This is a genomic window from Tissierella carlieri, assembly GCF_018917285.1.
GTDB lineage: Bacteria > Bacillota > Clostridia > Tissierellales > Tissierellaceae > Tissierella > Tissierella carlieri.
The window spans coordinates 115,344-173,014 of record NZ_JAHLOH010000013.1; the positions used below are offsets into that span (position 1 = coordinate 115,344).

Here is a 57,671-nt window from a genome sequence, read left to right on the forward strand (position 1 = left end):
TAAAGGAAATTGTCACCGAAATAAATACTATATTAAATGATATATCTATGATAGATCGTAATAATACAATTAAAATGAAATCAAATGTTGATAAAGTTAAATCAGATCTTAAGCAAGTAAAGGAAGTTAAAAGAGCATATAAAGGATATAACTATGAAGCTGTGGAAAGTATTCTAATAGATGAAAAGCAATAGAAAGGATGCAATCTAGATTTTTCGTACAAAATCTTTATATTAAAAAATAGCATAAAAATAAATTGACATAGATATTCTATTATGCTATAATGTACAGAAATTACGTAAAATGAATAAATCTCTAAGTATTGTGCTCGCCGGAGGATAATACTCTTTAAAAGAGATAAGAAATCGCATCGATAGGCCTGAGGTTGCGTCAGGTCTATTTTTTTTTATTTATAAGGGGGAGTGTATATGAAAAATACTGAAACATTACTTAATAAAAAGGAAAGTCAATCTAAGGACATACTTAAACTATTATTGTCCTATATTATTCCTGGAATAGCAGGACTTTTATTTAATTCAATATATATTGTAGTTGATGGGTTATTCGTAGCAAGAATGCTTGGAAGAGATCCACTTGCTGCTGTGACAGTTGCTGTACCTATTGTAGAAATATTGATTGCATTAAGCATGCTTGTATCTGTGGGGGCAGGTGTAATGATTTCTAATAGTAATGGCATGGGGAAGTACGATGAGGGGAGGAGAATTTTCAACTTATCTGCCAGACTTTTAGTCATAGTGTCTATATCTATAGCAATATTTAGTTTAGTACTAAGATACCCTATTGCAAAAATATTAGGATCTACTCCTGATATAATGGATATGGTAGTAGAATATACTACATATCTTTTTGCATTTAGTCCTACTTTTATGTTTAGTTATGCTATGTGTACATGGCTAAGAAATGATTCAAAGCCGAAACTTGTGATGTTTGCTCAAATTGTTGGAGCATTGTCAAATGTGTTTCTTGATTGGTATTTCATGGGACCATTAAAAATGGGTGTAGGTGGAGCAGCACTAGCGACTGGTCTGGGCCCTGTATTTAGTATACTGATAATGCTTCCACATTTCATATTTAAAAAAGGGAACTTATATATTGAGAAGACAAAAATGAACTTACAAGTTATTTGTGAGATTCTATTAAAAGGTATTCCATCTTTTACTATGGAATTCGCATTAGGTATAACTGCTCTATGTGTTAATATTGCAATTGGAATGCATATGGGAGCTCTAGGTTTTGCAGCATTTGGAATAGTAGGGTATATAGCTCTCATTGTTTTATCAATATTTTTAGGTATGGCAGAAGGTTCACAACCATTGATAAGTTTTTTCTACGGAGCTAATGAAAAAAATAGTATAAAAGTGATTTTAAAAATCAGCTTAGGAATATCATCGACAATTGGAATAGTGTCATATTTATTGCTATTTAAATATGCAGAGATTCCAGTATCTATATTTGCAGATAATGATATTGAACTGGTTAGAGAAGCCGTCAAAGCTTCTATGTACTATTTCCCTGCTTTATTTGTATCAGGTATCAATATACTTATGGCATCTTATATGCAGTCTATAGGATATTGGAAGAAATCCGTACTTATATCACTATGTAGGAGTCTGATTATACTGTTTCCCTTATTACTAGTTTTACCAATATTTTTAGGAGGAAATGGTATTTGGATAGCAGTTCCTATTGCAGAAATACTAACAGTTCCTATAGTTTATATGCTTTGGAAGAATAAAAAAATGATATAATGAAATATCATAAGGATATACTTTTATTATAATCAATAAAAGATTATTATAAGTAAGTTCTTAAAAAATTTTAGATAAATTACTTAAGATTTTTTGATAATTATTATATTGGACCATAGAAAATATTGATAAAAAGTAAAAAATAAAAGATAATATCTATGCACTCATAGATATTATCTTTTATTTTATTTATTACATAATTGTAAGAAAACTATTAAAAAATGTAATTTAAATAAATTGATAAAATACATTTTAAATCTTAAAATTATTATATGAATAAGCAAAGGAAGGAGATTTTTATGAATGCATTTATATTAAAGATTATAATGGCAATTCTTATGGTTTTTGATCATGTAGCAAGTGTCATAGGAAATGTTCCTATTTGGTTTACATGGTTAGGGAGGTTAGTAGCTCCTATATTCTTCTATTTAGTAGTAGAGGGATTTTTTCATACAAGTAATAGAAAAAAATATGCTTTAAGATTATATCTTTGGTCAATAACAATGTTTGCTGGATCGGCATTATTATCTATATTGGTTCCCAGTGCACCATATATAAAGAACAATATATTTTTATCCCTTGCCCATGGGGTTACTATGTTAATAGGTATAGACTATATTAAAACTTCAAAGGATTATAAAAAAGGTCTACCTCTAGCTATAATATTTGGAGTTTTAGGTTTGATTACAGAGGCTTCAATACTTGGTGTCTTAATGTTTTTAATATTTTATTTCTACAGAGATAAGAAAATATTATTATCAACAGTGTATGTATTAGTATTTACACTTTTGATAGTTCCAATATCACTTAATACTGGTGAAGGAACAGTATATGAGAAACTATTATTATATGATCCACAGATACTTATGATATTTGCTATACCATTTATTCTTTTATATAATGGAGAAAGAGGACCTAATAATAAATTTACTAAATACTTCTTTTATGTATTTTATCCATTACATCTATGGATATTAGCTATAATAAAAGCTTTCATGGTATAAGATTTATTTTCATAGATATAATAGGCTGACAGTAAAACTGTCAGCCTATAAAAATGTAATGATTTAAATATAAAACTTATAGTTTATCTTGTTATTATGTAAAAAGGGTATAATACAATTGGGTTTATTAACTGTAGAGGATGGTGATCTTAATGAGTTATAGGATAATGATAGTAGAAGATGATATAAATATTGCTGAGCTTTTGGGCTCACATATTTTTAAATATGGATATACACCTTATATAGCTAAAAATTTTGATGATATATTAAGTGAATTTAATGAGATAGAACCTCATTTAGTATTGCTAGATATAAATTTGCCTAAATTTGATGGATATTATTGGTGCAGAAAGATCAGGCAGGCTTCTAATTGTCCAATTGTATTTATTTCTGCTAGGAGTGGAGAAATAGACCAGATTATGGGAATCGAAAGTGGCGGTGATGATTATATCACTAAGCCTTTTTATTATGATGTTGTAGTAGCTAAAATAAAAAGCCAACTAAGAAGAGCCTATGGAAGCTACTCTACAAATTCTTCTGAAAGAATAGTAGAATTGGAAGGAGTAAGCTTATATCCTGAAAGACCAGAGATTGGATATAAAGATAAAAGTATATTACTAACTAAGAAAGAGGCAGTTCTTGCAGAAATACTTATGAGAAACTATCCAAAAACAGTATCAAGACAATTGTTATTAGAGAAATTATGGGATGATGAATCCTTTGTAGAGGAGAATACTCTGAATGTAAATGTAGCAAGGCTAAGAAAACGATTTGAAGAGTTGGGTATAGATAATGCCATAGAAACTATAAGGGGAGTTGGTTATAAAATAGTAGTTACTTGGAGGAACTAGTATGAAGTTATTTTTAAAGGAACATATTTCATACATTTTAATATATATCTTTAATTTTTCTATATTATTTATTTTTTATAATTGGATAGGAGGGTTTGATAGCTTTTCAAATAGTATATATTTTATTTTCTTATGTTTGCTTATACTTTTTTTGTTTTTAATATATAAGTATTTTTCAAGTATAGAACTATATAAGAGATTATCGTCGAAATCTAAAAACATGGAAGAAATTCTAGTTTCCTTGGGAATATCTCCATTATCAATAGAAATAAGCAATTTATTAAGAGAGCAATATAGGTTATATCAAAGAGATATTGAAAAATATAAAGACAAACAAAAAGAAAATTTAACCTTTATAAATCAATGGGCACATCAAATGAAAACACCTCTTTCTGTAATAAATTTAATAGTACAGGAAAATGAAAATGAGCCCTATATGGATAATATAAAGAATGAATTAGAAAAGTTAAATAGAGGATTAGATATGGCTTTGTATATGGCACGGCTTGATTCTTTTACTCATGATTTTCATGCTGATAAGATAATGATAGCGCCCTTGATAAAACAAGTTATCAATGATATGAAGAGATATTTTATTATAAATAATGTTTTTCCTGAGATAGATATTCAAGAGAATTTGACTGTTTTTTCAGATTCCAAGTGGTTTATGTTCATTCTTGAGCAACTAATTACAAATGGTGTTAAATATTCCTATATGAAAAGTAACAAAATATATATAAAAGCCTATAAGGAATTGGATAAAGTAAAATTAGAAATAATTGATAGAGGGATAGGGATTCCTAAAAAAGATATAAAAAGAGTTTTTCAGCCTTTTTATACTGGAGAGAATGGAAGAAAATTTGGAGAGTCTACTGGTATGGGGTTATATATTGTTGAAGAAGTATGTAAAAAATTATCTCATGATATAGAGATTAAATCGGAAGAAAACTTAGGAACTACTGTGAGGATAATATTTAACTAAGATTACAAGGATGTAATATAGATGAAATAAAAATCGATAGTAGATATTTTCAAGGGATAATATAATAAGGCTATATTATATAAGAGAGGAATGGCATATATGAGAGAAATACTTAAAATAAGCAAACTTAATAAAGTATATGAAGGCAAAGTCGCCTATAAAGCCTTGAAGAATATTAACCTTAATATTGAAGAGGGAGAATTTGTCGGTATAATGGGACCCTCAGGAAGTGGAAAGACTACATTATTGAATATTATATCTACTATTGATTTACCTACATCAGGAGAAGTTATTATTAATGGTTCTAATCCTCATGATTTAAATAATAGTGAATTAGCTATGTTTAGAAGGAAAGAATTAGGTTTTGTATTTCAGGATTTTAATCTATTAGATACACTAACTATAGGAGAAAATATAATACTTCCTTTGACTTTGGATAAATATCCAGTAAAAGAGATGGAGAAAAAGCTCAAAGAAATAGTGAAAAAATTAGGGATTGAAGAAATACTGGATAAGAGAACTTATGAAATATCTGGAGGGCAAGCTCAGAGAGCAGCAATTGCCAGGGCAATAATAAATAGTCCCAGTCTATTATTAGCTGACGAACCAACTGGAAACTTGGATTCTAAGGCAGCTAAGGATGTTATGGAACTATTTTATAATATAAATGCTAAAGAAAAGGTTACTGCCTTAATGGTTACTCATGATCCGTATACAGCTAGTTTTTGTCACAGGGTAATATTTATAAAGGATGGAGAGCTATATAATGAAATTTATCGTGGAAATAAACGAGAATTATTCTATCAAGAAATCATGGATATTCTTTCCTTGTTAGGAGGAGATAAAAATGACTTTACATCAATTGGCTTTTAATAATATTAAAAGAAATATGAATACTTATACTGCATATTTTTTTAGTTGTATATTTGCAGTATTTATATTTTTTTCCTTTGCAATATCTTTATTCCATCCATTATTATTTAACTCCTATAAAACGGGGTCTTCAATATTTATAGCATTAACTATAGGAGAGGTTATAATTTTTACCTTTGCTTTTTTGTTTGTACTATATTCATTAAGTACATTTTTGAAAGCTAGAAAGAAAGAATTTGGAGTTTTAACTATATTGGGAATGACTAAGAAAGATTTTAATAGACTAATATTTGTTGAAAATATAATGATAGGAGTTTTATCTATTTTATCAGGTTTGATAATTGGATTGGTTTTATCTAAACTATTTTTGATGTTCACTAGCAAGTTCTTAGGAGTTGAAAGTTTAGGCTTTTATTTTCCATTAAAAGCTATAGTTCTGACTATTATCTGTTTTTCTATAATATTTATACTGATTTCATTTATTACACCAAAACTAATTAATATGGAAAAGACAGTGGAACTTTTAAAGGCAGGAAAAAAACCTAAGAAAACTCCTAAAACTTCAATATTATTAGCCTTTATATCTATTTTTATGATAGGTTCTGGATACTATCTAGGTTTAACAGGAGATAGATATACACAAAATTTTATTCCCTATTTAATGGTGGGATTAATAGTTTTAGGTACTCTACTGTTATTTAATCAGTTTAGTGTACTTGTATTGAATCTATTGAAAAAAAGTAAAAAGATCTATTTAAATAAAACAAATTTACTATGGATTTCTAATCTTTCTTATAAAATAAAAGATAATGCAAGAATGTTATTTTTAGTGTCTATCACTTCTACCGTAACTTTTATATCTGTAGGTTTACTTTATTCAATGAAGACAAATCAGATTTCTTCAACTAAGATTCACTTTCCATTTCCTTTTACCTATGTATCCATGGAAGGAAATCAAATGGAATCTACGCATTTGTCCAGAATAGAAGAAAACCTTAAAGCTAAAGGGTTTTCTTATGACAAATACGAGATAGAATATATAAAGGATATAATGGAAGGGAAAAAAGATTTCTATGCAATAAAGCAATCAGATTTTAATAATATGGGATATGCCTTATGTATAAAAGATATAAATGTTAATGAAAGTGAAGGAGTATTAATAAATTCTTATATGGACAGGAGAGAATGGGAAAAAGTAAAAGCATTCTATTCAGAAGTTTATCTAGATAGCAATGGATTAAAGTTTAATATAGTAGATACTATAGATGAAAATGTAGTTACTCAAGGATTATTAAATACTATCATAGTAGTGGATGACCAGACTTTTAATAGTTTAAAAGGCAATATAGAGAAAGTATATCTTTATGATACAGAAAGATGGACGGAAACGGGAGAGATAGCTGTATCCTTGAAAAATGAATTTCAGCATAAATACGAAGATCCTTTTATATTCCTTACAGCCGGAGACATGTATGAAGTAGAATTACAGCAAGCAAATATATTATTATATATTGGATTTTTTATTGGAGTAATATTCTTTATAGGAGCAGGAAGCTTTTTATATTTTAGATTTTATAGTTCTCTAAATGATGAAAAGGAAAAATATAAAAATATTTCAAAACTGGGTTTATCTAATAAAGAGTTAAAAAAAGTTACAACAATTGAAACAGCGATTTTATTCTTTACTCCATATATTGTTGCTGCAATCCATTCTTTAATAGCTATAGAGATGTTAAAATCATCCTCTCAAGATATTATAGGTTCTAAATCTGTTGTAGTATTGATTGGGTTTTTTATAGTGCAAGGGATCTATTTTTTAGGAGTTAGGCAGAGGTTTAATAAGCATTTAGTAAAATATATAAGATAAAGAATATATCATGTTTTAAATAGACTTTTTAGAGATACTTCAATGAGATATAATATGAGAAAAGTAATTATTATAGTTATCCACCATTTGTCCATAACATATCCACAGGCAAAAAAGGATAAAATTAAATTATTGACAGTTTTACACAGGTTTATACACATTATCCACAGAAATAATTCACAATCCACAATTTAAATTCACATTTTATTAACAAAATGCATTTTTCAGAAAAGATTGTTAATAAAATTAGGATATTATGTTTTGTTTTAAATTTAAAAAAACTTAATATAATGTTATTATATTAAGTTTTAGGGTAATATATATAACAAATAGTATAAGCTATTATCTATAATGCTTATATGAAAGGAGCTGGGTTTATGAAATTAAATTTCACTGGAAAAAATATGGAAATAACAGATGCATTACGCGATGTAACAGAGAAAAAGTTAGGAAAATTGGACAAATATTTCCAAAAAGATATTGAGGGAAATGTCACTTTCAGTTCAGAAAAGAATAGGAAAATAATTGAGGTAACCATAAACCTACCTGGCACTATTATTAGAGCTGAAGAGTCAACAGACGATATGTATGCATCAATTGATAAGACAGTTGATGTATTAGAAAGGCAAATTAGGAAACATAAGACAAAATTACAAAAAAGATACCAAAATAATGAAACCATTAGATTTGAAAATGTATTGCCTCTACCAATGGAGGATGATTCCGAAAAACCAAAACTAGTAAGAAAGAAGAGATTTGGACTAAAACCAATGTCATCAGAAGAAGCAATATTACAAATGGAGCTACTTAGACATAATTTCTACGTATTCTTAGATTCAGATAATGAAGGTGTAAGTATAGTTTATAAACGAAAAGACGGTAATTATGGATTGATAGAGCCAGAGCTTTAATATAGAATTACTTAAAAGGCAGGACGTATACCCTGCCTTTTTTATGTCAATCTTATAGTTGAAAGGAATATTAATAAGTGATAAAATAATATGATAGCTGTAATATTGAAGTTGAAAGGTGTGGTTTGGAATGGCGAGCCTATTTGAAAAATTATTTGGTACCTATAGTGATAGGGAATTAAAAAAGATTACACCTCTAGTAGATAAAATAGAATCACTAGATGGAGAGATGCAAAAATTAACAGATCAGCAGTTAAAAGAAAAGACATTAGAATTTAAGAATAGATTAAATCAAAGTGAAACCCTTGATGATATTTTACCAGAGGCTTTTGCAGTAGTGAGAGAAGCATCATATAGAGTGCTTGGTATAAAACATTTTAGAGTTCAATTAATTGGCGGAATAATACTTCATCAAGGTAGAATCTCAGAGATGAAAACAGGAGAAGGTAAAACTTTAATGGCTACCTTACCAGCATATTTAAATGCCCTAACAGGTAAAGGTGTTCATATAGTTACAGTAAATGATTACTTAGCTAAAAGAGATAAAGAATGGATGGGTAAGGTATATGAATTTTTAGGTCTTACAGTTGGATGTATTGTTCATGGTATAAGTAATCAAGAAAGAAAGGCTGCTTATAACTACGATATTACCTATGGTACAAATAATGAATTTGGTTTTGATTATCTTAGAGATAATATGGTTATCTATAAAGAGGACATGGTTCAAAGACCGCTTTATTTTGCCATAGTTGACGAAGTGGATAGTATACTAGTAGATGAGGCTAGAACCCCTCTTATTATTTCAGGAACAGGAGATAAATCTACAAAGCTTTATGAAATGGCTGATAGCTTTGCAAGAACATTGACTAGTAGAATAATGGATCCTGGCGAAGAAAAGATGGATCCATTTAATAGAGAAATTAAAGAAGAAACTGTAGATTATGTAATAGACGAAAAAGCTAAGTCATGCTCTATTACTGAAAAGGGTACTGCAAAGGCAGAATCTTTCTTTGGTATTGAGAATTTATCCGATATAGAAAATATGGAAATAGCTCATCATGTTAATCAGGCTTTAAAAGCTAGATCTATAATGAAGAGAGATATTGATTATGTAGTGAAAGATGGAGAAGTAATTATTGTAGATGAATTTACTGGAAGACTTATGTATGGTAGAAGATATAGTGATGGACTTCATCAAGCAATAGAAGCTAAGGAAAAATTAAATGTAAAGAGTGAGTCCAAGACTCTGGCAACTATTACATTCCAAAATTATTTTAGAATGTATACTAAACTTTCTGGTATGACTGGTACTGCTAAAACAGAAGAAGCTGAGTTTAGAGAAATATATGATATGGACGTAGTTGAAATACCTACAAATAAACCTGTAATAAGACAGGATTTAGCAGATGTTATTTATCGTAGTGAAGAAGCTAAGTTTAGAGCTGTAGTAAGAGAGATCAAGGAGAAACATGCAACAGGTCAGCCTATATTAGTAGGTACTATTACTATTGAAAGATCAGAGTTGCTTTCCAAAATGCTTAAAAAAGAAGGTATTCCTCATGAAGTATTAAATGCAAAGCATCATGACAGGGAGGCAGAGATAGTAGCTCAAGCCGGTAGATTCGGTTCAGTTACTATAGCTACCAATATGGCTGGTAGAGGTACAGATATAGTCCTTGGAGGTAATCCTGAATTCCTTGCAAAGCAAGAGATGAGAAAGAAAGGATTTACAGATGAAATCTTATCTTTAGTAGATAGTTTCTATGATACGGATAATGAAGAAGTTCTAGCAGCAAGAAAGACTTATCAAGAATTACATGATAAATATAAAGTAGAAACTGATGCAGAAAATAAAAAGGTATTAGAAGCTGGTGGACTTCACATAATTGGTACAGAAAGACATGAGTCAAGACGTATAGATAATCAGCTTAGAGGACGTGCTGGTAGACAGGGAGACCCTGGTTCTTCAAGGTTTTACATATCCTTAGAAGATGATTTGATGAGATTATTTGGTGGAGAAAGAATAATTAATCTAATAGATGGTTTAAAAATGCCAGAAGATGAGCCTTTGGAACATTCAATGCTTACAAAATCCATAGAAAATGCCCAAAAGAAGGTAGAGGGAAACAACTTTGGTATTAGAAAGCATGTATTAAAATATGATGATGTTATGAACAAACAAAGAGAAGTTATCTATGGAGAAAGAAGAAAAGTATTAGAGGGAGAGGATTTAAGATCTCATATCCAAGAGATGGCTAAATCTCTAGTAATGGATAATATTGAAATATATACTAGACAGAGTAAATACCCAGAGGAGTGGGATCTAGAGGGATTAGAAAATTATGTAATGAGCCTTTTCGATATCAATAAAAAATTCTTATCCTTCACAGATATAGAAAGTATTACAAAAGAAGCATTAATAGATAAAATAATGGAAAAGGCTGAAGAAAAATATAAGGCTAAAGAATTAGATTTTGGTGAAGAAAGATTTAGAGAGGTAGAAAGAGTAGTTTTACTTCAAGTAGTAGATAGTAAATGGATGGATCATATAGATGCTATGGATCAGTTAAGACAAGGAATTGGTCTTAGAGCATATGGGCAAGAGGACCCTGTTCGTGCATATCAGAATGAAGGATTTGATATGTTTAATGAAATGACCCATAGTATTTGGGAAGATACTGTAAGATTCCTCTATCAAGTAGAAAATCCTGAAAAGGTTCAAAGAAAGAAAGTAGCAGAACCTGTATCTACCAATGCAGATGAAATAAGCAAAACTATTGTAAATAAAGAGAAAAAAGTAGGAAGAAATGATCCTTGTCCATGTGGCAGTGGAAAGAAATATAAGAAATGCTGTGGACAGAATGAGTAGTTAATAGTGAATAACTAATAGTGAATAGTTAAAAGACAAAAGACCCTAAACATCTACTAAAAACTTTTCACTATTCACTTTTCACTATTAACTAAAAAAATGGGGTGATATATTGCAGGATATTTATTTAGATAAAGAAAAACTTAATGAAATAAAAGAGACTGTTGAAGAATTGGGTGTTTCACTTTGACATCCAAGGACTTAGGGATAAGGTTATTGATTTAGAGCAGCAATCCTATGAAGAGGATTTTTGGAAAGAGGTAGATAAAGCCCAAAAAACCATGCAGGAAATTAAGTCCTTGAAAAATCAAGTTAAAGAGTATGATGATTTGATAGAAGCAATAGAGGATTTAGAAACGTTAATAGATTTAGTCCTTGAAGAAGAAGCTTATGATATGTATAAGGAAATAGAAACAGGACTTAAGGATTTGTCCATAAAGGCAGATGAATTCAAATTAAGTACCCTATTATCCGGTGAGTTTGATAAGAATAATGCGATTCTTTCAATACACTCTGGAGCAGGAGGATTGGAAGCTCAAGATTGGGCTGAAATGCTCTTAAGGTTATATAGAAGATGGGCAGAGCAAAAAGGATTTCAAGTTGAAACCTTGGATCTTTTAGCAGATACTGAGGGTGGTATAAAATCTGTTACATTACTTATAAAGGGATATAATGCATATGGATATTTAAAATCTGAAAAAGGAGTTCATAGATTAGTAAGAATATCTCCATTTGACTCTGCTGGAAAGAGGCATACATCTTTTGCTAGTATAGATGTATATCCAGAGTTAGATGATGAAGTAAATATTGAGATTAATCCTTCAGATTTAAAAATAGATACTTATAGATCTGGTGGTGCTGGAGGTCAGCACGTAAATACAACAGACTCCGCGGTGAGAATTACACATATTCCCACGGGTATCATAGTTCAATGTCAAAATGAAAGATCTCAAATCAGTAATAGGCACACTGCTTTAAATATGCTAAAGGCTAAGTTAGTACAATTAAAAGAAGAAGAGCAAAAAGAAAAAATAGAAGACCTTCAGGGCAGCTATAATCAAATAGGCTGGGGATCACAAATAAGGTCTTATGTATTCCATCCATATAGTATGGTGAAAGATCATAGAACCAATGCAGAAGTTGGAGATGTATATGGTGTAATGGATGGAGATATTGATATTTTCATAAATGAATATTTAAAACAAAAAGCCCTTTCATAAAAAGGGCTTTTTAATCGTAAAGTATCAAACATTAATTTAACTTTGGGATTTAAGACTTTGCTTGTTATTAAAGCTTTTTTATAGTAAAAGAGGAATTTTTGATTTTACGTCGAATAATTAATAATAGGAAAGTTCGTTTATGACCTAACCCAGTGAACGTAGATCCTATCGGACACCACTAAATTAAGCCCTATGGGGTAAATAGAGGTTGTGAACTGTAGGTAGGTCAAACGCAACACTTGCTACGCTCACTAACGTTCGCTTCGCTGTTCGTTTTGTCTACAATTGGCTAGTACTTATTGGACGAAAAGGCAACGAATAGAATTTATTATTGAGAGTGTCCGTTAGGACCAAATCTATGCGAATCTGAGAGCCCTTACAGGACTACTGAATTATATCCTGCGGAGCAAAGCAAGGTTGCAAATAAATTTGTGTTTCGAGACTGCGATAATTAAGTGGAGGGAAGATGAATATGGATATTTTAAAAGTGCTTGTTGATGAGTTTAAATTAAAACCTTATCAAGTAAAAAATACAGTGGAATTATTAGATGAAGGTAATACTATACCATTTATAGCCAGATATAGGAAGGAACAGACAGGAGAGTTACAAGACGTTGTTATAAGAGATTTATCAAATAGGTTAACTTATTTAAGAAACCTAGAGGCAAGAAAAGAAGAAGTTATAAGGCTTATTGATGAGCAGGGAAAACTTACTGATGAACTGAGAAAAGAAATTATAGATTCAGAAACACTCCAAAGAATTGATGATTTATACAGACCATTTAGACCAAAGAGAAGAACTAGAGCTACTATTGCAAAGGAAAAAGGCTTGGAGCCTCTTGCAGAAATCATATTTACTCAATCCTTAGATAAGGAAGAATTTAAAAATAGAATAATTAGCTTTATAGATGAAGAAAAGGGAGTAAATAACGAAGAAGAAGCTTTAGCTGGTGCTATGGATATTATTGCTGAAATAGTATCTGATGATCCGGATAATAGGGAAATCATTAAGAAAATTATTAATGATAAGGGAATTTTAGTAGTAGAAGGAGTAGACAAGGAAGAAAAAACTGTATATGAGATGTATTATGATTATAAAGAGCCTGTAAAAGCCATAGCAAATCATAGAATATTAGCTATAAATAGAGGAGAAAAGGATAAAAAGTTAAAGGTTGCATTAAATATAGATGGTGTTGATTTAATAGAGTTACTAGGAGATAGACTGATAAAAGATAAAAGTAAAGATACTGCAATTTACATACAAAGAGCGGTGGATGATGGCTATAAGAGACTACTCTTTCCTTCAATAGAGAGAGAAATAAGAAATAACTTAACAGAAAGAGCTGAAGAGGAAGCTATAAAGGTTTTTGCAATAAACTTAAAACCGTTATTGCTTCAGCCGCCAATTAAAGGAAAAACCGTAATGGCAATAGATCCTGGATTTAGAACTGGATGTAAGGTTGCCGTAGTTGATGAAACAGGCAAAATGCTAGATTATATTACAGTGTATCCTACAGAGCCTCAAAATAAGATAGAGGAAACAAAGATTAAGTTAAAAGCGTTAATCCAAGAGTATAGTGTAGACATAATATCCATTGGAAATGGTACAGCATCTAGAGAAACTGAAATGGTAGTAGCTGAAATGTTAAAGGAAGTAAACAGAGAAGTCTCCTATATAATAGTTAGTGAAGCAGGAGCATCAATATATTCTGCATCAGAAGTAGGAATAAAAGAATTTCCAGATTTAGACGTATCCATTAGAGGAGCTGTATCTATTGGAAGAAGGCTGCAAGATCCTATGGCAGAATTGGTGAAAATTGAACCAAGACATATTGGTGTAGGACAATATCAGCATGATTTAAACCAAGGGAAACTTGATGAAGCTCTTACAGGAGTTGTAGAGGATTGTGTAAATAGTGTAGGAGTAGATTTAAATACTGCATCTCCATCTCTATTAAAATATGTAGCTGGAGTATCTACTAGAGTTGCAAATAGTTTAGTTAAAGCTAGAGAAGAAATGGGTAAGTTTACCAGCAGGAAAGAACTCCTCAAGGTAAAGGGATTAGGAGAAAAGACTTTTGTCCAATGTGCAGGATTCTTGCGTATCCCTGGAGGTGATAATCCTTTAGATAATACAGGAGTTCATCCAGAATCCTATGAGGTAGCAGAAAAGCTACTTAAGATGGATTACTCTAAAGGAGAAATAGAAAAGATATCAGAGGAATTAGATATTGGGATTCCAACCCTTGAGGATATAATCAAAGAACTTGAAAAGCCAGGGAGAGACCCTAGAGATGAGATGCCGAAACCTATTTTGAGGCAAGATGTTCTTAAAATAGAAGATTTGAAGAAAGATATGGTACTAAGTGGTACTGTAAGAAATGTAGTAGACTTTGGTGCCTTTGTGGATATAGGAGTAAAAGAAGACGGCTTAGTTCATATATCCCAACTTTCTAATAGATTTATTAAGCATCCTAAGGAAGTTGTTAAAGTAGGGGATATAGTTAAAGTTAGAATAGTGGAAGTAGATATGGAAAGAGGAAGAATCGCTCTAAGTATGAAGGAAGTTTAGGCAATTCACAGTTCATACCCAAAGGGCACTTACGCAATGCACAATTCACAATTATAGGGGGGAGTTTTGCTCGCCCGTAAATAATCATTGAATAATCAGAATATAAAATATATAATATTATTTAGGGTAACGAAATAAAAATAAGGGGGAATTTTAGTGATATTTATTAAAAATGGTACAATATACACTATGGCAGGAGATGTAATAGAAAATGGTTCAATACTTATAAAAGAGGGTAAGATAGTAGAAGTAGGGAAAGATATAATTGCCCCGCTAGATGCAGAGGTAATTGATGCTGAAGGTAGAATGGTAACTCCAGGATTTATCGATGCTCATTGTCATTTAGGAATGTGGGAAGAAAGTATAGGATTTGAAGGTGACGATGGAAATGAAATGACAGATCCTATAACACCTCAGTTAAGGGCAATCGATAGTATCAATCCTATGGATATTTCATTTGAAGAAGCATACCAAGGTGGAGTAACTACTGCTATAACTGGTCCAGGTAGTGCAAATGTAATAGGTGGTACTTTTGTAGCTATAAAGACTTATGGAAATAGAGTAGATGATATGATAATAAAAGACCCAGTGGCTATGAAGATAGCTTTTGGTGAAAATCCAAAAAGAGTATATAATGCTCAAAGCAAATCTCCTATGACTAGAATGGCTACAGCTGCAATACTTAGAGATACTCTATTTAAGGCAAAGACTTATCTAGAAAAGAAAGAAAGAGCAGAAGAACCTTCAAAAATGCCTGATTATGATATGAAGATGGAAGCTCTAATACCAGTTCTTAAGAAGGAAATTCCTTTAAAGGCTCATGCTCATAGGGCTGATGATATATTTACAGCTATTAGAATAGCTAAAGAATTCGATGTAGATATTACACTAGACCACTGTACAGAAGGTCATTTAATAGCTGACCAACTAGCTAAGGAAGGAAAACCTGCTATAGTAGGACCAACATTTGGTAATAGATCTAAATTTGAATTAAAAAACAAATCTTTTGATACTCCTAGAATATTAAACGAAGCAGGAGTTAAATTTGCAATAATTACAGATTCTCCAGTAATACCTTTACAGCATCTGCCATTATGTGCAGGACTTGCTCACAATGCAGGGCTTCCTGAAATGGAAGCATTAAAAGCTATTACAATAAATGCTGCTGAGATAGTAGGGTTACAAGATAGAATAGGAAGTATTGAAGTAGGTAAAGATGCAGATATTGCTATATTTGATGGAAATCCATTAAAAGACATAGACTGTAAAACCTTTGCTACAATAATTAATGGAGAAGTAGTTTATAAAAGATAGTGAATAGTGAATAACTAAGAGTGAATAGTTGAGAATACAAAGCGTTTTAATCTTTTTAACTATTCACTTTTCACTATTAGCTATTCACTGCATTTTGGAGGTGTTTATATGAAGCTAGGATTTATAGTTAATCCTATTGCAGGTATGGGAGGCAGAGTAGGATTAAAGGGGACAGATGGACCTGAAGTTCTAGAAAAGGCTAGAACTCTTGGAGCAGTACCAGAATCTCCAGATAAGGCCAAAAAGGCATTAAAGGTTCTATTGCCTCTTAAAGATGAACTGGAGATATACACCTATCCAGGAAATATGGGTGAAGAAGAGGCAAATGACATAGGATTCGAACCAATAGTATTAGAAACTGAAAAGAATAATTTTAGTCCTAAGGACACAGAGGAAGCTGCAAAAAAGATGGTTGAGAAAGGAGTAGATTTAATACTATTTGCTGGCGGAGATGGTACTGCTAGAAATATTTATTCTGCCATTGGTACAGGGGTGCCAGTTGTAGGAATACCGGCAGGAGTTAAAATTCACTCCGGAGTTTATGCAAACCACCCAAAGGCGGCAGGAGAAATTGCTTTTAAATATCTTCAAGATGAACATATGGAGACAATAGAAGCTGAAGTAATGGATATAGATGAAGATGCTTTTAGAGAAGGTGTGGTAACGGCAAGACTATATGGATATATGAGAATCCCGCTAGAACCAAAATTAATTCAAACAACTAAATCAGGCGGTGGATTAGGGTCAGAAGAAGAGGCTCTAAATGGAATTGCTGATAGAATTATCGAGGAAATGGAAGAAGAACCAGATACTTTCTTTATAATAGGTTCTGGAACATCAACTCGACCTATTATGGAAAATCTAGATTTACCTAATACTTTATTAGGGATAGATATAGTAAAAAATAAGGAATTGATAGCTTCTGATGTAAATGAAAAGCAGATTCTAGATATAATCAGCGGATATAAGGCTAAAATAGTTGTAACTGTTATAGGTGGTCAGGGTTATATCTTTGGAAGAGGTAATCAGCAAATTAGTGCAGAGGTTATCAAAAGAGTAGGGAAAGAAAATATCCGAATAGTAGCACCTAAGAATAAAATTTTAGCTCTGGAGGGTAGACCACTTCTGGTTGATACAGGAAATGAAGAGGTAAATAGTATGTTCAATGGATATATGAAGGTTATAAATACCTATTATGCTGAGTCTATAGAAAAGGTAGAAGGATTATAGCTATGAAAAAAGGCCCTAAATTGGAATACAAATTTCATTTAGGGCCTTTTTATTTTTAGAAGCTAATTAATTGTGTATACATATTCCGCTTGAGTCCAGTAGAGCTTCAAATATGGCTTCTGAGGTAGTTGGGTGAGGATGGATTGTTTTAGTTAAATCCTCTACCTTAAGTTTATTAGTCATTGCTATAGATATTTCATTGATTAAATCTGTAGCATTTGGACCTACTATAGAAGCACCAAGTATTTCCTTAGTGGATTTATCAACAATAATTTTTACGAAGCCTTCTGAAACTCCTAATGTTAAAGCCTTTCCATTGGAGGCAATAGGGAATTTTCCTATCTCTATATCCATATTATTATCTAGGGCATATTTTTCACTAATTCCCACACTTGCGATTTCAGGATCTGTAAATATAGCACTTGGCACAACATTATAATTCATATTATCTTCTATACCCATTATATTATTAGCAGCTACAACACCCTGAGTAGAAGCTATGTGAGCCAATTGTATTGTTCCAGTAGCATCTCCGACAGCAAAGATATTTGGAATACTTGTCATCATTTTTTCATTAACCTTTATACCACGTCTATTATCATTTAATTCCATATCTAATTTATTGATACCAAGGTTATCTAAATATGGTTGTCTGCCTATTGATATCAGCACTTTATCTGTGGTTAAATATTTTTTATTTCCATTATTAGTAAAGGTAATAATACATCTTCCCTTTTCGTCCTGAATAATTTCTTCTACCTTAGAACCAGTATATATACTGATTCCTTTATTTTCAGCAATTTCTTCTATTTCTTGAGATACATCCTCATCTAGACCGGGTAAAAGTCTATCCATGAATTCCACTACAGATACTTTTGTACCAAAGGTATTGAAGATAAATGAGAACTCCATTCCTATTACTCCACCGCCGATTACTACCATTTCCTTTGGAAGTTCATTTATTTCCATTATTTCCGTACTGCCTAATACATTATCTAAGTCAATTCCCGGTATCGGTAATTTACTCGTAGTTGAGCCTGTTGCAATAATTATATATTCTGCTTTTATTGTAGTTTCTAGATATTTGGTTTTTACAAATACAGTATTCTTATCTAAGATTTCACCAGAGCCTTTAACAAATTTAATATTATTTTTTTCCAGTAAATGGCTAATTCCTTCTCCTAATTGAGTAATAACTTGATTTTTTCTGGAGATTACCTCATTAATGTCTAGACTATAATTTTCAACCTTGCAGCCATAGCTGTGAGATTCCTTAATATTTTTAAAGACATCTGCAGATTTTACCAAAGACTTTGTAGGTATACATCCTCTGTTTAGGCATGTTCCCCCTATGCTATCTTTTTCAACAAGGATTACATCTGCCCCTAATTGAGCCAGCCTAATAGCAGCCACATAACCACCGGGACCTGAACCTATTATAGCTACTTTAGCATCTAGCTTTTCTTCTTTAGGCTTTATTAAACCTTTAAAATAGTCAAAGGAAGGTTCTTCTTTCTTTTCAATCTGAACTTCTTCTCCATCTACTACTGCCAAAATATCTCCTAATTTTAGATTTGCTCCTAATTTTACTTTTATATCTTTAATAACTCCCTTTACATTCACATCTAAATCCATTGTTGTTTTATTTACTTCTATTGCAAGTAAAGGAGTATTTGGGTCTATGCTATCTCCAGGTTTTTTATAAATCTTAGTAACCTTACCCTTCTTAATTCCATTTAAGCCTTCAAACTTGACTTCGAGAATCATTTTACTTCCTCCCAATCCTATTATTTGAAATCGTTTTCAAATTCATCTATGCTGGCTTTAAGTAAGGTTGAAGAGTATGCCATAGAAGGACCTCCACCGAAAGCTACTGCCACCATAGCGGCCTCCATAATTTCCTCTCTAGTAGCACCGCTTTCTAATGCCTTATAAACATGGAAGGCTATACAGTATTCACAACGATTATAAGCACCAATTGCAACACTTATTAATTCCTTTGTTTTAGTATCAAGGGCGCCGTCTTCATAAGTAGTGCCTAATAAATTCATGAATGCACCTAAATGCTTTTCATTACTAATACCTACATCTTGTAAACCGTTAATAAACTCATTTAAATAATCTCTTGGACCTTTGGACATTTGAATTCCTCCTTATATTATACTTGCTATACTAATATTTAGTATAGCAAGTATAATATAAAAGGTCAACAAAGTTTTCACAGTTTTTGACCTATATTTAATAAGATTTTTTCTATTACCTTCAAAAATATTTGAATTTCCTCTTCTGAAATATCCATAGTGAAAGTATCTGCCATCTTTTGGCCTTCCGGTAATAGTTCCTCTCTATAATGTTTACCTTTATCTGTCAACGAAATGATAGTTATTCTTCTATCATTTTTATCCTTAGTTCTAAGAATATAATCTTCCTTTTCCATTCTATCTATTAATCTGGCAACTGTGGACTCCTTTATATCCATTAAATCTCCTAATTCCTTTTGATTGATTCCATCATATTTACCCAAATAATAAAGGGCTATCCATTGGACTCTGGTTATGCCTAATTTCATCAATCTATCATTGAATTCATCTGCCATTTTTTTAGCTGCCTTATTGGTAATAAAAGAAATACATGCATCTAAATCAAACAATATAAACACTCTCCTATCTATATATATTATAACCTATGATTAAGGTTTTGTGAAAGAGGGGAGTATTATATTTTGAGGATGATTAATACTTGACAATAGATATATGGAGATTTATAATTAAATTAAGATATATCTTCAGGGGGAGGTGTAAGTCCTCACCGGCGGTAAAGCCCGCGAGCCGATAAATTCGGTTGACTTGGTTAGATTCCAAGGCCGACAGTTACAGTCTGGATGGAAGAAGATGTAGTAGACTTAAATTATTTTGATTAGTCTATTTTTGGACCCCGGAGATTTTCTTCGGGATTTTTTTATGACCTAACACAGCGAGCAAATAGATTTGAGTTGCAAAACTGCGATAATCCCGAGAAAATAAAACTTTTGGAGGGATTTTATGTACACATTAAGTAAAGAGACATGGAATACTAAAACCATGGTAAAGATTTCTGTGCTTGGAGTAATTTCTTTTATTCTTATGTTTTTTGAAATTCCAATGCCATTTTTAGCGCCAACATTTATGAAGATTGACATTAGTGACTTACCATCTTTAATTGGTTCCTTTGCCATAGGACCTATGGCAGGAGTAATAATTCAACTTTTAAAGAATGTATTAAATGTTTTAATCGAAGGAAGCACGACTGGTGGAGTAGGAGAATTGGCTAATTTTGTAGTAGGTTCTGCATTTGCTTATACAGCAGGGTTTGTATATTATAAGAAGAAGACCTTTGGAAGAGCTGTAGTAGGGCTATTATTAGGAACTGTAATCATGACTATAGTTATTACCCTTGCAAACTACTTTATAATGTTTCCCCTATATGCAAAGCTAATGGGGCAGGATATACAAGTATTTGTAGATATGGGTACTGCAATAAACAAAAATATAACAGATTTAAAAACCATGATGCTAATTTCAGTAGTACCTTTTAATCTACTAAAAGGTGTTATGATAACAGCATTAACATTATTAATATATAAAAGAGTATCGCCTATACTTCATAAATAAAAAATTGATAGAGAACATTCTCTATCAATTTTTTTATTTAAACTTCTTATCAATGAATGCTAGGTTAGCAATTTTTTGAAGATAAGAGCACATTTCAAGTGAGGATTATATATATTGACATGTATTGGCAATAGGGTTACAATATATCTAACCTGATTAGGTATCGGAGGAGATAAATTGAGTTATTCAAGCGAGGTTTTGAGAGGAAATACAGAAACTATCATTTTAGCCATTCTTATGGAGAATGATTCATATGGTTATGAAATTATGAAAACTATTATAGAGCGCGGAAAAGGATTAATAGATATTAAAGATGCTACAGTTTATACTGCTTTCAAACGTATGGAAAAAGATAAATTAATTACAAGTTATTGGGGAAACGAAGAAAGCGGTGCAAGGCGAAAATATTATAGAATTACCCCCCAAGGTAGGGAAATATATATTCAGAAAGTCAATGAATGGAAGGAAATAACTATTATTATGAATAATTTGATTGGGAGTGGGCTATAATGGAGGAAAAATTAAAAAGATATATAAATAGGAAGTTTCTGCTATACCCTAAAACAAAGGAGATTCTGGAAGTTCGTGATGAGTTATACTCCATAATGCTAGATAAATATAATGATTGTTTAAATATGGGGATTACACAGGAAGAGTCTTATAAGAGGGCAACTGAAATGATGGTTGATTATAAGGAAGCAATTAGAGAAGTAGAAAAAGGTAGTTCTCTTGGAGCATTGAAAAAAACCCTTGTTAATATAGGCTCATTTACTACATTTTATTTCATTATACTGACATTTATATATTTTTTTGTAAGCGTGATTATTTTAAAATCTTTTAATAAAACATGGCTAATTGTTGTAGGGGGTTCTTTTATATATTTAGTATATTTTTCAATAAGCTTATATGAATATGCTAAATTGTTTAGTTTCAAAGCACTCGGAAGATGGGGTATAGCATTTATCTATATTAGTTTAATACCATTAATCTATGTATTTCCATCATTATATTTATCTATAGTATATTCAAAAAATATATGGAACCGTAGTTGGCTAATAATTATAATCATAGTATTTTTCTACATAATAACAGATTATATAGTAAATAGAAAGCATATATCAATTGTAGAAAAAGATATTCGACTTTTTGCTTCAGGATTTATATTAACAACATTTTTATATTTATTCATATCAATGAAGTTTAAGATTTGGAGTATTGCCTGGGTTCTATATGTGCTTTATTTATCATTGATATCAATTATATTCCACATTGGTAGAAATAAAAGAATGTATTAAAGGGAGAGGTGCTAATTATGAGTCTTATAGATATTTGTGTTTTTGGAGATTCGATTGGCAAAGGCATAGTATTACAGTCTGAAACAAGTCGATATAAGGTAATTAAAATGAATTTAGAGAAAATATTTGGGTTAGAAGAAATAAATATTAGAAATTATTCTATGTTTGGATGCACTGTTTCAAAGGGTTTATCAAATATTAAGAGACATGCAACCGAAATTATGAAATATAAAAATGTTTTTTTAGAATTAGGCGGTAATGACTGTGACTTTAATTGGAAAGAAATAGCCGAGAATCCAGAAAAAGAACATTTGCCTAATACACCGATTATTGAATTTAGAAGATTATATGAGAGTTTAATTGGAGAAATACGTAATAACGGTGGGAGTCCAATAATGATTAATCTTCCACCTCTTGATCCTAAGAGATATTTTAATTGGATTTCTAAGGATTTAAATAAGAGAGGTATATTGCAATGGCTTGGTGATATTAATATGATTTATAGGTGGCAAGAAATGTATAATGTAGAAGTTATGTTATTGGCTAATAAAATGGGTGTTCCAATAATTGATATACGTTCTGCATTCTTGAAATATAATAATTATAGTGATTTTTTATGCTCTGATGGTATTCATCCCAATGATGCTGGATATGAGCTAATTTATAAGACCATTGGAGAGCAGTATATGTTTACTATTGGTTACTAAAATTAATAATTATAATTATGGAAGGAGTGTTAAATATGTCTAAATTTGTTTTAACATGTTGTTCTACAGCAGATATGCCCTATGAATATTTTTTAAAAAGGGATATACCTTTTGCTTCTTTTCATTTCAATATGGACGGGAAAGAATATATAGATGATCTCGGTCAGACTATGTCTTTTGAAGAATTTTACAGTAGAATTGAGGGGGGAGCAATGCCTACTACCTCTCAGGTAAATGTAGGAGAGTTTATAGATCTTTTTGAACCTTTTCTTAAGGAGTCAAAAGATATTTTGCATATTTCTCTTTCTACAGGTTTATCAGGTGCTTATAATTCAGTATGTATGGCAAAGGAAGAATTATTATCCAGGTATCCGGAACGGAAAATTATGATTGTTGACTCTCTGGGTGCTTCTTCAGGTTATGGATTACTTACTGATTTAGCTGCTGATATGAGAGATAGAGGTGCGAGTATTGAAGAGGTTTATGAATGGTTAGAGGGAAACAAATTAAATGTACATCATTGGTTTTTCTCTACTGATTTAACGCATTATAAACGTGGTGGTCGTATATCTGCTACATCTGCAGTTGTAGGGAATTTATTAAATATATGTCCTTTACTAAATATGAGCTATGATGGAAAGTTGATTTCCCGTGAAAAAATTCGTGGGAAGAAGCATGTAATTGCAGAAATAGTGAAAAAAATGAAGAAACATGCAGAGAATGGGATAGAGTATTCAGGTAAATGTTTTATATCCAATTCTGCATGTTATGATGATGCACGTATGGTTGCTGATTTAATTGAAGAAAAGTTCCCTAATCTAAATGGGAAGGTAATGATTAACAGTGTAGGTACTGTAATAGGTTCTCATACAGGCCCTGGCACAGTTGCTCTTTTCTTCTTAGGAGATAAGAGAATAGATTAATTTTAAATGATTATTCCTCCATAGATTAGTTAATATTTGCTATTACAGCACAGTTTAATCATATGGAGGATAATTATTATTTTAGTCCATTTTTAGCAATAGCTACTTTTATGTCTTCATAAGTAAATTCTTCTGGTAATAATTCTTTTATTGGCTTTAATCTTTCAAATCCTATTCTATTTATTACTTCCAGTATCTTTTCCTCTTTTATAGGGGTAAGAAATCTTGACCAATTTACAGTTTGGCCCTGCTCCTCACATTTAGAAAGATGCTCAATAATAGTATTTATGGTAAAATTTCTTGTTTTTGATATTTCTTCTAAAGATAATCCCTCCTGATAACAATTATAGGTTGATTTATACCTATCCACTAAATCCTCTCTTACTATTTTTTCATCCCGGGAAATGATTGAAGAAACTCCGTTTTTTACACAGTAATCAGTGATTACCTTTAGAAAGACTTCACCATAGCTTTCATATTTCTTTAGGCCTAATCCTTTTATCATCATCATAGATTCCTTATCTTGAGGAAAAAGGGATGCCATTTCAATTAGTGTAGAATCATGGAATATCATAAATGGAGCTAATTTCTTATCTTGAGATAGAGAATATCGTACTGATTTTAATTCTTGGAATAATTCTTCATCAAAGTTTTCATTCATATCCTTTATTGATAATCCCTTTTTATCTTTAGGTGATTTAATTTCTATTAAATGCTTCTTATGATATACTTTAACTTGTCCTCTTAAGACCTCTCCAGCAGTTTGGGATAATTTTAATACTGGAAATTTATCTGCTGTTACATAGATATATCCTCTAGAAACCAAGGTCATTATAATTTCCCTTAATGAGCCTTCACTATATTCCTTCATAATCCCATAGGTTGAAACATTATCTAGGCCAAACTCTATTATCCTCTTATTTCTTGAACCTCGAAGTACCTGAATTACTGTAGTCAGTCCATATCTTTCCTGAACCCTATATATACAGGACAGTATTTTTTGAGATTCTATGGTAATATCCACCATCTCAGACCTATCTAAACAATTTCCGCAATTTCCGCAGCTTGACTCAACTATCGTTTCCCCAAAATATTCTAATATACTATTTCTCAAACAGTTATTTGTATGACAGTAGTCAATTAGATATTGAAGATTTTGATATAATAAAGTTTCCCTTTCCATAGATATAGGATTGCTCTGTATCAATAATTTTTGCTTTACTATATCTGAAGGTGAATATAATAGGGTACAGCGACTGGGTTCTCCGTCACGGCCTGCACGTCCAGCTTCTTGATAATATGCCTCCATATTTTGAGGCATATTATAATGGATTACAAACCTAACATCTGGCTTATCTATGCCCATACCAAAGGCATTGGTGGCTATTATTATCTGCACTCTATTAAATATAAAGTCATCTTGATTTCTCTGGCGAATATTTGCATCCATTCCACCATGATATCCTATTACGGAAAAGCCTTCTTCACTTAGCTTCTCAGTTAGTGATTCTACAGTCTTCCTTGTGGAACAGTAGATAATCCCTGACTCATTTTGAAAGCTATTTCTTATATAATCTACTATATATGAATATTTATTGCTTACCTTTAGAACCTGATAATATAAATTTGGCCTATCAAATCCGATTATAGACTCTATAGGATTTTTAAGGGCTATCAAAGACTTGATTTCCCTAACTACTTCCTTGGTGGCTGTTGCCGTATAACAAGCGACTATAGGTCTATTATGGAAGGTTTTGATAAACCTTGGAATTTCTACATAGGATGGTCTAAAATCATGACCCCATTGGCTGATGCAATGAGCCTCATCAACTGCCACCATAGATACTTTGATGCTATTTACTAAATTAATAAAGGAAAAAGTATTTAAACGCTCTGGAGCTACATAGATTATTTTATATTTGCCTTCTTTTATTTCTTGTACTCTATAATTAAATTCATTATCATCTAAAGTACTGTTTATGAATGTGCCTGATATTCCGATCTCATTTAATGCATCTACTTGATCCTTCATCAGTGATATTAAGGGTGAAACAACTATTGTAATACCTTCCAGTAATATAGCCGGTAATTGATAACAAAGGGATTTTCCACCTCCCGTAGGCATTATACCTAGGACATCTCTTCCTGCTAAAATTCCTCTTATTAAATTTTCCTGACCCTCTTTAAACTCCGCATATCCAAAATAAGTTTTAAGAGTATTATAAATATCCAAATATACCACCTCATACATAATTTTATACTTTTATTTACCTAATATCAAGAATATAAGAGAAGATATAAAGATGTTAGCATATGGTATTTTTATGATATAATTTGTGTTGTAGGTCTGCATTTTGTGAAATTGATAATATTGATGAAATTACAGGGGAAGAGTTATATGGAAAAATCTAAAATTTTAGTGTTAGAAGACAATAAAATAATAAGAGAAGGAATTAAGGAGTATTTAGAAGAAAATAATTATATAGTCGAAGAAGTTACTACAATCGAAGAATTTTATAATAAATTTATTGATGATATAGATATGTTTTTATTAGACATTAATCTTCCAGATGGAAATGCCTTTAATATTGTCCCAAAAATAAAAAAAATTAAAAAACCTATAATTTTTCTTACAGTTAGAGATGAAGAAGAAGATATAATAAATGGTCTAAAAATTGGAGGAGATGACTATATTACAAAACCTTTTAAGCTAAGTATTTTAAAGGCGAGAATAGAAACTGTTTTAAGAAGATATAGAAATGAAAATAGTAGATTTATTTATTATGATAAAATGGTTTTAGATATTGAAGGAACGGCACTCTACATAGACGGTAATGAAGTGGAATTAAGACCTAAGGAATATTTATTATTAGAAACCTTCATGAAGAATATAGAAAAAACTCTCACCAGAGATTTTCTTATGGAAATTACTTGGGATAACTATGAAGAATTTGTTAATGACAATACCTTATCGGTTACTATTAAAAGATTGAGGGAAAAACTTGAAGTCTACGGTAAAAATATTAAAACTATTAGGGGTTTAGGGTATAAATTAGAGAGCTATAAAGAGACTTAGGAGAATAAATATGAAAAACAAGAAAATATTTATAATTATATTTCTTACAAACTTAATATTATTCTTTTTCTTATATAAAATTATTGATGGAATATATTATAGAGAAGTTTCCAATTTAATTGATTTGGAGGTTTATGGATATGGCGGTTCTATGACCATTTATGAAGATAGATCTCTTGTATTAATATTAATAGTCTTATTTAGTATTATTATATCTTCTGTTTTTATTTATATTTATAATCAAAGGGAAAAAAACTTTTTAGAATATATAAAAATGATAAAATCAAAGTTAAGCTCCTTATCTGAAGGTGATTATTTCATATCTATAGATGAAGTAAATAGTCTTGGAGCATTATATGATGAGCTATATAAATTAGTTCTAGAATTGAGAGAGGGTAGAGAACTAGCTATAAGAGATAAGCTAAAGCTTAAAGAAAATTTAGAAGATATATCCCATCAATTAAAAACGCCTTTAGCATCTATAGAAATACTCATTGAATTATATAAAGAAAATAAAGATGAAAAACATCTTGATAAAATCGACTGTGAGCTTTCTAAAATAAATTATTTAATATCTTCAATGCTTACCATTGCAAGACTGGATGTGAATCAAATAGAATTTAAGTCTGAAGAATTTTCTATTAGAGAGGCAATCAATGCTAGTATAGAAAGTTTGGAAGCTCAAATCCAAGAAAACCCCATAGAAATTTTAGCAGACGGAGAAGATTTCACAATAATTGGAGATTTTTATTGGATTGTGGAGGCCTTAATAAATATTGTTAAAAATAGTATTGAATATGGAAGATCTCAAATTCAGATTATGACTAGAAAAACCAATGTTTATTCAGAAATTATAATCAAAGATGATGGAGAAGGCTTTTCAAAGGAGGACCTAAATAAATTGTTTCAAAGATTTTATAAATCAAAAAATAGTGCAGCAGGAGCAGGTATAGGACTCAATCTTTCAAAAAATATATTGGAAAAACATAATGCTACAATCTTCGCTGAAAATGACAGGGGGGGGAAATTTACAATTAAATTTTATTAAAAGCCAGAAAAGAGCATATCTTTATTCATTATCTTTTCTGGCTTATTTTTATTTATATTCTGTCACTTAAATGTAAGATTCGTCGTATATACTTTAATTGAGGTGATAGTATGGAAATATTAAAGACTATAAATATAACAAAAAGTTATAAGGATGGAAATCAGATAAAGACAGTACTTGATAATGTAAATATCTCTATAAATCGAGGAGAATTTATAGGGATATTTGGACCTAGTGGAAGTGGTAAAAGTACTCTGTTAAATCTCATAGGAGGTTTAGATAGACCTTCCAAAGGAGAAGTATATATCGAAAGGGAGAGAACTGACAATCTCACTCAATCAAAGCTTGCAATATACAGACGTAGAAGGATAGGTATAGTCTATCAATTCTACAATCTTATGTCTAATTTAACTGTAGAGCAAAATATTTTACTTCCTTTACTAATGGATGATAAGGAGCCGGATTTAGAATTATATGAAAAAGTCATGAATATAATTGATTTAAAAGAAAGATTGAAAAGTTTCCCCGAAGAATTATCAGGAGGAGAACAACAGAGAGTAGCTATTGCAAGAGCATTAATTAACAAGCCTTCTATCGTCTTACTAGATGAGCCAACAGGTAACTTAGATAGAGAAAATAGAAATAAAATATTTGAACTATTAAAATATTCAAACTCAGCTTTTAATCAAACTATGTTAATAGTCAGCCACGATGAAGAAATAGTTAATAAAACTGATAGAATGCTTCAAATAGAAGATGGAAAAATTATTAGGGATGTGAGTTTGCAATGAAACTCTATGATATATATATTAAAAACTCCCTGAATAGAGAAAATAAAAGGTTAAAAACACTTCAAATTACCATATTTTTAGCTGTGATAGCTTTCTCGTTGTTTATATTATTATTTGGCACCATAGTAAGAAACGATCAAGAAATGGCAGAAAAGATAACAGGAGATTTTCATACAAGGATACCAGTAAGTTTAGACAGTGAAAAGGTCAATATCTTAGAAAGTAATGTAAATATTAAAAAACTAGGTTATTTAGGGAAAAAGGGAATTGAAAAAGGCTCCGATAATAATTTTTCTTTTCATATATTTTTAGGAGATAAGAATTATTTTGATACCATGAAGGTAGTTTTATCAGAGGGGGAACTGCCAAGGAAAGAAAATGAAGTTCTAATTCCTAAATTGACAGCTAAAGATTTAAATCTCCAAGTTGGAGAATATTTAAATACAATTGATAAAGATAATGTTAAGCATGATTATAAAATAACAGGATTAATGAATTATTATACAAGAAGTTGGGAAGAAGAAATCCCGATTTACAGCTATATGGATTCTGATGCTTTAAAAACCAACGCTTATAGGGTAGTTATTTGGTATAAAAATATAAAAGATACTTATAAATTGACACCTAAATTATATGATACATTAGGAATTGATTATGAGAAAGCCATAAATGAAGGAGATTTTGGATATAACTTTTTATATCTTAGCAGCCATTTTGTAAATCCAGATGATATGCGTATATATACAAGCAGCGAAAGATATCCAAAGATATTTGTAATGGGATTGATACTAATTGGAGGATTTTTTATAATCATAATTAAAAACATTTTTTTGGTTTGGGAAAAATCTCATATAAGGGAATATGGTTTGCTTCTAAGTGTTGGAGCCAGAAAAATAGATATTGTGAAGATGATTATAAAAAGATTGATTAAAATTGCTATTAAACCCATACTTTTAGGGGTTATTGCCGGGACAATGCTAGACTTTTTCATTATAAGAATTCTCAATAAATATTATCTTTTGTCTCAGATGAATATGTCTTCCGAAAACATTAAGAATTTAAGAGTCATAATTAGTCCACTATCAATTTTAATAATCTTAGTGGTAAGTACATTGATTTTATTAGTTGTATCTTTATCACCTGTATTTAAGCTTTCAAAATTAAATCCTATAGACTCTATGAAATTGTATCGAAGTGATGATAAACATTCTAGAAAATCCTATAAGCTTAGGGGAAGTAATTTCATTGGAGATTTGTCAAAAATAAATGCGAAGAAAGATAGAAAAAAGACCTTGATAACCACATTGTCAGTATCAATATCATTATTACTTCTCAGTGTATTATTAGCACTTTCTTCTGCCCTGGATCTTGAACTAAAACACAATAGACCTAATGAGTTATCTTATTATAATCACAAAATTAATTATTTTAGTCCACAGGCTATACCTAAGGACTTAATCTCAGAATTGACTAATAATCTTGAAGAAGGATATATTAGTTATAGAAAGTATGGCTTTTATATAGAATTGAGCAATGATTATGAAAAGATCTTAGATCAAGAATACCTACGTGAATTATATCCTAAATATGTAGAGGACAATAAATATGAAGAAATTGGTATAAATCTAATAGGAATTGAAGGCAATAAATTTGGGGAGATTGTTGAAAACTTTAATTTAAAATTGGAGGATTTTAGTAATGGAAATAAATGTATCATAGTAAATACGATTCCAATTGATTTTACTAAGCCTTACAGTAGATTAGAATATACAAATGCTATTGATGAAAATGTGGAAACTATTAGAGTAAATGCAAATCCATCATCCTTTAAAGAGAAATTAGAAGGCTTTGATTTAGAAGTTTTAGATTATACAATGGACCCAAATATATTAAAAATTCCACAATCTAGGACCTCCTTAATTGCTATAATGCCAATGGATAATTTTATTTCCATTTTAAATAATTTAGATACGGCAGCAGATGTCTTTAATTTAGAGAGTCTTTATTTGAAAACATCTGAATATGCAAGCCTTGAGGAAATCAAAAATAAAACAAAAGAGTATCTTAATATTAGAGATCTAGAATTTTTCAATAGAGAAAATTTATATGCTTTTGAGTCAAATTCTAATAAAATGTTATATTCATTAATTTTAATAGTTACTATATTTATTGCAATAGTTGGAATATCAAGTTCTTATAGTGCAACTAACAGTATGAGAGAATCTAGGAAACAAGAATTTGTTTTATTGCAGATGGTTGGGATGGATAAAAGCATCTTAAAAAAACTAATAATCAGAGAAGTTAATTATAATATGCTATTTATAGTGATTATAAGTATTTTCTTTCTCTTAATATCTGCTTATATTGGCACTACTGCTTATGATTTTTTCAAGACCTTTGAGGTATTATTAAATATGAAAATTTATCTTTGGTTATTATATTTACTCTTGATATATATAATCCTTAGGAAAAATTATCTTAAGAATTTGAAAGATGTAGAATTGACAATGAATAGTAGAATTATGTAGGTGAGAATATGAGGAAGAGTATAATATTATTTTTATTGCTTTTACTGTTACTATTTGTAATTTTTCCAAGGACTGGTGTATATGCATTTCTCTTTGATAGAGGAAATTATGGATATATAAATGAATCTTCAACTGAAATGATTTCAGATTTAGATGAACTTAGTCCCAAGACTAGAGAATTGGCAATCAAGTTTTTAGAAAAGTGTGAAGAAAAGGGGCTTTCTGTACGAATTACAGAAACTTATAGAACCCAAGCTCGACAAGAGATGCTATATAAACAAGGGAGAACTACATCTGGTTCAGTTGTCACATGGACTAAGAATAGTAAACATACAAAGAGGCGTGCATTTGACATTTGCGAAAACAATACTGATGATCCCTATGGAGATTTGGAGTTTTTTAGAAAATGTGCAGAAATTGGTAAGGAAGTAGGGCTTACTCCAGGCTATTATTTTGAAAGATATCAAGATATGCCTCATTATGAATTAAATAGATGGTGGTTGAGATGATTAGCAACACAGAGGGACGGTTCTTCTGTGTTGTTTTTTAAGTAATATCAAGAATTAGAGTAATATATAGATAAAATTCTATTATATTGTTTCAAAAGTTAAGTTATGATATTGTATGTATAAAGAAAGAGGGACAATAGTAATTTTAATTTTCAAAAGTTTATAAAGTCATAATCGGCCAAGGAGGATTAGATTATGAAGAATAATATTAAAGCATTAATATTACATTTAATCACTGTAGTATTATCATTCATTTTATTAGTAATCTTTGTTGCAACCGCTTCTAAATTTGGAAAGTATACAACTAATATATTAAGTAGGCTGTTTCTGACTGTATCATTAATAAGATTTTATGTTTATATGGGGACATTCTTAGATATTAATAAGGATAGGAAGTATGATTTTTATGTAGGTGGTATTATTAGCATTATTGGTATTGGATTATGGTTATACACATTTTTAATGACAAATGGAAGTTTAATAGAAGTACCTAAAGAGGTAAGTACATATTAGATATTATTCAATTCGTACTATATGCCATTTACAATGATTGATTTTCTTTTAGGTATACAGCATATACCATTATTGTCATTATTGAATGTTTTTATGCCATCTTTGTTTATGGGATTTGGTCTAAGATATAAAAGGGTAAGAATAGAGAAGAAGTAATATAATCATTATGAGATGAGGAGGATTAATATGTTAAATTATGATTTTGTATTAAAGGAAACTAGTGGAAATGATATTTCAATAAAGGATTTTAAAGGCAAAAATGTAGTAGTATATTTTTATCCAAAGGATAATACAGCAGGTTGTACTACAGAGGCATTAGAATTTATGGACTTATATGATGAATTTGAAAAACTAGATACTGTTATAATAGGAATAAGTAGAGATAGTTTAAAATCCCATGCTAAATTTAGAGATAAGCATGATTTACCATTTTTACTTCTTAGCGACGAAGATGAAGACGTTCATAATCTATTTAATGTAATGAAACTTAAAAAGATGTATGGAAAGGAATATATGGGAGTTGAAAGATCTACTTTCATATTCAATAAAGATGGAGAATTGATAAAGGAGTTTAGAAATGTGAAAGCAAAGGGACATGCAGAAAAGGTATTGGAATTCATAAAGAATGGAGAGTAGAAAACCTTCAATTTTCAAGAGTCAAATTTAATAAATATTAAAAAAAGTATTGGCATATCAATGCTATTTTTATTGATTACTGGTATGTTTTTAGCTGATTTAAGGACAGATATTGGAGATTAATCTAATAATGGGATAATTAGCAGGAGATAATATTTTAGTAAAATAAAATATTTAAAGTATAATTTGATTATGATTCTAAGCCTACAGATTTGTGCAGAAAATATCGGGCATACATATTAACTTCCTGATACTATATTGATAAAAGGAGGTCATATAGATGGATTCGCTAAAAAGTATGAATGAAGCATTGAAGTATATTGAAGAAAATCTTACTAATGATATTGATTTTAAAGAAGTAGCAAAAATTGCATTATGCTCAGAATATCATTTTCAGAGAATGTTTTCTTTTCTTGCAGGTGTTACCTTATCAGAATATATTCGTCGCAGACGTCTTACACTTGCGGCTTTCGAGCTTCAAGATGGTCAGATAAAGGTGATTGATTTAGCCATGAAATACGGATATAGTTCACCAGATTCTTTTACAAGGGCTTTTCAAAACTTACATGGAATAACACCTTCAGAAGCCAGAAATAAAGATAAATTACTAAAAGCTTTTCCACCAATGACCTTCAGATTATCAATTAAGGGAGGTAATATGATGGATTATCGAATTGTTGAAAAAGAAGGATTTAGTATAATTGGCATAATGAAAAGAGTTCCTATTATTTTTGAAGGAGAGAATCAGGAGATCACTAAAATGTGGAAAAGTTTGGATAAAGAAACAATCAATAAACTTAAAGATATTTCTAATGTAGAACCTTTAGGTCTGATTCAGGCTGACATTAACTTTTCAGAAGGAAGAATGGCTGAAAAGGGAGGATTAGACCATTATATTGGTGTAGCAACAAATAAAGAATGTCCCAAAGGGTTTACTGAGCTTAAGGTTTCACCATCAACTTGGGCCGTATTTGAGACGGTAGGACCATTTCCAGAGACTCTACAGCAAACTTGGGGGAGAATATTTTCTGAATGGCTTCCTACATCAAACTATGAAATTGTGGAAGGTCCAGAAATTTTATGGACTGAAGATTTTAATATAAAATCCCCAGATTTTAAAAGTGAGATATGGATACCAGTAGCTAAAAAATAAAAAAATTATAATATAAAGGCATTTTCTAATTTAGAAAATGCCTTTATATTATTTAATCTGACCTCAATAATATCACTATAGATTATTACTGAGATTTTAAAAATCACTGGTGGAATAAGAAATAATAATTAGTAAACAAAGTAATGAAATAATGGGTATGATTAGAATATGATATAAGTTAGAAATATAATGTAATAGAGTTTTAGTAGGAGGGGGATGACTATGAATAGTAAAAGATTAATTGTAAAAGGGAATAATGTATGTAAAATTCTTGAATTACTAAGTAATGATATTCGACATTATGATTTACAACCAGCAGAAAATATTTATATTTTTATGAGTGAAAAATATTATTTTAGAAATAATTCACAATTGATGGCATGTTTAATATTGAAAATGGAAGAAGAAAATAATTGTATAATTGATATAGTTGCTGGAGGTGGAGGGCAAGGATTATTTAGCTCTAGCTGGGGTGCAGAGACAAGTAGGGTTGAAGAAATTGCAGATGAAATAAAAAATATATGCGTAAATAAGGGTTGGGAAATAGATTATTAAGTGGAGCAAGAATACTACATTCTTGCTCCACTTAGTCCAATAGAAAGTATTTAGGGCATTCGTAGATAAGTTAAGAATTCCTTCTTAGATATCCATTTCCAAAGGGAGTCACTATGGATAATATAGCAAATACTGCTAATATAAAACAATACCATACATATGGTACTATTTGAACAGGGCTTACTGATCCATTAGTAAAGCTTCCTGCTATTAACAATTGAGCACCATATGGTATTAGACCTTGCATTATACATGAAAAGGTATCTAAAAGTGAAGCAGTTTTCCTTGGATCTACATCATGAGTTCTAGATATTTCCTTTGATAATTGACCACTTACAATTATAGACACTGTATTATTAGCAGTAGCTGCGTCTGTAAGTGAGACTAATGCACTTATACCTAGCTGAGCAGATTTCTTGCCTTTAATTTTTTTATTTATCTTATGTAGCAGCCAGTCAAGTCCTCCCCCATTGGATACCATATTAGCTAAACCACCAGTTAATAAAGATAACAAAAAGATATCAAACATTCCTGTAAATCCAGAGTATATTTGCTGAACAAATTCTAATCCTTTAAAGCTTCCATAGCTAAAGCCTATAACACCTGATATAATAATTCCTCCAGTCAAAACTACAAATACATTTACTCCAGCTATGGCAGCTATCAATACAAATATATATGGAATTACTTTAACTATATTAAAAGCATATTCTTGACTTTCAGGAACAGTTATCGGTTTGCCAAACATGAATAAAAGAAGAATTGTAACTAAAGCTGCTGGTAATGCAAAACCAATATTAACTCTAAACTTATCCTTCATAGATACTCCTTGAGTTCTTGTAGCTGCTATAGTTGTATCGGATATAATAGATAAGTTATCTCCAAACATAGCTCCACCAACTAATGCACCTAGTACCAAAGGTAAATTCAAGCCTGCCTTTTCTACTAATTGAACAGCTATAGGACCTATGGCTAAAATAGTACCTACTGATGTTCCTGTTGAAATAGAAATAAATGCAGCTATTATAAATATTCCTACCGTAATAAATTTGGCTGGTATCAAAGTAAGCCCTAGATTTACTGCAGACTCAACACCCCCCATAGCATTAGAAACTGTAGAAAAAGCTCCTGCCAATAAATATATAATACACATAATTATTATATTATCATCACCGCAGCCTTTGATAAATATATCAAATTTCTCATCTAATGAACCTTTTGTCAAAATAAAAGAAAATATTATTCCTATACCTGCTGCAACTGGAGCTGGAAATTGATAAAATGCCATTTTAACTCCTTGAGCTTGTAATATAATGCCTGAAATTAAATATACAAATACGAAGATAAGAAAAGGTAGCAAAGCTATTCCATTACCCTTTTTTTCATTTAGCTTTTCCATATTAATCTCCTCCTTGATTCTAATTAATCTTTCATTAGTAATTCTAAGTCTATTGGATATTTTCCATAGATACTGCCTGCTTCCATAAACATTTCAATATTTTCCATTGGAGTATGCATTGGAATTTGACAGCCTGTACTTAAAATATATCCTTTCTTGGAATCATAGCCTTTTCTAATACATTCTTTAACTGATTTGAAAATAGACTCCTTATTGCCTGCATAAATTACATCAACAGGTGGAACATTTCCTGTAATTATGACTCTATCTCCTATTATTTTTTTAGCTTCTTCTAAATCCTCTACATTATCTATACTGAAATTAGAAATGCCTGTGGATACCACATCTTGCCATATTTCTTTACTTGCTCCACATATATGTATACTTGGAGCACTACCCGTTTTTTCCTTTATTTTATCAACATTTTTTTGGAGAGCTGGTAAAGAAAACTCTCTAAACTGCTTTGGACTTATGAGACTGGTGGATGAAACTGGATCAGCAAAGCCAATGGATACACCTAATTTTGCCACCTCCTCTATATACCTATTGTTAGATTCTGCTACTATATCCATTAGAGTATGTACTTTTGCAGGATATTTGATCATCCATTTTAGCAGATTTTCTGTTCCTACTACAGAGGCAGCAACGCTAAAGGGTCCAGACATTGAAGCACCAACATCTACTTCATCTACAAGAGAATCTCTTGTTAGTTTTATAGCCTTAATTAAAATTGGCAGGATTCCATCCTTTAATGGATCAACAATTTTAAGGGACTCTATTTCATCTACAGACTTTATAGCTGGTTCTAATAAATAGGAAATATTGTGATCAGGATAAGCTACTTTGGAGCCCATGGCCTCAGCCACACCTCTGAGGCTTGTAGATATCCCTACACTATCATGACGAAGTCTTTTAAACAAAGCTATTTCCAGTTCTGCCATGAGCTCTGATGAATGATAATAATCACTTACCTTGACACCGATAAAAGGTGCCATAGTAGCTCCCATGTCTGGGACACAGATTATACGGTCGATTTCTTGACCCTTGGCAAAGGCATTCATTCTTTCTCTTGGAGTCATTTCTTCTTTTCTCACTTAAATCACCCTTCTAATATAAAATAATCATTGGGAATTAATTCACAAATATAATCCATAAATCATTATATATTTAATTGAAACACTATTACAATCAAACTATTTTATAATGAAACTATCATTATAAATATTTCTAATATAAGAACTAAAAATATTTTAAAATGCTGAAAAAATAGATTCAAAGTATTATTGAAATTTAATCTTAATTATACAGCTTAAAGTATTATCACTCTTGGTATAACAAATGTGTTATAAATAACCATGGGGTATGTATTATGAATTGAATTGTGTTATAATATAATATTAGCAATACAAATGAAAGGTTGATATTCTTGGAAATAAGATTAAAGGGATTGGAAGAAACAAAGGAGTTTGGGATTAAATTAGGTAATATACTAAAAAGTGGAGATATTGTTTGTCTAAATGGAGATTTGGGTGCAGGTAAGACTACTTTAACCAAATCAATAGGGCTAGGTCTTGGAGTTACTGACTATATAACTAGTCCGACTTTTACCTTAATTAACCAATATAATGGGAGACTTGCAGTTTATCATTTTGATGTATATAGATTGGAAAATGTAGATGAACTCTATGATCTAGGATTTGATGAATATTTCTATGGAAAAGGAGTTTGTATTATAGAATGGGCAGAAAAAATAGAAAAATTATTGCCTAAAGAAAGAATAGTATTAGATATAGAAAAGGGTAAAGATATAGATGAAAGGGTAATAAAAATAACAGGACATGGTAATAGATATATAGATATACTTAAGGAGTTGGAGAGGAATTGAAAATATTAGCTTTGGATACATCAACTATGATGGCAACATGTGCTGTACTAGATGAAAGTAGGGTACTAGGGGAGTATTCATTAAATCAAGAAGAAACTCATTCAGAAAAACTAGTGCCTATGGTTAAAGAAATATTAGATAGTCTAAATTTAAATGTTAGCGATATTGATCTTTATGGAGTCGCTATAGGTCCCGGTTCATTTACTGGACTTAGAATTGGAGTAGCAACTATAAAGGCCTTTGCTCATCTATTTAAAAAGCCTGTAGTAGGTATATCTACCTTAGAAGCTTTAGCCTTTAATCTGCCTTATGGGAAAACAATTGTGCCAATGATAGATGCAAGAAGGGACAGGGTTTATACAGGTATATATACATGGGAAGATGGTAAAATTAAGATAGTAATGGAACCTGATGTATTAGATATATACCATCTATTAGATATTCTTAATAAGTCATATGATAAAGTACTAGTAAATGGAGATGGATCCATATTACATAAGGAAAAAATTTGGGAAGGATTAAAAGGAAAAGTAGAATTTTCAACTATTGGTCAGAATTTCTGTAGAGCTACTAGTATTGGAGAGCTAGCCCTTATAAAGTATAATGAAGGATTTGTAGATGATTATTATACTTTGGTACCAGAATATTTAAGAGAGTCTCAGGCTCAAAGGGAATTGAGAGAAAAGGAGCAAGGATAACATGGATATTATTATCCGTAAAATGGAGGAAGAAGATTTAGATAGAATTATGGAAATCGAAAAGGATGCCTTTACCACTCCCTGGCCTAAGGAGTCCTTCTTATTAGAGATTACAAAAAATCAGTTAGCTAGGTATATAGTAGCTGAAATAGACGATGTAGTGGCAGGATATGGTGGTATATGGATGATATTAGACGAGGGACATATAACTAATATTGCAGTAGAGAGTAAATATAGAAAAATGGGTGTAGGTAAAGCTATAGTAGAAGGACTTATTTATCTATGTAGTAAAGAGAGAATTAGTGCAATGACTTTAGAAGTAAGAGAATCTAATATAGTTGCCCAAAATTTATATAAGAAATATGATTTTGTTGAATCGGGAATTAGACCAAATTATTATGCAGATGATAATGAAGATGCAATAATTATGTGGAAAAAATTATAGAATTAAGAGGTGTTAGATTATGTTAACATTAGCCGTAGAGACTTCCTGTGATGAGACCTCTTGTGCTGTGATTAAAAATGGCAGAGAAGTTTTATCTAATATAATATCTTCTCAAATAGATATACACCGAAAATTCGGTGGCGTAGTACCAGAAATAGCATCAAGAAAACATATTGAAAGTATAAATCCAATAATACAAGAAGCGTTGGACAAAGCAAATGTTGGTTTTAATGATATAGATTTAATAGGGGTAACTCAAGGACCAGGTTTAGTGGGAGCTTTGCTAATAGGAATATCAGTTGCTAAATCATTGGCTTATGGATTAGATATACCTATTATTGGAGTAAACCATATTGAAGGACATGTATGTGCAAATTATATTGAGCATAAAGACTTAGAACCTCCTTTTACTTGTTTAATAGTCTCTGGTGGGCATACCTATTTAGTACAAGCAAATAGTTATACTAACTATGAATTAATAGGTCGAACAAGAGATGATGCAGCAGGAGAAGCATTTGATAAGGTAGCTAGAGCGTTAGGACTTCCTTATCCAGGTGGGCCAATTATAGATAAACTATCCACAACTGGAAACAAAGAAGCCATAGATTTTCCAAGGGTATTATTAGAGCCAAAATCCTATGATTTTAGCTTTAGTGGACTCAAGACAGCAGTATTAAATTATTTGAATCAAAAGGAACAAAAAGGTGAGGAAATTATAATAGAAGATGTAGCCGCATCTTTTCAACAAGCTGTATTAGATGTGCTTGTGGATAAGTCCTTTAGATTAGCTAGAGAAAGAAATTCAAATAAAATTATATTAGCTGGTGGAGTAGCTGCAAATCAAGGCTTAAGATCCATGATGGAAGAAAGGGGGAAGAAGGAAAAGATAGAAATATTCTACCCATCTAGGATATTATGCACAGATAATGCTGCAATGATTGGTGCAGCTGCCTATTTTAATTATAAAGAAGGAAAAGAATCAGATCTTTATCTAAATGTCATACCAAATCTAGACTTAATCTGATATCTTTTAACAAATTATTCCACAAATTGTCCACATATAAAAAATCAATTTATTATAAATTTATGTGGGCAATGTGGATAAACTGAGGAAAACCTTAAAATATAGGCCTTGTATTGTGGATAAGGTTGTGGGTATTGTGTATAATATGTGAATTATATGTGGAATTACGCTTCAGTTAATGAAATCCATTCATCATATAGATCATCTAGTTGAAGCTGAATTTTCTCTCTTTTCTTTGTCAATTCAACAATTTTTTCAGGTATCTCATATATTAAAGGGTCACAAAGAAGGTTGTCTAATTCTTCTAGTTTACATTCTTCTTCAGCTATTCTTTTTTCTACATCAGATATTTCTTTTCTTTTAGCTCTTTCCTCTTTTTCTAATTCCTTTTCTCTTCTTTTTTCTAGTTTTATTTGAGTTTTTGTTTTACCATCATCTTCATCCTCTACGTATAGTAATTCATTTTTCTTTTCTAGATAATAATTATAATTTCCTAAATATTCTTTAATTCCTTCGCTGGTTAAATCCAAGATCTTATCTGTTACCCTATTTAGAAAGTATCTGTCATGTGATATTACAAATAATGTGCCATCATAATCAAGTATAGCCTCTTCCAGCACTTCCTTAGAATCAATATCTAAATGGTTTGTAGGCTCATCCATTAGAAGAAAGTTTGCATTAGATAGCATTAGCTTTAATAAGGAAAGTCTACCTTTTTCTCCACCACTAAGATCAGAGATTTCCTTAAATATATCATCTCCTATAAACATAAATTGACTAAGAATTGTCCTTATTTGATAGTGGTCAAAGGTTGGGTTCTCATCCCATATTTCATCTATGATGGTTTTATCTAGATTTAGACTTTTCATTTCTTGATCAAAATAACCACTAACAACATGATGACCAATATTTATATTTCCATTATCTTTAGGAATTTGTCCCAAAATTATTTTAAATAAAGTAGTTTTTCCTATACCATTTGCACCAATAAGACCAACCTTTTCTCCTCTATAGATATTAAAATTTATATCTTTTAATAACTTAAACTCACCAAAGGACTTCTCTAAGGATTCAACTCTGAGTACATCTCTGCCAGATTTAATACGAGGCTCGAATCTTATTCTAGTCTTCTTTTGGTCAGTAGGTTTAGTCATTATTTTCATTTTATCTAATATTTTTTGTCTACTTTGAGCTTGTTTTATATATCTAGAACCTCCGTAGTTCATAAATCTACTGATGATTTCTTCCTGTCTCTTTATTTCTTTTTGTTGATCCTCAAAATGTTTCTTATATATTTCTAATTCTTTTTTTCTTCTTGTCATAAAATTAGTATAATTAGTATTGTAAATATTTAATTTTAAGTTTTCTATATGAAATATTCTATTTACAACATTATCTAAGAAATACCTATCATGGGATATTATTAAAGCTGCTCCTTTATAATCCTTTAAAAACCTTTCTAACCAATCTATAGCCTCTATATCTAAATGGTTAGTAGGTTCATCTAATAGTAGAATATCTGGTTTTTCGAGTAGTAATTTAGCCAAAGATAAACGAGATTTTTGTCCCCCACTAAGGACATTAACTTCTTTTTCCATGTCCTCCTCGTTAAAACCTAAGCCTTTAAGAATTCCTTTGATTTCTGATTTATATCCATAACCATTTAAGGATAAAAACTTTTCTGACATATGTGCATATTCATCCATTAATATATTTAGTCTTTCTGTTGTACCATTTGCACTTTCTGAAGATATTTCATGCTCAAGAGTTCTTAAATTTTCTTCCATTTTTATTAGAGGAAGGAAGACTTCCATACATTCATCAAAAACAGTCTTATTGCTTTCTATTTTCGTATGTTGCTTTAAATATCCAATTTTTATATCCTTTTGAATATATATATATCCACTATCTTGTTGTATTTCACCACTTAAAATATTGAAAAGAGTAGTTTTGCCTGAACCATTTAGTCCAATTACTCCGATTTTATCTCCATCTTCTACAGTGAAACTAAGGCTATCCAAAATAGTATCTATCACATAAGTTTTAGTTATATTGCTACATGAAAGGACTAACATTTTATTTCCTCCTAAATATTATTCTCCTACTAATGAATAGGAAAGTTCTACTCTAATGTTCTAGTATTAAGAACTTGACTAGATTGAGTTTTAAGCAGATTGCCGAAATCTTTGATTTCGTGCAGGTTGCTTATTCAGTGGACAAAAAGGGCTTCCTTAATATGATCTGTTAGAAGTCCTTTTAATATTGTACCAAAAAAAATGATCCTTTTCCATTGTCTTCGATACCCCTATATGGTAAAATAAAATAAATTTATCTGATAGTAAAGGAGAAATAATGGATATATATATTGATGAGAAAGCCAAGGAATATATAGAGACTGAGTCTGAAGATAAATCTGTACAGGTTACGGTTATGAAAGTGGGAGGAGGATGATGCGGGGCTTATCAACCATCAGTGAAGATGGGAAAACCTTATAATGAAAGTTCTTTTAATATGTATAAAATAGAAGATATAAATGTATATGTTTCACCTAGTATTAGAGTGCGTAATAACAAATTAAAGATTAGTTTCAGTAAGTTTTTTTGGATAAAATCTTTAAATGTAGATGGTATAATTTTATAATAAAATAGAGAAAATACTCCTACAAAAGTGAGGAGTATTCTAGGATTTTAGATTTAATTCCATTGCCATTGAAGATAAAATTGGATCAATTAAATTTAAATCGCATTTGCCTTCTTTGGTATAATGGATACAATTGAGGCAGTTTTCGTATTTGTCTTCATAAGCACGTGCAGAGGATGTGAGGGTACTTGATGCAAGATTATTTCTCGAGGGGTCGTATTCATTACAATATAGAGCTATTTTTCTAAGTTGTTCTTTGCTTGCCATTCAAATCACTCCCTTCAATAGTTATTGTGTCAAAAAAGTAATTAAATATTCAAAAAACATTATATGAGTAAATTGACATATTAATATCAGAATGTTATAATAGTCTGTAAAATATTATTAGGTGGTGATTATAGAATGGACAGAGACAACAAGGTTTCCATAACGGTTATAAGGAGATTGCCAAAATATTATAGATATTTGGGAGATTTGTTAAATAAAGGAATCAATAGGATTTCATCGCAAGAATTAAGTAAGATGACTGGCTTTACAGCTTCTCAAATAAGGCAGGATTTAAATAATTTCGGTGGATTTGGACAACAAGGCTATGGATATAATGTAGAAGAATTACATAGTCAATTAGGAAAGATACTTGGATTAGAGACTATATATAGAGCTGTAGTAGCAGGTGCAGGAAACCTAGGTCAAGCCATAGCAAATTATAAAGGTTTTGAGGATGCTGGATTTAAGGTGTTATCACTGTTTGATAAAAATCCAAAAGTCATAGGACTAAAAATTAGAGATATCGAAATAAGAGATGTAGATACAATGGTTGATTTTATCAAAGAGAACAATGTAGATATAGGAATTGTTACTTCTCCAAGAGATAGTGCTCAAGAATTAGCAGATACCTTTATTAAAGCAGGTGTAAAGGGAATATGGAATTTTGCTCCAATAGACTTAAATGTGCCTGAAGATATGATTGTTGAAAATGTACGTTTAAATGAGAGCTTATTTACACTTTCTTATTTCTTGAGAGAGAAGTATAACAAATAGAATTAAGATGTTAATATAATGACAACAATTATAAAGAAATGTTAATAAAATAGGAAAAAGGTCTAAAAAAAGGTCTAATTAATCAAATTATTTGATTAATTAGACTTTTTGTATTAAAAATTAAAGATAAATATTTAACAATATTAGTGGAAATAAAAAATTAAATAGATTATAATGAAATTATAAGGATAGCCAATATATTAGGGAGGGAAATAATATATGAATTTCAATTTAACTAAAGAGCAACAAATGGTAAGAAATGTAATGAAGGAATTCACTGAAAAAGAAGTGAAGCCTATTGCTGCTGAGATTGATGAAACGGAAAGATTTCCGAGGGAAACTGTTGAAAAAATGGCAAAGTATAATATGTTAGGTATACCTTTTCCAGTTGAGTACGGTGGGTCAGGTGGAGACGAATTAGCATATGCCATAGCGGTGGAAGAATTGTCAAAGGCTTGTGCTACTACAGGAGTTATATTATCAGCCCATACATCTTTAGGATGTTGGCCGATATATAAATATGGAACAGAAGAACAAAAACAAAAATATTTAGTTCCTTTAGCAAAGGGAGAACATTTAGGAGCTTTTGGTTTAACGGAGCCGAATGCTGGTACAGATGCAGCTGGACAACAAACTACAGCAATACTTGATGGAGATCATTATATATTAAATGGTACAAAGATATTCATTACAAATGGAGGACAGGCAGATACATATATAATATTTGCTATGACTGACAAAAGTAAGGGAACTAGAGGAATATCTGCATTTATAGTAGAGAAAGATTATCCAGGATTTAGTATCGGAAAAATAGAAGAAAAAATGGGTATTAGAGCCTCAGCTACTGCAGAATTAATATTCCAAAATTGTAGAGTTCCAAAGGAAAATTTATTAGGTAAAGAGGGAGAAGGTTTTAAAATTGCAATGGGTACCCTTGATGGTGGTAGAATCGGAATAGCTGCTCAGGCTCTTGGTATAGCAGCAGGTGCATTAGATGAAACCGTAAAATATCTAAAGGAGAGACAACAATTTGGTAGACCAATAGCTAAATTCCAAGGTCTTCAATGGATGGTAGCAGATTTAGCTACAGAGATTGAAGCAGCAAGACTTCTTGTTTATAGAGCAGCATATAATAAGGCTAATAATCTTCCATATAATAAGGAAGCAGCTATGGCTAAATTATTTGCAGCAGAATGTGCTATGAATGTGACTACTAAATGTGTTCAACTATTTGGTGGATATGGATATACAAAGGATTATCCTATGGAAAGAATGATGAGAGATGCGAAGATTACTGAAATATATGAAGGTACATCTCAAGTTCAACAAATGGTTATAGCAGCTCAAGTATTAAAATAATTTGTTAAGGAGGAAGAAAATGAATATTATAGTATGTTTAAAACAAGTACCAGATACTAATGAAGTTAAAATAGATCCAGTTCGTGGAACTCTTATTCGTGAAGGAGTACCAAGTATTATAAATCCAGATGATAGAAATGCTTTAGAAGAAGCTTTAAGACTTAAGGATGAACATAAGGATGTTAAAATAACAGTATTAAGTATGGGACCTCCTCAAGCAGATGTTGCACTTAGGGAAGCATTAGCCATGGGAGCAGATGAAGCAGTATTGCTAAGTGATAGAGCTTTTGCTGGGTCTGATACTTGGGCTACATCCACAGCTTTGGCAGCAGGAATTAAAAAGATTGAAGATTATAGCATTATTTTCTGTGGTAGACAAGCAATAGATGGAGATACTGCACAAGTTGGGCCTCAAATTGCCGAGCATTTAAATTTACCTCAAATAACTTATGTTGAAGAATTAAAGATTGAAGATAATAAAGTTATAGCTAAGAGAGCATTAGAAGACGGACATTTTGTAATAGAATCAAATATGCCTGTACTCCTAACAGCTATAAAGGAATTAAATGAGCCAAGATATCCTTCTATTAAAGGTATATATGATGCTCATAGAGATAATAAGGTAAAGATTTGGTCAGCTAAAGATGTAGATGCTGATTTCAGTAATCTTGGTTTAGATGGTTCCCCTACTCAAGTAAACAAATCTTTTACACCGCCAGGAAGATCTGGTGTAGGTGAGGTATTACAAGGAAATCCTAAAGAATCAGTTAGAGAGCTAATAGTTAAATTGAGAGAAAAACATCTTATTTAATATAATCATTAGATAAAGGAGGAAATTTAAATGGCTGTAAAAGTTATAGAATTGAAATGTATTGGCTGTGGAAAATGTGTCAGAGTATGTCCCTTCGAAGCTATAAATATGATAGATAAAAAGGCTAAAATAAACGATAAATGTACGGCTTGTGGTCAATGCGTAGAAGCATGTCCAGTAGATGCAATAGAAAAGGAAGAGAAAAAATTTAGAGCTGGCGGAGTAGATGTAAGTTTATATAGAGGTGTTTGGGTATTTGCAGAACAAAGAGATGGAAATCTATTAAATGTGGCTATAGAGTTAGTTGGAGAAGGGCGAAAAATAGCTGATGCTCTAGAAGTACCGCTTACTGCAGTTTTACTTGGAAATAATATAGATGGTTTAGCTGAAAAACTTGTTAAATATGGTGCGGATGAAGTTTTATATGCTAATCATGATCTATTAAATGTATATACAACTGATGGCTATACTAAAGTAATTTATGATTTAATCAAGGAAAGAAAGCCTGAAATTATGTTAATTGGTGCTACAAATATCGGTAGAGATTTAGGACCTAGAATATCTGCAAGAGTACACACAGGTCTTACTGCTGACTGTACAAAATTAGACGTAGATTTAGAAAATAGAAGACTTATGCAAACACGTCCAGCATTTGGTGGTAATCTAATGGCAACAATCATATGTCCAGATCACAGACCACAAATGTCTACAGTTAGACCAGGAGTTATGGAAAAGGCAAAATATGATGAAAATAGAAAAGGCAATATAGTTAAGTTTACTCCAGACTTAAAAGATGAAGATATAAGAGCTAAAGTTACGGAAGTAGTTAAAGGTGGAAAAGCAGAAGTACAATTAGAAGAATCCAAGATAATAGTATCTGGAGGTAGAGGACTTGGAAATCCAGAAGGATTTAAACTAATTGAAGATTTAGCTAAAAAGCTTGGTGGAGTAGTAGGTGCTTCCCGTGCTACAGTTGATGCTGGCTGGATAGAGCATAGTCATCAAGTAGGACAAACAGGAAAAACAGTTAGACCTTCACTTTATGTTGCCTGCGGTATTTCAGGAGCTATTCAGCATTTAGCTGGTATGCAAGAATCTAAGGTAATAGTAGCTATAAACAAAGATGCAGATGCTCCTATATTTAAAGTTGCTGACTATGGTATAGTTGGTGATGTTTATGAAGTTTTACCAGAGCTTATAGAAGCATTAGATAATGTTGATGATATAATGGAAGCTTTTAAGGCAATGAACAAATAACAATTAAAAAAGATAATTAACGATTAAGAGAGAACAAAGAACAATTAAAAGATTAATGGCTTTAATGTTTTTTAATTGTTAATCGTTAATTAAACTAATATTCTGAAAGGTTTACAAAAAAATTTGCTTGTGTTATAATTTCAATGAAATGATATACGACTAAAAATAAAGTTTCGCTATTAAAATTATAGGGAGGTTTTGTACAATGTCAAAAGAAAGTTTAAATCCATTAGAAAGTGCCCAGTTACAAGTTAAGCATGCTTGTGATGCATTAGGACTAGAACCAGCAGTTTATGAATTACTTAAAGAACCACAAAGAATTATAGAAGTTTCAATTCCAGTTAAAATGGATGATGGAACAGTAAAAGTATTTAAAGGCTATAGATCATCACATAATACAGCTATTGGACCTGCTAAAGGTGGAATTAGATTACATCCAGGAGTTAACCCAGATGAAGTTAAGGCTTTGTCAATTTGGATGACATTCAAATGTGGAGTTATGGGAGTTCCTTATGGTGGAGGAAAAGGTGGAATCACTGTTGACCCACTTACACTATCCCAAGGTGAATTAGAAAGACTATCCAGAGGATATATACAAGGACTTTATAAGTACTTAGGAGAAAAAATAGACGTTCCAGCTCCAGACGTAGGATCTAACGGACAAGTTATGGCTTGGATGGTAGATGAATATATTAAATTAAACAATGATAACATGGCTCTAGGCGTACTTACTGGTAAACCAGTTGCATGGGGTGGATCACAAGGAAGAAACGAAGCTACAGGATTTGGAGTTGCAGTTATAGCAAGAGAAGCAGCTAGAGAATTAGGTATGGATATGACTAAGATAACTGTTGCTATCCAAGGTTTCGGAAACGTGGGTAGATATACAGTTAAAAACGTACAACGCCAAGGTGCAAAAATTGTAGCTATAGCTGAATGGGCACCATCAGTTGGAACTTATGCATTATATAATGAAGATGGATTAGATTTCTATGATATGGAAGCTTATTTCAATGAGCATAGAAATTTAGTTGATTATCCAAAGGCAAAAATGATTTCCTTAGATGAGTTCTGGACACTTGATGTAGATATGCTAATTCCAGCAGCTTTAGAAAATGCTATTACAGAAGACGTTGCTAAAGTTGTAAAAGCTAAATTGATTTGTGAAGCAGCAAACGGGCCTGTTACACCAGGTGCAGATATTATACTAAAAGAAAGAGGAATTCCAGTTACTCCAGATATTTTAACAAATGCTGGTGGAGTTACAGTTTCTTACTTTGAATGGGTACAAAACCTACAAGGATATTATTGGTCAGAAAAAGAAGTAGAAGAAAAACAAGAAGTTGAAATGGTTAAAGCATTTAATGAAATATGGAAGCTTAAAAATGAGTATAATGTTACAATAAGAGAAGCAGCTTACATGATTTCAGTTAAGAAAGTTGCTGAAGTAATGAAATTAAGAGGATGGTATTAATATAAAAAAGACTGGCTTAGGCCAGTTTTTTTATTGACAAATTTTCCATAATTATCTATACTATAATAGTGACCGACCAGTCGGTCACTATTATTATATATTGGGAGGGCTAGTATGTTATCTAAATTTAGTGTAAGAAAACCTTATACAGTAGTTGTAGCTGTAATCTTAGTATTGATATTGGGAGCTGTATCTTTTATTAATTTACAGACAGATTTACTTCCTAGTATAGATCTACCATATCTAGTGGTTATAACTTCATATCCTGGAGCAAGTCCAGAAGAAGTAGAGATGGTAGTTACAAAACCTATAGAGCAAGTAGTTGCTACTACTAGCAATATAAAAAATATTAGTTCAGTATCGCAGGAAAATTCATCAATAGTTATATTAGAGTTTAACAATGATGCTAATATGGATTCATCCATAATAGAGATCAATGGAAGTCTTGATTTAATTAAAGGAGCATGGAATGATTCTGTTGGTTCACCTATGATTATAAGGTTAAATCCAGATATGCTGCCAATAATGGTTTCATCTGTAAATGTAGAAGGTATGGATGTAGCTGAGATTTCTGATTTTGTAAGTCAAAAAATAATGCCTGAATTGGAAAGCATAAATGGAGTTGCATCTGTTTCGGGAGTGGGACTTGTTGAAGAAAATATTGAAGTATTTATTAATCCAGATAAAATAGAAAACCTAAATAAGAAAATATTAGATAAGGTGGATTCCAAACTCTCTCAAGCGGGAGATCAGTTAGAAAGTGCTAAAAAAGAAATTAAGGACGGAAAGGCTAAGTTAGCTTATGAAGAAAAAAATCAAAATGAAAAACTTATAGAAGGAGAAAAAGTAATAGCTGGGGCTAAGGAACAAATAATTCAAGGAGAAACCAGTATCAATGCTGGATTGGAAGAATTAAATAAAAATAAAGATAGTCTTGAAAATATATTAAAAGAAATGAATGAAAAAGAGGAAGAATTAAAGTCCATAGAATTTTCATTACTAGCCATTAGCAGAGAATTGACTCAAGAAGAAAAGATTCAGCTAGAAACAGTTAAACAAGGTATAAAAGAAATATCACAAAAGAAAGTAGAAACAAATGCTGCATTATCATCAATAGAGTCTAAAATAAAAGAAGTCGAAAAAGAAAAGGCTAATCTTGAAGAAAAGAAAAAAGAGTTGAATATACAAGAAGAACAAATAATCAAAGGCAAAGCTACATTAGCAACTGAAATGAATAAAGCAAGGTCCCAGATTATTAATGGAGAAGAAGCTTTAAATCAAAAAATAGATGAGTTTGAAAAGGCTCGAGAAGAAGCCTTCAAACAAGCATCTTTAGAAGGTGTAATCTCTACAAAGATGATTTCTGGGATACTGGCAGCACAAAATTTTTCAATGCCAGCGGGTTATATTTCTGAAGAGGGTACTGATCATTTAGTTAAAGTTGGAGATAAGATAAAAGATATAAATGAGATTAAAGGGTTACTTCTATTTGATACAGGAGAAGATGGAATAGGTAAGATTAATCTTGAAGATGTAGCAGATATAAGCTATATAGATAATTCAGAGGATATATATGCAAAGGTAAATGGAAATAATGCAGTAATCTTAACTTTTCAAAAACAAAGTAATTTTTCTACAGCAGAGGTATCGGACAATATAAGAGAAAAGATGAAAAAATTATCATCTGAAAATATTGGGTTAGATTTTACTACCTTAATGGATCAAGGAGTTTATATTGATATAGTTGTAGATTCAGTATTAGAGAATTTAATCTATGGTGGAATATTGGCTATATTGATACTCATCATATTCTTAAGAGATATAAAGCCTACATTTATAATAGCAGTATCTATACCCATAAGTATAGTATTTGCGATTGCAATGATGTATTTTACAGGGGTTACAATAAATATTATATCTTTAGCAGGGCTAGCTCTGGGAGTAGGTATGCTCGTAGACAATTCAATAGTTGTAATTGAAAACATATATAGATTAAGAAATGAAGGTGAAACTTCCATAAAAGCTGCTATAGAGGGAGCAAAAGAAGTCGCAGGAGCTATTTTTGCATCTACTCTTACTACAGTTTGTGTATTTTTACCAATAGTATTTACTAAAGGAATATCCAGACAGTTATTTACTGATATGGGTTTAACTATAGCTTACTCTTTATTTGCTAGCCTTATAGTGGCATTAACTTTAGTACCTACTATGGCGTCCACTATGTTGAAAAATACGAAGGAAAAGGAACACAAACAATTTGATAAGTTTATTGATGTATATGAAAAAATGCTAAGGTGGTCTTTAAAATATAAAACTGTCGTGATGATAGTGGTAGTAGGGTTGCTTGGGCTTAGCGGAATTCTTGCATTATCTATGGGTACATCCTTTATTCCAGAAATGGAAACCCCACAAATGTCCTTAGCACTTGAAATGCCGAAGGAAAGCACATATGAGGATACAATTGCTATGTCAGATATAGTAATAGACAGAATTATAGGTATAGAAGGAATAGAAGCCATAGGAGCATTTCAAAACCAAAGTATAGGTGGATTGTCATTGGGAAGTAATAAGGGAAATTCAATGTCCATGTATCTAATCCTTGATGAAAATAAAAAAATAAGCAATAAGGAAATAGAAGGACAAATAAGAAGACTAACAGAAGACTTAGACTGTGATATATCAGTGAATATATCTAATATGGATATGACCGTATTAGGAGGCTCTGGTATAGAAGTTTTAGTAAAGGGGAGAGAATTAGATACCTTACGAGATATTGCACTTGATATATCAAAAATACTTGAAGAAACTGAAGGAACTGTGGATATTTCAACTGGATTAGAAGAAAATACAACTGAAACGAGAATCACTATAGATAAAGAAAAGGCTATGGAAAATGGTCTAACAGTGGCTCAAGTATTTGGAGAAGTTAGTTCTATAATATCAAAAGGAAAATCTGCCACTACTTTATCTGTGGCAAATAAGGATTATCCAGTAATAGTAGTAGATGGAGAGAGTCAATCTATTGCAAGAAATGAATTGGAAGATTTAACAATTAAGTTTAATAAAAATGGTGAAGAAGCTGAAATAAGAATTGGAGACATTGCTAAAATCACGGAAGAGAGAGGTACTTCATCTATAAGCAGAAAATCTCAGGAAAGGTATATATCTATAAAAGCTAGCATTGAGGATGGATATAATATAGGACTTGTCAGCCGTGATTTTGAAAGCAAATTAAATAATTATAAGATACCAGAGGGATATACTATTGAATTATCAGGGGAAAATAAGATGATAAAGGATTCCTTTAAGGATTTAATTAATATGTTATTATTAGCAATTGCCTTTATCTATTTAATAATGGTAGCAGAATTTCAATCATTGCTATCACCATTTATAGTAATGTTCACAATACCTCTTGCATTTACAGGAGGACTATTAGCTTTAGCAATCACTGGATATGAAATTAGCTTAATTTCGATGCTTGGTTTCTTAGTTTTATCTGGTGTAGTAGTAAATAATGGGATAGTATTCGTAGATTATACTAATCAATTAAGGGAAAAAGGTATTGATAAAAGGGAAGCTCTGATATTAACAGGAAGAACTCGTATGAGGCCAATACTCATGACTGCTATAACTACTATACTTGGGTTATTTACATTATCCATAGGAGTAGGCGCAGGTGCAGAGATGCTTCAACCTTTGGCAATTGTAGCAATTGGAGGATTAGCCTATGCGACAATACTTACTCTTTTAGTAGTCCCAGTAATGTATGATTTACTTCATAAAGATAAAGTACGTAAGCTTTCAGCAGGAGGTGATAAGTAGATGATGAAGGATGTTGAATATTCGGAGAAAGAAATAGCCATATTTGAAGGATTAATTAATTTAATTAAAGAGGGAGCTAATCCTTACTCCATTAAAGTATCTGATATAGCCATAGCATCTAATGTAGGAAAAGGAACGATTTATGATTATTTTGATTCAAAGGAAGAGGCTATATCTAGGGCTATAATCTATAATATAATTCATGAGGCAAAAAATGCATTCGAGAGAATAAATTCTAAGGATAATTTTAAAGATAAGTTTTATGAAATATTAAAAATTCTAGTAGATAATATGGAAAGCAATTTTTGTACGTTAAATATGCTATTATCTGTTGGTGGAATTCAAGAATTCTATGAATATATTAGGGATGAAAATTATGATTTATCTAGATTTATAATTATAATCAATGATGAAATTAATAGGTTATTAGAATTAGGTTTTAAGGAAGGAATAATTAATACCACTGAATCTAAATACTATCAAATAACAGCAGTAAAAGGATCAATATCAGGATTTGTTCATTATATTAGTAGAAAAGATATATATAAAGATACTAGTGTAGAAGAGGCAATGAATGAATCATATAAATTATTAATAAAATCATTAAACTAAAAAACTGGCATATGCCAGTTTTTTAGTTATAAAATGGGGTAAACTATAATAGAACTAATAATAAATTTTAAGGAGAATAATATGAAATATACTATAATAGAAGAAAAAGATAAAATCATTTTAAAGGATATAAAAAATTTTAACCCTAAACATATATTTGAATGTGGGCAAGCCTTTAGATGGTATGTAGAAGAGGATAAATCATATACAACGATAGCCTATGGTAAGGTAATAAATGTAAAGAAAGAGAATAATGATATTATACTGTCCAATACAAATTTGCAGGACTTTAATAATATCTGGTATCATTATTTTGATTTAGGAAGAGATTATGATGAGATAAAGAAAGAATTATCTAAAGACCCAATATTAGCCGAGGCAATTGAATTCGGAGAGGGAATTAGGATACTTAATCAAGAACCCTTTGAAATGGTGATATCCTTTATAACTTCCGCAAACAATCAAATACCTAGGATAAAAAAGTCTATAGAATTAATGTCTAAACATTATGGGGAAAAAATAAAAACAGATGAAAATTTCTCAGGTTTGGAATATTATAGTTTTCCTACATCAGAAGGCTTATCAAAAGCTAGACCAGAGGATTTAAAAGAAGTCTGTAAAGTAGGGTTTAGAGGAGAGAGGATTGTAGAGACGGCAAATATTATAGCCAAAGGAGAATTGGATTTAAATTCAATTTATAATTTAACTAGAGATGAAGGAAAAGAACTTCTAATGACGTTGCCAGGAGTCGGACCAAAGGTATCTGATTGTATATTATTATTTGCTTTTAACAAGGATGATGCTTTTCCAGTAGATGTATGGGTTAAAAGAGTAATGGAGCATTTCTATTTGAAGGAAGATACAAATGTAAAATTAATAGGTTCTCATGGGGCTAGGATATTTGGCAGACTTGCAGGATTTGCACAACAATATTTGTTTTACTATGCGAGAGAATTAGGTATAGGAAAATAGAATTGTAAATAATATGTAACTTTTTTCAAATAAAAGGTTGATATACTAAAATTAAATAGAGTAGATGTCTGGGATAATCCGTTATATAAGATAAATAGTCCCTGATACATTGAAGGAGAGGCATGTTATGAAATATTCTAAGGTTTTAATAGGAATTATATTAATATTTCTTATGAGCCTCTTATTTTTGTTTTTTGTAAAGGAGCAGAGGAACTCTATTTTGCTATGGAAAGATCAACATATACCTATAAAGATAAAAGAAAATGTTAAAGAATATGCCCTAGGAAATATCAATGGAGATAATAAAGATTATTTAGTAGTATTGACAGGAGCAAGATGGAAAAAGTTTGGTAAAGAAGTAGTTATTTTTTCATTAGAAGAAATGGAAGAAATATATAGGCGAGACTTTTCAGAATTTAAACCTTGGAAAATAGCTATAGGAGATATAGATGGGGATGGAAAAGATGAGATATCTATAGGAGTATATAAGAAATCTCCTCTTCATCAAGTAATGGCCAAAAGACCATTTATATATTCCTTTGAAGATAGAAAATTAGAACCAAAATGGAGAGGATCAAGATTATCCAGACCTTTTATTGATTATACTTTTTTCGATATAGATGGAGATGGAATAGATGAAATATTATCTATTGAAATCCTAGAAAATGATAGAAAAGTTATTAACACATATAAATGGAAAGGTTTTGGATTTGAGGGATATTTAGAAACTAAGGACAATGAAGATATTACTAGGTTAATAGTGAAAGAAAATAAAGTATATATTGATATTAAAGAAGGAAAAGAGAAATACTTAGGGATGATAAAATTACAAAATAATAATTTAATAATAGAAAGGGTGGACTAGAGTGAAAAGAAAATCATTATACTCAATCATTTCTTTGATATTGGTTTTATCTATTATTATGACTGGATGTATTGGAAAGGAAGTAAATAAAATAGAAAAAGAAGACCTTGCCAATGTACCAGATTTTAACGAAAATAAAGAAGAAACCAATATCGAAGTAAATCAGGGGTTAGTCAATATAGGAGTTCCTTATGAGCCTATAGAATTTGAGGTAAAAGTGGAGCCCTATAAGGTAGAGGCTGATTTATCTAATATTGAAAATTTAAAGATATTTGGTGAATTTTCTGAAGAACAGCTAGAGCTTTTGGTGAAAAATAATTTTGTGGTAAATCCTACGAAAAAAGAGCAATTATTTTATATCTACGAAGATAACGAATATAAAGATATTCCTTCTTTTATTACTACTGATTCTATTTTGCAAGTATATCATATATTTTATGACTATACTTTAAGGACATTAGAAAATGATAAACTAATAGCCCTAATAAAGGGAATGACAGAAAAAAGTTTAGTTGATGTTATTGATTTATATGGCAAACTGAAAGATGGAGAAGTAAAGGATGCCCAACTAAAAAACATAGCATATTTTTCTGTTGCACAATTGCTATTGGGAAATCAGCTTCCAGAGAATATGCCAAAGGAGTCTAAAGAAATAGCCTTGGAGGAATTGGAAAAGATCAATACTCACTCTGGATTTGAGAAATCCAGCTTGTTTCCATATGATTTAGATTATAGTCAGTTCACAGTAAGAGGACATTATACTAGATCTGAAGATTTTGAAAGATATTTTAAAGCTATGACGTGGTATGGTCAGGCACCATTTCCATTATATTTTAGTGATGGAGAAAGAAATATAGAGCAAACTCTTCAAGCTCTATTGATAACTTATAGTTTATATTCAGATAAAGAAAACTATAATAAATGGGAGAATATATATGAACCAACAAATTTCTTTGTAGGAAACTCTGATGATTTAAATATTTACCAATATGGAGAGTTATTATTTAAAATATATGGAAAAAATCCTGATTTAAATAAACTTAATAATGAGAAAAAATTAGATGAATTTTATAAAGAAGCAGATAAACTTCCAGAACCAAAAATAAAGCCGAAATATACTTCAGTAACTACTCCCGCAGGCAAACAGTTCAGATTTATGGGGCAAAGGTACGTCCTTGATGCTGAAATAATTCAAGAATTAGTGAAACCAATAGAAAGACCAATACCATCAGGACTTGATGTAATGGGAGTTCTAGGTTCTGAAAGAGCAAAGGAAATTCAATTATCTAAAGAAGAAAACCAAGGATGGCAAGCTTATCCAAAAGAATTCGATAGACTAAGAGATAAGTTTGAGAGATTATCAGACAAACAATGGATGGGAAATATGTATCAAGGATGGCTCTGGACATTAAAGGGATTTTTAGAACCTTTTGGAGAAGGTTATCCATCTTTTATGACTAATGAAGCTTGGGTAGAGAAGGATTTAAATACAGCCCTTGGCTCTTGGTCAGAACTGAAACATGATACTATTCTTTATGGAAAGCAATCAGGTGCAGAAATGGGTGGCGCAGGATTTAAAGAAGTGGTAGGATATGTAGAGCCAAATATAGAGGTATATGAAAAATTATTATGGTTGACTAAATTCTCAAGAAAAAATTTATCGGCTAGGGGTCTAGATATAGAAGGAATAGATATGAAGATGGAAGAATTTGAAAAACTTCTAGATTTTTTAATAAGCTGTTCAATAAAAGAGCTTAAGAATGAAGCATTAACCATTGAAGAATATGAATATATCCAAGTTTATGGGGGTGTACTAGAGCGTTTAACAGCTTCTTTTGCAGGAGATTATTTGCGTTGGTTTGAAATAACCTCTGAAACAGATAAAAATATGGCAGTAATAGCAGATTTCCATACAATAGCACCAAATTCTTATAGCCAAGGAGGCTATATGGAGGCAGGAGTTGGACCTGCATATGAAATATATGTAGTGGTGCCTATAGAAGGAAAATTATATCTTACAAGAGGTGCTGTATTTAGTTATCATGAATTTATATCAGATATGAGATTAACAGATGAAAAATGGCAGGAAATGATAAAGGAAGATAAACAACCGAATATGCCAAAATGGACAAATTCTTTCGTAAGGGGAGGAAAGGGAGAGATACCTTATCCTGAGGATTATGAATAATTAATGATAAAAAATGGGATTCTTAAAAGAATTCCATTTTTTTATGTGGAAAAATTATCTTGAATAGGATATCCTAAATATATAATTATAAAGGTTTTCAGATTAAGAGGTGGAAAAATGTATAAGATTTTTGTTATAGAAGATGATGAAAAGATTTTAAATCTTATTAAAGACAGATTAGAGAGATATAATTATATAGTGACAACAGTGGAAGATTACTCTAACATAAAGGGAGAATTTATAAGAGAAAATCCTCATATAGTCCTTTTGGATATAAATTTACCTAATTATGATGGTTTCTTTTGGTGTAGAGAGCTGAGAAGTATATCT

52 protein-coding genes and 1 riboswitch (2 of these 53 cut by a window edge) are annotated in these 57,671 nt (G+C 30.9%); of the genes, 44 read left to right on the forward strand and 8 right to left on the reverse strand.

Features of this window, described 5'->3' with window-relative positions; genetic code table 11:
• The 13 genes from flgN to KQI38_RS02090 all read left to right on the forward strand — a co-directional run.
• Positions 1-194, forward strand: partial view of a flagellar export chaperone FlgN gene (gene flgN / locus KQI38_RS02030; RefSeq protein ID WP_216554923.1) — the final stretch only. Its footprint begins 277 nt before the window's first position; only the last 194 of its 471 coding nucleotides appear in the window; its start codon lies beyond the left edge, outside the window; it ends in the stop codon at positions 192-194.
• Positions 195-428: 234 nt separating this feature from the next.
• Positions 429-1,769 (forward strand): MATE family efflux transporter, encoded by a 1,341-nt coding sequence (locus KQI38_RS02035; RefSeq protein WP_216554925.1) that lies wholly within the window; start codon positions 429-431, stop codon positions 1,767-1,769.
• A 299-nt stretch (positions 1,770-2,068) separates the two neighbouring features.
• Positions 2,069-2,773, forward strand: a complete 705-nt coding sequence (locus KQI38_RS02040) for a TraX family protein (protein ID WP_216554927.1) — start codon at positions 2,069-2,071, stop codon at positions 2,771-2,773.
• A 152-nt stretch (positions 2,774-2,925) separates the two neighbouring features.
• The gene (locus tag KQI38_RS02045) at positions 2,926-3,624 is read left to right on the forward strand and encodes a response regulator transcription factor (RefSeq protein ID WP_216554929.1); all 699 of its coding nucleotides are present in this window, start codon (positions 2,926-2,928) and stop codon (positions 3,622-3,624) included.
• A gap of 220 nt (positions 3,625-3,844) precedes the next feature.
• Positions 3,845-4,606 (forward strand): sensor histidine kinase, encoded by a 762-nt coding sequence (locus KQI38_RS02050; protein ID WP_246565514.1) that lies wholly within the window; start codon positions 3,845-3,847, stop codon positions 4,604-4,606.
• A gap of 99 nt (positions 4,607-4,705) precedes the next feature.
• Positions 4,706-5,479, forward strand: coding sequence for an ABC transporter ATP-binding protein (locus KQI38_RS02055; protein WP_216555154.1), 774 nt, complete (start codon positions 4,706-4,708; stop codon positions 5,477-5,479).
• Positions 5,454-7,346, forward strand: coding sequence for an FtsX-like permease family protein (locus KQI38_RS02060; protein WP_216554933.1), 1,893 nt, complete (start codon positions 5,454-5,456; stop codon positions 7,344-7,346). Before KQI38_RS02055 ends, KQI38_RS02060 begins: the two co-directional genes overlap by 26 nt.
• Positions 7,347-7,723: 377 nt before the next feature.
• A complete protein-coding gene (gene hpf, locus KQI38_RS02065) occupies positions 7,724-8,257 on the forward strand; it encodes a ribosome hibernation-promoting factor, HPF/YfiA family (protein WP_216554935.1) in 534 nt (177 codons plus the stop codon).
• Positions 8,258-8,387: 130 nt separating this feature from the next.
• The gene (gene secA, locus KQI38_RS02070; RefSeq protein WP_216554946.1) at positions 8,388-11,126 is read left to right on the forward strand and encodes a preprotein translocase subunit SecA; all 2,739 of its coding nucleotides are present in this window, start codon (positions 8,388-8,390) and stop codon (positions 11,124-11,126) included.
• A 112-nt stretch (positions 11,127-11,238) separates the two neighbouring features.
• A protein-coding gene (gene prfB / locus KQI38_RS02075; RefSeq protein ID WP_246565516.1) for a peptide chain release factor 2 occupies positions 11,239-12,346 on the forward strand; the annotation gives its coding sequence in 2 pieces (ribosomal slippage) (positions 11,239-11,313 and positions 11,315-12,346; 1,107 coding nt in all).
• Positions 12,347-12,818: 472 nt separating this feature from the next.
• The gene (locus KQI38_RS02080; protein ID WP_216554948.1) at positions 12,819-14,918 is read left to right on the forward strand and encodes a Tex family protein; all 2,100 of its coding nucleotides are present in this window, start codon (positions 12,819-12,821) and stop codon (positions 14,916-14,918) included.
• A gap of 156 nt (positions 14,919-15,074) precedes the next feature.
• Positions 15,075-16,232: an amidohydrolase gene (locus KQI38_RS02085; protein WP_094903592.1), complete on the forward strand. Its 1,158-nt coding sequence runs from the start codon at positions 15,075-15,077 to the stop codon at positions 16,230-16,232.
• Between the two features lie 108 nt (positions 16,233-16,340).
• Complete coding sequence (locus tag KQI38_RS02090; RefSeq protein WP_216554950.1) at positions 16,341-17,462, forward strand: ATP-NAD kinase family protein; 1,122 nt, start codon at positions 16,341-16,343, stop codon at positions 17,460-17,462.
• A gap of 66 nt (positions 17,463-17,528) precedes the next feature.
• On the opposite strand, the gene lpdA is transcribed toward KQI38_RS02090, so the two are convergent.
• The 3 genes from lpdA to KQI38_RS02105 form a co-directional block, all read right to left on the reverse strand.
• Positions 17,529-19,229, reverse strand: coding sequence for a dihydrolipoyl dehydrogenase (gene lpdA, locus KQI38_RS02095; RefSeq protein WP_216554952.1), 1,701 nt, complete (start codon positions 19,227-19,229; stop codon positions 17,529-17,531).
• A 20-nt stretch (positions 19,230-19,249) separates the two neighbouring features.
• Entirely contained in the window at positions 19,250-19,603 is a 354-nt protein-coding gene (locus KQI38_RS02100; RefSeq protein ID WP_094903594.1) for a carboxymuconolactone decarboxylase family protein, read from the reverse strand.
• A gap of 77 nt (positions 19,604-19,680) precedes the next feature.
• On the reverse strand, positions 19,681-20,112 hold the full coding sequence (locus tag KQI38_RS02105; protein WP_094903596.1) for a MarR family winged helix-turn-helix transcriptional regulator: 432 nt from the start codon (positions 20,110-20,112) through the stop codon (positions 19,681-19,683).
• 127 nt (positions 20,113-20,239) lie between these two features.
• A riboswitch (FMN riboswitch) is annotated at positions 20,240-20,359 on the forward strand.
• Between the two features lie 144 nt (positions 20,360-20,503).
• On the opposite strand from KQI38_RS02105, the gene KQI38_RS02110 reads away from it, so the two are divergent.
• From KQI38_RS02110 to KQI38_RS02130, 5 genes are all read left to right on the forward strand, one after another.
• Positions 20,504-21,112, forward strand: coding sequence for an ECF transporter S component (locus tag KQI38_RS02110; protein ID WP_094903598.1), 609 nt, complete (start codon positions 20,504-20,506; stop codon positions 21,110-21,112).
• Between the two features lie 177 nt (positions 21,113-21,289).
• A complete protein-coding gene (locus KQI38_RS02115) occupies positions 21,290-21,622 on the forward strand; it encodes a PadR family transcriptional regulator (RefSeq protein WP_094903600.1) in 333 nt (110 codons plus the stop codon).
• Positions 21,622-22,407 carry a hypothetical protein gene (locus KQI38_RS02120; RefSeq protein WP_216554954.1) on the forward strand — a complete coding sequence of 262 codons (786 nt, stop codon included), beginning with the start codon at positions 21,622-21,624 and terminating at the stop codon, positions 22,405-22,407. The genes KQI38_RS02115 and KQI38_RS02120 overlap by 1 nt, the downstream gene beginning before the upstream one ends.
• A gap of 17 nt (positions 22,408-22,424) precedes the next feature.
• Positions 22,425-23,114 carry an SGNH/GDSL hydrolase family protein gene (locus tag KQI38_RS02125; RefSeq protein WP_216554961.1) on the forward strand — a complete coding sequence of 230 codons (690 nt, stop codon included), beginning with the start codon at positions 22,425-22,427 and terminating at the stop codon, positions 23,112-23,114.
• A 35-nt stretch (positions 23,115-23,149) separates the two neighbouring features.
• On the forward strand, positions 23,150-24,037 hold the full coding sequence (locus KQI38_RS02130; RefSeq protein WP_216554963.1) for a DegV family protein: 888 nt from the start codon (positions 23,150-23,152) through the stop codon (positions 24,035-24,037).
• A 76-nt stretch (positions 24,038-24,113) separates the two neighbouring features.
• Here the strand turns inward: KQI38_RS02130 and recQ are convergent, their stop codons facing one another.
• Positions 24,114-26,270: a DNA helicase RecQ gene (recQ, locus tag KQI38_RS02135; protein WP_246565518.1), complete on the reverse strand. Its 2,157-nt coding sequence runs from the start codon at positions 26,268-26,270 to the stop codon at positions 24,114-24,116.
• Between the two features lie 165 nt (positions 26,271-26,435).
• Here recQ and KQI38_RS02140 point away from each other — a divergent pair, with 165 nt between their 5' ends.
• The 10 genes from KQI38_RS02140 (at position 26,436) to KQI38_RS02180 (ending at position 34,846) form a co-directional block, all read left to right on the forward strand.
• A complete protein-coding gene (locus KQI38_RS02140; RefSeq protein ID WP_216554968.1) occupies positions 26,436-27,113 on the forward strand; it encodes a response regulator transcription factor in 678 nt (225 codons plus the stop codon).
• A 10-nt stretch (positions 27,114-27,123) separates the two neighbouring features.
• Complete coding sequence (locus KQI38_RS02145; RefSeq protein WP_216554974.1) at positions 27,124-28,161, forward strand: sensor histidine kinase; 1,038 nt, start codon at positions 27,124-27,126, stop codon at positions 28,159-28,161.
• Positions 28,162-28,271: 110 nt separating this feature from the next.
• The gene (locus KQI38_RS02150) at positions 28,272-28,952 is read left to right on the forward strand and encodes an ABC transporter ATP-binding protein (RefSeq protein ID WP_216554977.1); all 681 of its coding nucleotides are present in this window, start codon (positions 28,272-28,274) and stop codon (positions 28,950-28,952) included.
• Positions 28,949-31,480 carry an FtsX-like permease family protein gene (locus KQI38_RS02155; protein ID WP_216554980.1) on the forward strand — a complete coding sequence of 844 codons (2,532 nt, stop codon included), beginning with the start codon at positions 28,949-28,951 and terminating at the stop codon, positions 31,478-31,480. The genes KQI38_RS02150 and KQI38_RS02155 overlap by 4 nt, the downstream gene beginning before the upstream one ends.
• Before the next feature lie 8 nt (positions 31,481-31,488).
• Positions 31,489-31,989, forward strand: a complete 501-nt coding sequence (locus KQI38_RS02160) for a M15 family metallopeptidase (protein ID WP_216554982.1) — start codon at positions 31,489-31,491, stop codon at positions 31,987-31,989.
• Between the two features lie 195 nt (positions 31,990-32,184).
• Entirely contained in the window at positions 32,185-32,502 is a 318-nt protein-coding gene (locus KQI38_RS02165; protein WP_216554984.1) for a hypothetical protein, read from the forward strand.
• A gap of 21 nt (positions 32,503-32,523) precedes the next feature.
• Positions 32,524-32,658, forward strand: coding sequence for a hypothetical protein (locus KQI38_RS22215; protein ID WP_276515535.1), 135 nt, complete (start codon positions 32,524-32,526; stop codon positions 32,656-32,658).
• A 30-nt stretch (positions 32,659-32,688) separates the two neighbouring features.
• A complete protein-coding gene (locus KQI38_RS02170) occupies positions 32,689-33,138 on the forward strand; it encodes a peroxiredoxin (protein WP_216554990.1) in 450 nt (149 codons plus the stop codon).
• Positions 33,139-33,418: 280 nt separating this feature from the next.
• On the forward strand, positions 33,419-34,291 hold the full coding sequence (locus KQI38_RS02175; RefSeq protein WP_216554992.1) for an AraC family transcriptional regulator: 873 nt from the start codon (positions 33,419-33,421) through the stop codon (positions 34,289-34,291).
• Between the two features lie 222 nt (positions 34,292-34,513).
• Positions 34,514-34,846, forward strand: a complete 333-nt coding sequence (locus tag KQI38_RS02180; protein ID WP_216554998.1) for a DUF6054 family protein — start codon at positions 34,514-34,516, stop codon at positions 34,844-34,846.
• 70 nt (positions 34,847-34,916) lie between these two features.
• Here the strand turns inward: KQI38_RS02180 and KQI38_RS02185 are convergent, their stop codons facing one another.
• Together KQI38_RS02185 and KQI38_RS02190 are read right to left on the reverse strand one after the other, a co-directional pair.
• Positions 34,917-36,245, reverse strand: a complete 1,329-nt coding sequence (locus KQI38_RS02185; RefSeq protein WP_216555004.1) for a Na+/H+ antiporter NhaC family protein — start codon at positions 36,243-36,245, stop codon at positions 34,917-34,919.
• A 23-nt stretch (positions 36,246-36,268) separates the two neighbouring features.
• Positions 36,269-37,339 (reverse strand): uroporphyrinogen decarboxylase family protein, encoded by a 1,071-nt coding sequence (locus tag KQI38_RS02190; protein ID WP_216555006.1) that lies wholly within the window; start codon positions 37,337-37,339, stop codon positions 36,269-36,271.
• Positions 37,340-37,671: 332 nt separating this feature from the next.
• On the opposite strand from KQI38_RS02190, the gene tsaE reads away from it, so the two are divergent.
• Genes tsaE through tsaD form a run of 4 tightly spaced genes read left to right on the forward strand, consistent with a single transcriptional unit; the run spans position 37,672 to position 40,297 of the window.
• The gene (tsaE, locus tag KQI38_RS02195; RefSeq protein ID WP_216555014.1) at positions 37,672-38,130 is read left to right on the forward strand and encodes a tRNA (adenosine(37)-N6)-threonylcarbamoyltransferase complex ATPase subunit type 1 TsaE; all 459 of its coding nucleotides are present in this window, start codon (positions 37,672-37,674) and stop codon (positions 38,128-38,130) included.
• Between the two features lie 11 nt (positions 38,131-38,141).
• The gene (gene tsaB, locus KQI38_RS02200; RefSeq protein WP_246565520.1) at positions 38,142-38,828 is read left to right on the forward strand and encodes a tRNA (adenosine(37)-N6)-threonylcarbamoyltransferase complex dimerization subunit type 1 TsaB; all 687 of its coding nucleotides are present in this window, start codon (positions 38,142-38,144) and stop codon (positions 38,826-38,828) included.
• Position 38,829: 1 nt separating this feature from the next.
• The gene (gene rimI, locus KQI38_RS02205; RefSeq protein ID WP_216555022.1) at positions 38,830-39,273 is read left to right on the forward strand and encodes a ribosomal protein S18-alanine N-acetyltransferase; all 444 of its coding nucleotides are present in this window, start codon (positions 38,830-38,832) and stop codon (positions 39,271-39,273) included.
• A 19-nt stretch (positions 39,274-39,292) separates the two neighbouring features.
• A complete protein-coding gene (gene tsaD, locus KQI38_RS02210) occupies positions 39,293-40,297 on the forward strand; it encodes a tRNA (adenosine(37)-N6)-threonylcarbamoyltransferase complex transferase subunit TsaD (RefSeq protein ID WP_216555024.1) in 1,005 nt (334 codons plus the stop codon).
• A gap of 164 nt (positions 40,298-40,461) precedes the next feature.
• Here the strand turns inward: tsaD and KQI38_RS02215 are convergent, their stop codons facing one another.
• A complete protein-coding gene (locus tag KQI38_RS02215) occupies positions 40,462-42,372 on the reverse strand; it encodes an ABC-F family ATP-binding cassette domain-containing protein (protein ID WP_216555029.1) in 1,911 nt (636 codons plus the stop codon).
• Positions 42,373-42,649: 277 nt separating this feature from the next.
• On the opposite strand from KQI38_RS02215, the gene KQI38_RS22220 reads away from it, so the two are divergent.
• Positions 42,650-42,937 carry a CC/Se motif family (seleno)protein gene (locus KQI38_RS22220; protein WP_264175395.1) on the forward strand — a complete coding sequence of 96 codons (288 nt, stop codon included), beginning with the start codon at positions 42,650-42,652 and terminating at the stop codon, positions 42,935-42,937.
• 39 nt (positions 42,938-42,976) lie between these two features.
• On the opposite strand, the gene KQI38_RS02225 is transcribed toward KQI38_RS22220, so the two are convergent.
• Complete coding sequence (locus KQI38_RS02225; protein ID WP_216555033.1) at positions 42,977-43,204, reverse strand: hypothetical protein; 228 nt, start codon at positions 43,202-43,204, stop codon at positions 42,977-42,979.
• Between the two features lie 135 nt (positions 43,205-43,339).
• On the opposite strand from KQI38_RS02225, the gene KQI38_RS02230 reads away from it, so the two are divergent.
• From KQI38_RS02230 to KQI38_RS02280, 11 genes are all read left to right on the forward strand, one after another.
• Positions 43,340-43,978: a redox-sensing transcriptional repressor Rex gene (locus KQI38_RS02230; protein ID WP_216555035.1), complete on the forward strand. Its 639-nt coding sequence runs from the start codon at positions 43,340-43,342 to the stop codon at positions 43,976-43,978.
• A 219-nt stretch (positions 43,979-44,197) separates the two neighbouring features.
• On the forward strand, positions 44,198-45,337 hold the full coding sequence (locus tag KQI38_RS02235) for an acyl-CoA dehydrogenase (RefSeq protein ID WP_216555043.1): 1,140 nt from the start codon (positions 44,198-44,200) through the stop codon (positions 45,335-45,337).
• Positions 45,338-45,356: 19 nt separating this feature from the next.
• Complete coding sequence (locus tag KQI38_RS02240; RefSeq protein WP_216555049.1) at positions 45,357-46,148, forward strand: electron transfer flavoprotein subunit beta/FixA family protein; 792 nt, start codon at positions 45,357-45,359, stop codon at positions 46,146-46,148.
• Positions 46,149-46,178: 30 nt separating this feature from the next.
• The gene (locus KQI38_RS02245; protein ID WP_216555051.1) at positions 46,179-47,405 is read left to right on the forward strand and encodes an electron transfer flavoprotein subunit alpha; all 1,227 of its coding nucleotides are present in this window, start codon (positions 46,179-46,181) and stop codon (positions 47,403-47,405) included.
• 205 nt (positions 47,406-47,610) lie between these two features.
• Positions 47,611-48,879 (forward strand): Glu/Leu/Phe/Val family dehydrogenase, encoded by a 1,269-nt coding sequence (locus KQI38_RS02250; RefSeq protein WP_094904280.1) that lies wholly within the window; start codon positions 47,611-47,613, stop codon positions 48,877-48,879.
• A gap of 114 nt (positions 48,880-48,993) precedes the next feature.
• On the forward strand, positions 48,994-52,704 hold the full coding sequence (locus KQI38_RS02255) for an efflux RND transporter permease subunit (RefSeq protein WP_216555053.1): 3,711 nt from the start codon (positions 48,994-48,996) through the stop codon (positions 52,702-52,704).
• A complete protein-coding gene (locus KQI38_RS02260; protein ID WP_216555055.1) occupies positions 52,705-53,316 on the forward strand; it encodes a TetR/AcrR family transcriptional regulator in 612 nt (203 codons plus the stop codon).
• An 81-nt stretch (positions 53,317-53,397) separates the two neighbouring features.
• Positions 53,398-54,288, forward strand: a complete 891-nt coding sequence (locus KQI38_RS02265; RefSeq protein WP_216555057.1) for a DNA-3-methyladenine glycosylase family protein — start codon at positions 53,398-53,400, stop codon at positions 54,286-54,288.
• A gap of 127 nt (positions 54,289-54,415) precedes the next feature.
• Complete coding sequence (locus KQI38_RS02270; RefSeq protein WP_216555060.1) at positions 54,416-55,153, forward strand: FG-GAP repeat protein; 738 nt, start codon at positions 54,416-54,418, stop codon at positions 55,151-55,153.
• 1 nt (position 55,154) lies between these two features.
• On the forward strand, positions 55,155-57,341 hold the full coding sequence (locus KQI38_RS02275) for a DUF3160 domain-containing protein (RefSeq protein ID WP_216555062.1): 2,187 nt from the start codon (positions 55,155-55,157) through the stop codon (positions 57,339-57,341).
• A gap of 117 nt (positions 57,342-57,458) precedes the next feature.
• On the forward strand, positions 57,459-57,671 hold the 5' portion of the coding sequence (locus KQI38_RS02280) for a response regulator transcription factor (protein WP_216555064.1). It continues 480 nt past the right edge of the window; only the first 213 of its 693 coding nucleotides appear in the window; its start codon is at positions 57,459-57,461; the stop codon falls past the right edge of the window.

Bases quoted from the DNA above. Each gene is read 5' to 3' on its own strand.
- KQI38_RS02150 (WP_216554977.1), top strand. From the start codon at position 28,272: ATGGAAATATTAAAGACTATAAATATAACAAAAAGTTATAAGGATGGA.
- KQI38_RS02050 (WP_246565514.1), top strand. From the start codon at position 3,845: ATGGAAGAAATTCTAGTTTCCTTGGGAATATCTCCATTATCAATAGAA.
- KQI38_RS02185 (WP_216555004.1), bottom strand. From the start codon at position 36,245: ATGGAAAAGCTAAATGAAAAAAAGGGTAATGGAATAGCTTTGCTACCT.
- KQI38_RS02175 (WP_216554992.1), top strand. From the start codon at position 33,419: ATGGATTCGCTAAAAAGTATGAATGAAGCATTGAAGTATATTGAAGAA.
- KQI38_RS02225 (WP_216555033.1), bottom strand. From the start codon at position 43,204: ATGGCAAGCAAAGAACAACTTAGAAAAATAGCTCTATATTGTAATGAA.
- KQI38_RS02045 (WP_216554929.1), top strand. From the start codon at position 2,926: ATGAGTTATAGGATAATGATAGTAGAAGATGATATAAATATTGCTGAG.
- KQI38_RS02130 (WP_216554963.1), top strand. From the start codon at position 23,150: ATGTCTAAATTTGTTTTAACATGTTGTTCTACAGCAGATATGCCCTAT.
- KQI38_RS02120 (WP_216554954.1), top strand. From the start codon at position 21,622: ATGGAGGAAAAATTAAAAAGATATATAAATAGGAAGTTTCTGCTATAC.
- rimI (WP_216555022.1), top strand. From the start codon at position 38,830: ATGGATATTATTATCCGTAAAATGGAGGAAGAAGATTTAGATAGAATT.
- KQI38_RS02055 (WP_216555154.1), top strand. From the start codon at position 4,706: ATGAGAGAAATACTTAAAATAAGCAAACTTAATAAAGTATATGAAGGC.
- KQI38_RS02250 (WP_094904280.1), top strand. From the start codon at position 47,611: ATGTCAAAAGAAAGTTTAAATCCATTAGAAAGTGCCCAGTTACAAGTT.
- lpdA (WP_216554952.1), bottom strand. From the start codon at position 19,229: ATGATTCTCGAAGTCAAGTTTGAAGGCTTAAATGGAATTAAGAAGGGT.
- KQI38_RS02265 (WP_216555057.1), top strand. From the start codon at position 53,398: ATGAAATATACTATAATAGAAGAAAAAGATAAAATCATTTTAAAGGAT.
- hpf (WP_216554935.1), top strand. From the start codon at position 7,724: ATGAAATTAAATTTCACTGGAAAAAATATGGAAATAACAGATGCATTA.
- KQI38_RS02260 (WP_216555055.1), top strand. From the start codon at position 52,705: ATGATGAAGGATGTTGAATATTCGGAGAAAGAAATAGCCATATTTGAA.
- KQI38_RS02270 (WP_216555060.1), top strand. From the start codon at position 54,416: ATGAAATATTCTAAGGTTTTAATAGGAATTATATTAATATTTCTTATG.
- secA (WP_216554946.1), top strand. From the start codon at position 8,388: ATGGCGAGCCTATTTGAAAAATTATTTGGTACCTATAGTGATAGGGAA.
- tsaD (WP_216555024.1), top strand. From the start codon at position 39,293: ATGTTAACATTAGCCGTAGAGACTTCCTGTGATGAGACCTCTTGTGCT.
- KQI38_RS02245 (WP_216555051.1), top strand. From the start codon at position 46,179: ATGGCTGTAAAAGTTATAGAATTGAAATGTATTGGCTGTGGAAAATGT.
- KQI38_RS02235 (WP_216555043.1), top strand. From the start codon at position 44,198: ATGAATTTCAATTTAACTAAAGAGCAACAAATGGTAAGAAATGTAATG.
- KQI38_RS02080 (WP_216554948.1), top strand. From the start codon at position 12,819: ATGGATATTTTAAAAGTGCTTGTTGATGAGTTTAAATTAAAACCTTAT.
- KQI38_RS02230 (WP_216555035.1), top strand. From the start codon at position 43,340: ATGGACAGAGACAACAAGGTTTCCATAACGGTTATAAGGAGATTGCCA.
- KQI38_RS02165 (WP_216554984.1), top strand. From the start codon at position 32,185: ATGAAGAATAATATTAAAGCATTAATATTACATTTAATCACTGTAGTA.
- KQI38_RS02255 (WP_216555053.1), top strand. From the start codon at position 48,994: ATGTTATCTAAATTTAGTGTAAGAAAACCTTATACAGTAGTTGTAGCT.
- KQI38_RS02100 (WP_094903594.1), bottom strand. From the start codon at position 19,603: ATGTCCAAAGGTCCAAGAGATTATTTAAATGAGTTTATTAACGGTTTA.
- KQI38_RS02155 (WP_216554980.1), top strand. From the start codon at position 28,949: ATGAAACTCTATGATATATATATTAAAAACTCCCTGAATAGAGAAAAT.
- KQI38_RS02060 (WP_216554933.1), top strand. From the start codon at position 5,454: ATGACTTTACATCAATTGGCTTTTAATAATATTAAAAGAAATATGAAT.
- KQI38_RS02145 (WP_216554974.1), top strand. From the start codon at position 27,124: ATGAAAAACAAGAAAATATTTATAATTATATTTCTTACAAACTTAATA.
- KQI38_RS02140 (WP_216554968.1), top strand. From the start codon at position 26,436: ATGGAAAAATCTAAAATTTTAGTGTTAGAAGACAATAAAATAATAAGA.
- KQI38_RS02170 (WP_216554990.1), top strand. From the start codon at position 32,689: ATGTTAAATTATGATTTTGTATTAAAGGAAACTAGTGGAAATGATATT.
- KQI38_RS02035 (WP_216554925.1), top strand. From the start codon at position 429: ATGAAAAATACTGAAACATTACTTAATAAAAAGGAAAGTCAATCTAAG.
- KQI38_RS02090 (WP_216554950.1), top strand. From the start codon at position 16,341: ATGAAGCTAGGATTTATAGTTAATCCTATTGCAGGTATGGGAGGCAGA.
- KQI38_RS02125 (WP_216554961.1), top strand. From the start codon at position 22,425: ATGAGTCTTATAGATATTTGTGTTTTTGGAGATTCGATTGGCAAAGGC.
- KQI38_RS02040 (WP_216554927.1), top strand. From the start codon at position 2,069: ATGAATGCATTTATATTAAAGATTATAATGGCAATTCTTATGGTTTTT.
- KQI38_RS02215 (WP_216555029.1), bottom strand. From the start codon at position 42,372: ATGTTAGTCCTTTCATGTAGCAATATAACTAAAACTTATGTGATAGAT.
- KQI38_RS02160 (WP_216554982.1), top strand. From the start codon at position 31,489: ATGAGGAAGAGTATAATATTATTTTTATTGCTTTTACTGTTACTATTT.
- KQI38_RS02240 (WP_216555049.1), top strand. From the start codon at position 45,357: ATGAATATTATAGTATGTTTAAAACAAGTACCAGATACTAATGAAGTT.
- KQI38_RS22215 (WP_276515535.1), top strand. From the start codon at position 32,524: ATGCCATTTACAATGATTGATTTTCTTTTAGGTATACAGCATATACCA.
- KQI38_RS02110 (WP_094903598.1), top strand. From the start codon at position 20,504: ATGTACACATTAAGTAAAGAGACATGGAATACTAAAACCATGGTAAAG.
- KQI38_RS02180 (WP_216554998.1), top strand. From the start codon at position 34,514: ATGAATAGTAAAAGATTAATTGTAAAAGGGAATAATGTATGTAAAATT.